Source organism: Streptomyces sp. NPDC086077 (assembly GCF_040686175.1).
Lineage (GTDB): Bacteria > Actinomycetota > Actinomycetes > Streptomycetales > Streptomycetaceae > Streptomyces.
Map to the genome: position 1 here is coordinate 1 of NZ_JBFBJT010000021.1, position 57,671 is coordinate 57,671.

Genomic DNA, 57,671 nt, shown 5'->3' on the forward strand with positions numbered 1-57,671 from the left:
CCCGGCGCCGGGCGGTCGGTCGCGTGCGCCGCCGTCGCGCGGTGGATGCGCCGCAGCGTGTCGAAGTCGAGCACGGTCCGGGACCGTTCACGATCCTGCCGGCGGACGGCCGCGCCGTCGGTCGCCGGGGTGTCCGCCCCGGGCCGCGGCGTGTCCCAGACCAGCGGTACGACGGCGAACAGCCCTTCCTCGTTTTCGCCCAGGCCGAGCAGGCCGGCCAGCCGTGCCTCGTCGAACCAGAGGGCGGGCGCCAGCCGCAGCCCACGGGCGCGCGCCCAGATGCGCCAGGTCTGCAGCAGGGCTCCCACGTCCATGCTCACGGCGTGGAACGAGAAGCTGTTGTACTTGAACGCGTTCTGCCAGTACTTGACGCCCAGCACCAGGTACTGGTCCGTCGCCTCGCCGTGCGCTCCGAGCGCGGCGCGCACCTCGCCGCTCACGTCGCCCGCGAGCAGCCGCTGCATGGAGTGGTGCGGCGGGGAGTAGTAGTGCACTCCGGGGGTGAGCGGTCCGGAGGGGCCCGAGACCCAGTAGACGCTGACGGGGTACAGGCCACCGCCGGAGGCGGTGCCCCGGGACCAGTTGGCCTGAGTGTAGTGGGGCAGGGCCCCGAGGTCGGTGTTGGCCTGGACGGCCAGGCGCCTGTCCACCAGCCCGTAGGAGTCCAGCAGCATGCCGGACAGCAGGGGAAGTGTGAAGGGCTCAGCCGTGCTCGGGTGGCCGTCGGGCAGGCAACCGGCCGTCACCGTGGCGTGCGCCGGGTACGGCACGTCGGGGAGCGGGAACGACTCGGCACCCGGGTAGTACTTCGTCTTGCGCGGCCGGTCCGCCCAGTCGGGCACGAAGTCGGCCGGCTCCATCGGGATACGGCCCCGGTGCATGATGGCCGTCGCGTATTCATGGGCGTAGCCCACGGAAGTCTCCTCTTGTGTGGCGTGGGGGCGGGGAGCGGTGCGGGTGGCCGCGGTCACGGGAAGGGGTGCGGGGCCGGGTTGAGGTCGGCCGCCTCCAGGTCCCGCTCGCGCAGCCCCGCCTCGCGTAGGGCGGTGCGCAGCCGGGGCATGCCCAGGGCGCGCTGCCGCGACCAGCCGAAGTCGATCGGCAGCAGACCGGGGACGAGCACGCTGAACGTGTGCAACCCCAGCAGCCGCTGCTCGGGCAGCGTCTGGTCGACGACCACCACGTCGAACCCGGCGGCGGCGACCGCGGTGACACAGCGCTCCAGGTCGTCCCGCAGGTCGGGCGAGGCCGTCGCGCCGGAGGCGTCCGGCCACCCGAGTTCGGCGACCGCGAGCGGCCGCTCGGCGGCCGGGGCACGCAGCAGGAAGTCGGCGTGGACGCCCATCTCGGGGATGCCGTAGACCAGCGGGTGGTCGTGCAGCGCGGTCACCCGCGAGAAGTCCTCCGCCATGGCGCGCAGCCTGGCCTCGTCGCGCTCGGACCGGCCCCGCAGATTGACCGCGTCGGTGGCGATCTCGCACAGCGCCGCGTCCAGCGCGGACTCCGGGTCGAGCCCGGCACCCGCGCCGAAGCACATCCGGCCCAGGCCACCGTCCAACCGCTCCGCGACGCCGGTGACGACGGGGATCGGGAACGTGATGCGGGTGTCGAAGAACCGGGCCCGGTAGCCGTACATCGCCAGCCGGTCCACCATGTGCCGGGTGGCGGGGCGGGCGCTGGTGGCGGGGTCGATCTCGGGCAGCGGCTGCTGCCCGTACCAGGCGAGCAGGAAGGCGTCCCGTTCGACGACCTCCATCAGGCCGAAGTAGACGGCCTCCTCGGCACAGCCGCCCGACGCGCAGCCGTTGGAGCTCTCCTGGACGAAGCGGTTCTCCAGTCCCGGCGCGTGATAGTACGTCAGGATCTCGGGCACGAGGCGCGGTTCCTGGTCGCGCAGGGAGTAACCCCACACCCACGGGATCTCGCGGTCCGGGGCGAAGCGCACGACGTGCGGGTTCTCCTGGTGGAAGTCCTCCGAGTAGAGCCCCACGCGCCTCGGGTCGACCGCGTCGGCCCCGAACTCGTCGAGCGTCCCGGTCACCGACGTGCGTTTGCCGCGCGCCCGCATGCCCGCGTACCGCTCCAGCCCTTCGAGGACCCCGATGCGCGCGGAGGTGCCGAAGGAGCCCGCGTGTCCGCCCCAGAACGTCTCGCGCAGGTACTCGCCGGAGCGCATCGAGAAGCAGCCGATGGTCGCGGACGTCGACGTGGACGAGACGTCATGGACGACGGACGGGCCGAGGGCACCGCACACCGGATTGGCGAAGGCCGCCACGTCGATGTCGTACGCCTCGATGCTCCGCAGCCGGAAGGTGCCCGGCGCGTGCTTCGGCGCGGCTGCCAGGGTGACGACGGCGCCCTCGGGCGAGTCGGCCACGGGCCGGGAGCAGGCCGGGCACTGGGGGTCGGGGACGAGGGGATAGCGGCGTACCGACAGCGTTTCCAGGTCCAGCACCTGGACGTCCGGGAAGGGCTCGCGCACCGGGTGTTCCCGCGTCTGTCCCACCAGCGAGGCGAGTGCCTCGGCGGCGAACGGGACGGCGTACGGCCACGGGCCGGACTCGTGCGTGGCGCCGCCCAGTTCGAGGGCGTCGCGCAGCGCCACCGAACGGACCGCCTGCCACCGCCGGGTCAGGCACTGCGGGCACGGCGGGACGCCCTCGACGGTGACGGGGCCCACGACGGCCTGACGCGCGTAGAGGTGCACCGGGACGGTCCCCGGCGGGTGCGGGCTGTGGCCCTCGGCGAACGCGTCGCCGAAGCCCAGCGCGCTCACCGCCACGGCGATGTCACCGTGGCCCTGACCGTCCAGCGCCGTGCGCAGCGGGCCGGTCATGAGCCGCACCGGACTCGGCCCGGGAGGCGCCGGCGCGGTGGCCGGCCTGTCCGTGGTGCTAACCGACACGCCGGGCCTCCGACGTCAGCAGGACACGGACCACGTGGACACCCGCGCGTTCCAGGTCCGCGGAGCCGGTCGGCACCACCAGCGCGTCACGGCGCTGTTCGCCGAGCCGGCGCAGCACGTCCGCCCACGAGGGCGTGTCCGTCCCCTCGACGGTCACGGCGGCGCGGACGGCCAGCGCCCGCGGATCGAAGTCGCTGAGCAGCGGATCCCCGTACGAGGTCCCCTCCGCGAGTCCCTGCTGCTCCAGCTGGACCTCCCCCAGCAGGTCACGCAGCGCCGCCGAAGCCGCGGCCGGGTACGACAGCTCCGCGGCCACCGCCCAGCGGGCCCCGGCCCGGGCCAGGACCACGGCCGCGCCGGAGCGCTCCCGCTCCCCGAGGTCCAGCAGCTCTGCCTCGACGCCGAGATTGGCGGCGGAGCGCAGCAGGAAGGTGAGCTCGGGATCGGCGTCGGCGGGAACGGTGACAGCCGGCACCCCGGAGCCGCGCATCGCGCGCTGGAGCGCGTCGTACGCGAGGGCCGACAGCATGCCCTGCGCGGCGGCGTCGGTGACACTCGCGCCCGCCCTCATGCCGGCACTCGTCGCCTCGAAGAGCCGGTCGCGGTTGTCGGCGCCGAACGGACGGACCGCCTCGCCCGGCACCAGGAACCGCTCCTTGGTGAGCAGGGAGGTGGCGGCCACCCAGCCGCGGACGTCGGCCTGCGCGTCACCGATGCCCGTCCACGTGCCGAACTCGGCCGGGGTCAGGCGGACGCCCTGCTCCGGTGCGCCGGTGCGCCGGTGCGGGACGACGTGCTCGGCGTAGGTCTCGGCGGCGCGGTGCAGGGCGCGCAGCCGGGCGCCCGCCACGTGATGGACGTCGGCGGCGCCGACACGGCGGGTCCGGCCGTGGCCGAGGCCGAGCTCCACGACGCTGAGTTTGAGCGGCGTCTGCGTGATGCCCTCGTCGTCGTAACGGGTGAACACACCGGCGTGCGGCCGCAGCAGCACCGAGCGGCGGTTCAGCTCCTCCACCAGGGCGTCCGCCTCGCGGGCGGAGTCCACGGTGGGCAGCGCGAGGGCGCCGCCCCGGGTGTCCGCGCTCGCGAGGTCGATCTCGGGGGAGTCCGCCTCCGCCTCGTCCGCGCACCACGGGCAACGGGGGTGGGGCAGCAGCGGCTCCGAGGTGACGTCGAGCGACTCCACGTCCTGGATGATCAGCTGCCCGGCCGTCTCGGCGGGCAGCGCCCCCGACGCCGTCTTGAACACCTCGTAGCCGAGCAGGTTGCCGAGCATCGCGGCCAGCGGGCGGCCGGGGTGGGCTCCGGGGACCGGCGTGGCAGCCGGCAGGTCCAGGGCGAGGGAACTCCACACGTCGGCGGCCCGAGCGGCGCCGGCGCCCGCTCCCAGTCGCAGTACGGCGCACGACCAGCAGCCCGAGGTCTGCGCGGACATCGACGGACCGACGACCGCGTGGCCGCCGAACGACCAGGCCGGTATGAGGGTGCGTCCCGCGGGCACCCCGGCGCGCAGCAGCGGGAACACCACGCGGGGTGCGTCGGGTCCGCCCGTGACGACGACGACGTCGTATCCCTCGACGGCAGCCCAGGTCAGTGGCGCGTGCGGGCTCCCGGACCCGTCGAGTTCGCGGACGTCGACGGGGCAGCCGTCGGCGCCGGCGGCCGCCGCCTCGTCGGTGATCCCGGCCCGGTCGAGTCCCGGCAGGACGCCGATCGTGGCGCTGCCGTTGCGGATCAGGCTCAGAACGCACCAGCGGGCCACGAGGTCACTGCCGAGGACCGCCACCCGCGTGTCGCGGAAGCGCTGGAAGCGGCGCGCGGCGTCGTCGGCGTAGTGGTCGGTGTACGCGATCTGGGCCGCGTAGCGCCGCGCCACGTCGTCGGACGGCTCGTGCCCTTCGAACGCCTCCGGCGAGGGTCTCGGTGGGACGGAGCGGGCGAAGCCCCGCTCGTACAGGGTGCCGACGAGTTCGCCGACCATCGCACGCTGGCGGTCGCCGAACCCCGTACAGATCTCGGCGACGGTGTGTTCGCCGTCGAAGTGCGGCACGAGCAGGGTGGCGAAGCGGTACGCCGACTTGGCGGTCAGACGGAAGCCGCCGTCGGCGTTGTGGAAGAGGACGCCGTCGGGGGTCTCGGTGAACAGGACGTCGCGCCGGATGCGGGGGCGGGACGCTGCGACGGCTTCGTACCGTGCGGAAGGCATGCTGATGTCACCTCTGGATGGGGGTCGGTGGGAGGAGGCCGAGTGGGTTTGCCGTGGTCAGCCGGGGGTCGCCGCGGTGCCGAGACGGACCGTCGACGGGGTGGTCCCCAGCTGACGCGCGTAGATTTTGAGCAGTTCGTGGATGCGGTAGGGCTTGGGCGGCCCTTCCTCGACGAAGCCGGCGTCCGCCAGCCGCTCGAGGACCTCGTCCGAGACGTCCACGACATCCGAGACACCCGGGACATGTGATACGTCCGGCACGTCCTGCGGCGTCGCCGGATCGGCGGTCCCGGCGACGCGGCGCTCCGTTGCCAGCAGCAGGAACGCCTCCCTCAGTTCGGGGCTCAGCCGGAGCAGCGCCGCCTCGAACACGAGGGGTACGGACATCAGCGGCTCGTCCGCCAGGGAGAGCCTGGCCGGCAGATCCGCGGCCAGCCATGAGGAGCAGTCCCCGATGCCGAGACCGGGGCGCGTCAGCAGGCGTGCCGCGGCGATCCGCAGGCTCAGGGGGAAGTGGCCGCAGATCCGGGCCAGTTCGCGGGCGGCCTCGGGCTCCTCGGCGACCCGTTCGGGGCCCAGAGTGGCGATCAGCAGCTGATGCGACTCCTCCGGGGCGAGCGTGTCGAGGCGGTGCACGACGCCGCCATGGGTGGCGATCAGGCCGGCGAGACCGCGTCGGCTGGTCACCACCGCGACGCCCTCGCCGGGGGAGGGGAGCAGGGGGCGTATCTGCTCGGCGCTCACCGCGTCGTCGAGGATGAGCAGGCGGCGTCCGGCTCCGTTCGTGGGCAGTTGGGCCCGGGCCTCGGCGGTGTCGAGCGGGCTGCCGTCCGGACGGGTCATGCCGAGCGTGAAGCAGCCGCCGGGAAAGGCCTCCTGAGCGAGGTGGGCGGCCTGAAGGGCGAGAGCGGTCTTGCCGATGCCGGGGGCCCCGGAGATCACCACCGGCCCCGTCCCCGGCCCGTCGGCGGTCAACGCGCGTCGCATGGCGGCGAGTTGCGCGGTGCGGCCGGTGAAGCAGGGGACGGGCGCCACCGTGGCGGTCGGGGACGTGGCCGACGGTACCGACGGCGGCGCAGTGTGCCCCGACGGTGCGGGGGGCGAGGCGGGGGCCTGCGCCGGGGGAGCGGGGCGCTGTACCGCGGCGGCGGCCGGTACGGGGAGCGGCGCGTCCGGCGACGTGGCACCCGGCGCACCCGTCCCGCCCGAGGGGAGCGCCGCCTTCGAGGTGGCTCGTGCCCCGATCGCCGGGACGGTGCGGGCCGGCGGGATGCCGAGCTCCTCGCCGCGCAGGATCGCCAGTTCCAGGCGCTGCAAGGGGGCGCCCGGGTCGATCCCGAACTCCTCCTTGAGGCGCTCCTTGACGGCTCGGATCTCCGCAAGGGCCTCGGTCTGGCGGCCGGTTCGGTAGAGAGCCTCGATCAACTGCTCGGAGAACCGTTCCCTCTCCGGGTGCCGTCTCGCCGCGTCCCAGACCTCCGACAACACCTCGCGACATCGTCCGCGCGCCAGTTCGATGTCACAGAGACGCTCCAGTGCCCGCAAACGCTCCTCGGTCAGCCGGGGTGCCTCGTCGCGGTGGAGCATGTGCGACGAGACGTTCGCCAGCACCGGCCCGTGCCAGAGGGCGAGCGCCTCCCTGAGCACGTATGACTCGGTCTCGGCGTCACCGACGGAGTCCGCCGAGCGGACCAGTGCACGGAAGCGGACGAGGTCGAGGGTCTCGTGGTCCATGCGCATCCGGTATCCGCCGGGGACCGCCTCGATCGCGTCGTTCGCGATCCCGTACTTCGCGAAGATCCGCCGCAGCCGCAGGACGCAGCTCTGCAGGGCGGCTCGCGCCGTGGCGGGGGGCTCGGTGTCCCAGACGGCGCGCACCAGATACTCGGTCGACACGGCCGCGCCGGAGTGGATGAGCAGGGCCGCCAGCAGGCTCGTCGGCTTGGACGGCTGCAAGACGGCGGCATGCTCGCCATCGGCGATGCTGAGCAGCCCTAGCAGCTGGAACCGCATCCTCTTTATCGCTCCGTTTTGTTTGCTGACGGTACGCGCGGGCGGCTGATCGAGCTCGCTGCCGTGACCGACAGGAATACGAATGCAAAGGTCGGGGGGTAACGGACTACTACTATTCGACGCTCTTCGGCAACGGCCATCCGGCCCCTTTTTGGGAGTGCCTTACATGCAGGTGCCAGCGGATACCTTAGTGACGACTCGGAGCTACGTCGATCCCCGCGTTAGAGAAAATTAAGCGAGCGCCGGATTTACTCCGCATTCCCTGAATGCTGCACTTGGCCTGTTTGTCCAGCGTGTCTCGGTGGTCGCGAAGTGCGCAGGTGGAGGCGGGAGTTCCGGGTGGCTCCCATCCTAGGATGCGAGCGGCTTCCCACCCTAGGATGCGCTGCCACCACTCGCCAGGTCTGCCCGCAGAGCCGCTTCTCCTTGGTCAATTTCGCTGGGCGCGTGCCCGGGTGGTCGGTACACCGATGCCGCGGAGTCGTGGATCCTAGGAATCTGAATATGTCTCTGCTTTATTGCTGGTGCGATCGTGCGGCGCCATTGTGTCCGGCGAATTCTTCGCGGGTTACTTGGCGTATCAAAGTGCGTCGCTGGTGGGGCGGGGGTTTCGCGCTATTGCTCGTCGGGGAGAACGGCTCGAGGAGGAGCCGTTAATTTCTTCGGTCGCGCCGGCGTCGGAAGGGTGCGCTGGACGGGACACCTCATGGGGCTTCGGAGATCTTCAGGACGGTCGCCCGGAAGGACGCGACCACCGGGCGGAGATCGATCCGGTGCCAGGCGGCCCAGAGCTGGACGGACCTCTCGAACCAGGGGAGTCGGCGGACGGTGACGCCGGGTGGGCGGTTGCGCAGCATGCTCTCCTGTACCAGCGCCATGCCCAGGCCGGAGGCGACCAGGCCGAGGGCGGTGAGGGCGTCGGGTGCTTCGAGCCGGATGTCGGGAGTGAACCCGGCGGAGGCGCAGGACGCGACGAAGTCGTCCCGCCAGGCGGGGTCGTGGCTGTTCTCCACGGCGACCCAGGGCTCGGCGCCCAGAGCCGAGGGCGGGGTCTCCGCGCTCTCGGCCAGGGGGTGACTGCTGGGCATCGCCAGCAGCAGCGGATCCTTGACCAGAAGCGCGCTGTGCAGGTCCGGGTCGGACTCCGGCGGGGCCTCGGAAACCAGCGCGATGTCCAGGCTCCGCTGGCGAAGTCCCTCGAACTGCTCGGCCGCGGTCAGGTCGTAGAGCGCGACGTGCATCCCCGGCCGTTCGCTGTGCAGCTCGCGCAGCGCGAGGGGCAGCACACCGGTGTGCATGGCGTGGCTGACGTAACCCACGCACAGGCCGCCCTCCTCGCCGCGGCCGAGGCGCCGGCCCAGGTTCTCCAGCCGGTTCGCGTGCCGCAGCAGGGCCTGTGCCTCGGAAAGGAACACACGGCCGTCGGAGGTGAGGCGGATGCGCTGCTGGCTGCGCTCGAACAGGACCAGGCCGAGGTTCTTCTCCAACTGGGCGATCTGCCGGCTCAGCGGGGACTGTGAGATGTGCAGGCGGTCCGCCGCACGGCCGACGTGCTCCTCCTCGGCGACCGCCACGAAGTAGCGAAGTTGTCGCAGGTCAAGCATGTGAGACCCTCCAGGACTCAAGTGTGTCCAAGTGAGTCTTGGACAGTCTGACAGGTCGATCCTAGCCTCGAAAGCGCAAGAGCCGCGGACGAGTGCAAAACATGACGAACTCCGCATGACATGACACAGAGAAGGATCTTCCTCATGGGCATCAAGTGCCTGCTGCCGGGTTCCCTGGGCTTCGGCACCGCGCCACTCGGCAACATGTTCCGCGACATCCCTGACGACGATGCCGCCGCCACCGTCGAGGCCGCCTGGAACCAGGGCATCCGCTACTTCGACACCGCGCCCTTCTACGGAGCGGGTCTGTCGGAGATCCGCCTCGGCGAGGTGCTGGCCGGCCGGCCGCGCGACGAGTACGTGCTGAGCACCAAGGTCGGCCGCGTCATCCTGGACGAGCTGGAGGACCCCGCCGCCCGCGATCTGGGGGAGAAGGGCGGTCTGTTCGAGCACGGCCGGCCCAACAGGATGGTCGACTCCTACACGGCGGACGCCACCCTGCGCTCCATCGAGGACAGCCTCAAGCGTCTGCGGACGGATCGTCTCGACATCGTCTGGGTGCACGACATAGCCCAGGACTTCCACGGCGACCAGTGGCTGTCCCGGTACGAGACGGCCCGTACCGGCGCCTTCCGCGTCCTGCAGCGCCTCCGCGACGAAGGCGTCATCAGGGGCTGGGGCCTCGGCGTCAACCGGGTCGAGCCGATCGAACTCACGCTGGACCTGGACGAGCCCCGGCCCGACGCGTTCCTGCTGGCAGGCCGCTACACCCTGCTCGACCACAGCCGGGCCCTGCAGCGCCTGCTGCCGGCCGCCACCGAGCAGAACGTCGACATGGTCGTCGGCGGGCCCTACAGCTCCGGCATCCTCGCCGGTGGCCGGCACTTCGAGTACCAGCAGGCCCCGGCCGACATCATCGCCAAGGTCGAGCGGATCAAGGCGCTCGCCGCCGAGCACGGCGTGAGCGTCAAGGCCGCGGCCCTGCAGTTCGCGCTGGCCCACCCGGCCACCGCCGCGGTCGTTCCGGGCGCCACCCGCCCCGGCCGGATCGCCGAGGACATCGCGGCCCTCGACGAGCGTGTCCCGGCCGCCTTCTGGACGGCCCTGCGCGAGGAGCGGCTCGTCGCCCAGGACGCGCCCACGGCCTGAACGTCACCGCGCGACCCCTCCGACTCCTCCCGACTCCTCCCAACCCCTCCCAACCCCTCCTCACGAAAAGGAACAGCACCATGGCGACCACCACCGCCTCCGTCGACGTCCTTCGGTCCGCCGACGACGTCTGGCAGCTGATCGGCGGCTTCGACGCGCTGCCCGACTGGCTCCCCTACATCCCCAAGAGCGAACTCGGTGAGGGGGGTCGGGTACGTCGGCTGACCAACGGGGACGGCGACGTCATCGTCGAACGCCTCAAGGCCTTCGACGACGAGAAGCGGACCTACTCCTATGCCATCGAGCAGGCGCCGTTCCCGGTCACCGACTACCTCTCCACGCTGACCGTGCACGCCGTCGAAGGGACTCCTGGGACCGCACGCGTGGAATGGTCCGGAACCTTCACCCCCGTCGGGGTCAGCGACTCCGAGGCCGAGGCCCTCTTCCACGGCATCTACAGGGACGGACTGGCCGCGCTGGTCCAGACTCTGAAGGTGTGACAGCCGTCGCACGGCACAGACACCTGCCCCGGCGACTTCTCCGTCGCCGGGGCAGAGCCGTCCGCGCTCCCGCCGGGGTCAGCCCGCCGGGACCTCGTCGACGAAGGACGTGCCCGCGCCGCGGTACGCGGCGACCTTCGCCGCCACCTGCGCCGGGGTGAGGACCTGGTCCTTGATGTGGAGGACGTAGTCGACCTGCTGGTCGTAGGCGCGCGGCGTGGTCGAGGTCTGACCGTTGAGGTCGATCAGCCACTGGTTGAAGTTGATCGACATCGGCCGCTCGGGGAGGTACGCGGCGTCATGGGTGCCGAAGTGCCGGCCGTCGACGTAGTACGTGATCGCGTTGTTGTCGATGGTCACGACGAGGTCGTGCCAGCCGGCGAAGCTGGTGCGGCTCTCGCTGTGCTGGTTGACGGCCTGCCAGGGGTCGGGGTTGTAGGTCTCCCACGAGGTCGTGTAGAGGATGTTCGCCGGCTCGCCCCAACCACCGTTGGGCAGGTACTCGAAGTCGTACTCGGCGTAGTCGTCGGCCATCGGGGCCTTGAGGTCGTTGATGGTGAAGAAGGTCTGCACGATGTGGTCGCCGTCGGGTCCGGACCTGGGAGCGTCGGAGAACTTGACCCGGGCCGCGTAGGTGCCGTTCCTGAACTTCATGGCCTGGGTGAGGACTTCGGTGTGCCGGGTGGTCCCGCCGGTGCCGGCGGTGGACGTCTCCAGGTTCATCACCGTGTTGCCTGACTGGTTGACGAAGGTGACCTTGGACGGGTCCCAGGTGGCGCCGGGGACGCCGGGCCCGCCGGAGTTGGAGCGGACGCTCCAGCCGTGCGCCGAGATGGCCGGGTCTGTGTGTCCGGTGTAGGAGAAGTCGTCGAAGAGCGCCTGGCCGCCGCCGGGCGGGTCGGTCGGATCCGTCGGGTCGGTCGGGTCGGTGGGGTCGTTGCCCTCAGGGGCCGTGCCCCACACGGTGGTTCCGGCGAGCTGGGCGGTGACCTTGGTCCAGTCGGCGTACGAGGTCTGGGTGGCGCCGAAGGAGTAGTCGTCGCTCTGTCGGAGCGTCTGCCAGGTGGACTGGTGGAAGCGCAGCTGCATGTCGCCGGTGTCGGCACCCGGTGCCAGGGTGCCGGCGGCCGGGGTGAAGCCGATCTCCAGGTAGCGGTCGGCCGTGGCGGTGGGGTGAGCGAGGGTGCCGAAGGTGCCGGTGATCCCGGCGCAGCCGCGAACGGCCCAGGAGCAGGCGAAGCGGTAGGAGGCGTTCGCGGAGTCGGCCTTGAAGTAGTAGCGGATCTTCACCTGGCTGAGCTGGATCGTGCCGGAGCCGGTGTTACGCACCTTGAACCACGGCTCGCTCTGGTCCGCGGTGGCGCCGGAGGCGCTGGTGCGGTACTGCACGGCCACCCCGTCGGCGGCCGCGGAGGCGGTCGTGACGGGCAGGGTGGCGAGGGCGGCGCTACCCGCCAACGCCGTCAGGGCGAGAACGACGCGGGTGCGCAGGCCGACGGGGTGGGTCGTGGGGCGTGCGTCGGGGCGAGTACTCATCCGTGTTCCTTTCGGTGACTCCCGCGCGCCGCGGGAGGGCAGGAGGTGGTGCACGGGCGGTTCGCTGTGGTGCGGTTCGGCGGTCCCGGGGGTCGGGGCGCCGGGTGGTGCAGTCCGTGGGGTCGGATCGAACGGCCGTGGAGGCAGGGCGGTGGGTGGGACGGCCGGTGGCGCCGGGTCAGACGACCGCGGACGCCGGGCGGGCGGGTGGGACGGCGTGCGGGACGCCCAGCGCGGCGAGGCGGGCCTGGTGTCCGGTGAGCCGGCTGCGGAAGTCCGGCCAGTCGGGGGCCGGGTCCCACACCCTCTCGGCGAGGGCGCACAGGCGGGGGAAGCTGAGGTATTCGATGTGCGCGGGGGTCGTGACGAACTCGGTCCACAGCTGGCCCTGCGCGCCCAGGATCCGCCCGCCGAGCGCGGGCTCCCCGGACGGCGGAGCAAGGTCCAGGGCGTGCACGGTCGCGAGGTCGACGATCTGGCCGGGCTGGGCGGGGGGTTCCCCGGGGCCGGGGCCGCGGGCATAGTCGAAGTAGGTGGCGCGATGGTCCGCGTACACCACGTCGTGGCCGCCGCGGGCGGCCGCCCAGGCATGGGCGGGGTCGCGCCAGCTCATGACCGTGCACTCCGGGGGGAGGGCGGTGCCGGTCTCCGCCCAGACGACGGGCGTCCGGCCCGCCCGGACCAGGTGGTCGGCGATCCGTGCCAGGAACCAGCCGTGCAGCTCGCCCGGACCTGACAGGCCCTCACGGGCCACCCGGGCGGCGGCGTCCCGGCTCGCCTCCCACTCGTCGGCCGGGCACTCGTCGCCTCCGATATGGACGTACGGCGAGGGGAAGACGTCCATCACTTCGTCGAGGACGGTGCGGAAGAAGTCGATGACGTGGTCGCCGACGCCGAGCACGTTCGGACACACACCCCACTCGGTCCACACGCCCAGCCGCCGACCGGGGTGATTCCCGAGCTGGGGGTAGGCGGCGAGCGCGGCACGGACGTGGCCGGGCAGGCCGATCTCGGGCAGGACCGTGACGCCACGCTCGGCCGCGTACCCTACGAGGCCCGCCAGTTCGGCGCGGGTGTACGAGCCGCCGTGCGGGCGGCCGTCGAAGCGGCCGCTGCCCGCCGGACCGACCATCGACTCCGCGCGGTGGCCGCCGACCTCGGTGAGCCGGGGGTACGCCGCCACCGGCATGCGCCAGCCCTGGTCGTCGGTGAGGTGGAGCTGCAGGACGTTGAGTTTGTGCAGGGCCAGCAGGTCGACGTAACGGCACAGGTAGGACACAGGCTGGAAGTGGCGGGCCACATCGAGCAGGGCGCCGCGCCAGGGGTGGACCGGCACGTCCGTGATCTCCACGCCGGGAAGGTCCACGGAGCCGTCGCCGCCCTTCGCGGACAGGGCGTCGACGGGCAGGAGCTGGCGTACGGTCTGGACGCCGCGCAGGAGGCCGGCCGGGCGGGCGGCGCGCAGCAGGACGCCGTGCGGGCCGACGGTCAGTCCGTATCCCTCCTCGCCCAGGCCGGTGAGTGTCGCGTCGAGGGCCAGGACGAACGTCCCGTCGTCGGCGTGGTCCAGGCGCTGCCCGGTGGCCGGCGTGAGGTAGGCGCGCAGCAGTCGGGCGGCCGCCTCGGCGCCGGGGGTGACGCGCAGCCGGGTGGCGTCGTCGATGCGGAAGCGGCCGGGGCGTGGGGACAGCTTGCGGGGGCGGGGTACCAGGGAGAGTTCGGGGCGTGGCAGGTCCACGGGGTGTGTCTCCGGGGTTCGGCGGGGTTCGGCGGGCGACGGGAGCGGTGGCGGTGGCGGCAGCGGTCGGTGGGTTCGTGAGGGAGTGGCGGCGGACGCCGTCGGTCAGGGGTGAGGAACGGGCGGGCGGCACGCAGGCGTGTCACCCCTTGACCCCTCCGGAGGCGAGGCCCGAGGTGACGTGGCGCTGGAGTGCGAGGAAGACGATCAGCGCGGGCAGGGCGAAGAGGGTGGCGGCGGCCATCGTGGCCCCCCAGTCGGTGCCGAAGGTCGACTGGAAGGAGGACAGCCAGACGGGCAGGGTGCGGCTGTCCTGCTGCTTGATGATCAGGAAGTTGGCGTAGGTGAACTCGTTCCACGCGGTGATGAACCCGAACAGCGAGGTGGCCATCAGACCGGGCGCCAGCAGCGGGAACGCCACCCTGCGGAACGCGCCGACCCGGGAGCAGCCGTCGACCTGCGCGGCCTCCTCCAGTTCGGGCGGGATGCCGGCGATGAACCCGCGCAGCACCACCACGGTGAACGGCAGCGTGATCATGAAGTAGATCAGGGTGAGGGTCGGCAGCTGGTCGAGCATGCCGGTGTCGCGGGAGATGATGTACACCGGGATGATCAGAGACTCCCACGGAGCCATTTGCGCGATGAACACCGCCAGCATGAACTGCCGTCGGCCGCGCCACCGCAGCCGCGCCACCGCGTAGGCGGCACCGAGGGCGACGAACAGGGCGAGCAGGACCGCGCTGAGGGTGACCAGGATGCTGTTGCGCCAGAACAGCCCGAAGCCGTCGGCCTGCACGGCGCGCCGGAAGTGGTCGAGTGTCCACTCCTGCGGGATCAGGCGGGGGTCGTACGACTGGATGTCGCGGGAGGGCTTCAGTGCCGTCGACATCATCCAGTACACGGGGAACAGGCAGACCAGCACGGTCAGGGCGGCGGCGGCCCGCAGCGGAAGCCGGCGCAGGGCGCGGTGCGCGGCGTTCCGGCGTGCGGACGGGTGCGTCGTGGTCACAGGTGCTCCCCCTCCTGTCGGAACAACTGGCGGAAGTACAGGACGAGGACGGCTCCCATCAGCAGGACGGTGATCATGGAGGCGGCCGAACCGAGGTCGTAGCGCTGGCCGGCGAGGGCGGTCTGCACGGCGTAGACGGGCAGGATGGTGGTGGCGTCGCCGGGCCCGCCGCGCGTCATGACCCAGATCTGGACGAAGGCCTTGAAGGTCCAGATGACTTCGAGGGACAGCACGAGCATGAAGATCGGGCGCAGGAGCGGGAAGGTCACGGAGCGGAAGATGCGCATGGCGCCGGCGCCGTCCATGCGTGCCGACTCGTACAGTTCGCCGGGCACCGTGGTGAGAGCCGAGTAGAGCGTGATGGCCGCGAACGGCACGGACTGCCAGACGATGAGCACTACGACGATGCTGAACGCGGCGCCGCCGTGGGCGAACCAGGGATAGCCCTCGAAGGAGTGCAGCCCGAGGCCGGTCAGCGCCTCGTTGACGATGCCGAACTCGGAGTGGAAGAGCCACTGGAAGACGGTGGTGGCGGCCACCACGGGCACCGCCCAGACCAGCACCAGGGAGCTGAGGACCGCGGTCCGGCCGAGCGTGCCCAGACGTTCGATCATGAGGGCGACCAGTGTCGAGATGATCATGATCGCGACGACGCTGACCGCCATGAACACGAAGGTGCGGCGTACGGCCTCCCAGAACCCGGGGTCGGCGAGCAGCGTGCGGTAGTTGCGCAGTCCGACGAACTCTGCGTCGCCGAGGATGAGTTGGCGCAGCCGGAAGTCCTGGAAGGAGATGACGACGGCCCGGCCGAGCGGATAGAGCAGCAGGTACAGCATGCCGAGGACCGCGGGTGTGATCAGCAGGTAGGGCCAGGGGGAGCTCCGGTCGCTCCGGTGCGTGGGGGCGGGCGCGGAGGGGCGCCGGGCCGGGCGGCGGGTGGCGGAGCGGGGTGCGGTCCGCTCACGGGCGGTCGACACGGCGTCTCCTTGTCTCGGGGAACGTGGGCTCAGGAGCCGCTGTTGAGGGTCTCGGTGATGGTCCGGGACGCCTTGGTGGCCTCGGCGCGCGCATCGCGTCCGGTGAGAGCGGCCGTCATGTAGTCCTTGATGGGGTTCTTGGCCTCGACGGCCGCCCACTGGGGTGTGTTGGGGGTGGCGTGGCCGTGGGCGGCGCCGACGGCCATCGCCGCCGCGCCGGGGTCGGAGGCGACGGCGCCCGCCAGGGTGGTCTTGTTGGGTACGTAGCTCATGGCGAGGGCGAGCTTCTTCTGCCAGGCGTCACCGGTGAGCTCCTTGACGAAGGTGAATGCCTCGTCCTGATGGGCGGCGACGGCCGGGACGACGAGGTCGGAGCCGCCGGTGAAGACGGCGCCCGGGGTGGCGGCGGTCTTGCCGGGGATCGGGAAGAAGCCCAGCTTGCCCTTCAGTTCGGGGTTGTTCTGTACGACGACGTTGGCGCCGCCGGGCGTGGCGATGATCTGCGCGATCCGGCCCTTGGCCATCACCTCGGCCTGCGGCGGCTGCGCCTCGTCGGAGTCCTTGGGGCCCTTCCCGAGGGCCTGGAGCCTCTGGTAGAACTCCATGGCGCGCAGCGCCGCGGGGCTGTCCAGGCCGCCCTTCCACTCACCGCCGGACTCGACGGCGAGGTCGCCACCCTCGTCCCAGATGAACCCGGACAGGGCGTACCAGTTCTGGCCCGGCAGGTAGATGCCCTGGGTGTCGCCCTTGTTGAGCTTCTCGGTAGCGGCGATCCACTGCTCACGCGTCTTGATGGTGCCGGCGTCGATGCCCGCCTTCTCGAAGAGGTCGGTGCGATGGATGACGACGCGGTTGGCGGCGTAGTACGGGATGCCGTACTGCTTCCCCTCGTACGCGCCGGGCTCCGCCAGGCCCTTCAGCCAGGTGCCACCCCCGAGTTCGGCGACCTTGCCGGTGAAGTCGGTCAGTCCGCCGCTCTGGGCGTACTGGGCGACCTGGGTGTTGCCCACCTCGATCACGTCCGGGGCGTCGTTGCTGGCCAGCGCGGCGGTGACCTTCTCGCCGATGCCGTCCCACTCCTGGATCTGGATCCGCACGTCGATGTCTGGATGGTCCTTCTCGAAGCCCGCCTCGAACTCCTTCTGGAAGGCCTCCGAGACGCTGTCGCGCATCAGCCAGACGTCGAGGGAGGTGCGGCCGCCGGTGGCGTCGCCGGACCCGCTTCCGGACGGGGAACAGGCGACGAGCCCGGTGCACAACAGCGTCGCGCCGAACAGGGCAAGGGAGCGGTGGTTCACGGTTCACCTCTGGAGAGCCTGGAGTCGGGAGGGGCACGCGACACCGACTTGACCAGTAGGCCGCTTTGGCTTTACCAGTCGGTGCGGGGATGAAGGTGGCATGGACCAATGATGGCGTCAACCCTTCCCGCACTAAAGGAAATTCGGCCGATGCGGCGGGTCCACGTGACTGGATCATGCGGAGTCGGACTGCCTGGAATGGGTTTACCAGCAGACCAGTTAAGATGACCAGTGAACCTCCCGACGACGAACGAGGGCTCCCTATGGAGATCGACGCCGCCGCCTCCGGTGCGATGCTCAAGCGTGAGCGGGTCCGCGACGCGATCCTCGAACTGATCGAGGCGCGGCGCCCCGGCGACGCGATTCCGTCCGAGCGTGTCCTGTGTGGGGAACTGGGGGTCTCACGGCCCACATTGCGCGCGGCGGTCGACGAACTCGTGGTGGCCGGACTGCTGGTCCGCGAGCACGGACGTGGCATGTTCGTGGCCGCGGAGAAGATCACCCAGGAGCTGATCTCCGACCGGAACGCCTTCAGCCTTCCCCAGGCCGGCGGCGTGTGGACCAGCCGGCTGCTGGAGTTCCGCACGCTGCCCGCCGGCGCCCGGGTCGGCCGCAAGCTGCGGATCTCGCCCGCTGCGGAGATCCGGTACGTGGCGCGGCTCCGGCTGGTCGACGGCTCGCCCATGGCCATCGAGCACCTGCATGTCAGGGCGGATCTGGTGCCCGACCTGACCAGTGAGGAACTGGAGCAGGGCGACCTGTACGAGCACCTGCGCGACCAGCACGGCGTTCAGGTCAGCGAGGCGGTGCAGTCGATCGAGCCGACGGTGGTCACCCGCGCCGAGGCCGACCTGCTGGACGTGCCGGAGCTGTCCCCGGCGCTGCTCTTCGAACGCCTCACCACGGACACCCGTGACCGGCCGGTCGAGTACGTGCACTCGCTCTACCGTGGCGACCGCTACCGCATCGTCTCCCGCCTGGCCCTCGGCCCCCGCATCGAGACTCCCGCGCCGCGCGAGGGCCACCATCCCGGAATCCCACCGGGCGACTTCACCGGCGGCGATCCGGTCACGTTCTCCACCCGGGGCGTGGTCCAGCAGGGGCTGTGACCGCGCCGGCCACCGGTGAGTGGTGCGGGCTGTCGGCGCGAAGCGGGTGGTCGGGGGTGAGCGGATCGTGGGGGCCCGGCCTCGGCGGCCTCGGGCCGGTCTAGCTCTCCTTGGCGCTGGGGGCCGGGCTGGTCGGGGTGGGCCGGGCCGGTTCCACCGGCTCCGGGACTTTTGCCGAGGGGGAGGGCGACGGGATCGGGACCGTGGGCGCCACCGGGAGACTGGGCGGGGTGGCGGGGCTCGGGTGGGGGCCGTCGGCGAGGAGGCGGGGGAGCAGCAGGGCGGCGGCCACGAGGACCGCGGTGAGCGCGAGGAGCGCGGCCGGTCGCACGCCGCGGCGCACAGTGCCTCGTGGCAGTGCCTGAGGGGGGTGAGGGTTTCGCAGATCGCCGTAGGTGACCGAGGAGGCTTTCCCCGCGAGGGCGGCGCGCAGGCGGTCTTCTGTGGATGTCATGCCGGGTTCTCCAGTCGCCGGGCCAGGGCCGCGAGCGCGCGGCTGGCGGTGGATTTCACTGTGCCTCGGGACAGTTGGAGGGTCTCGGCGATCTGGGCTTCGGACAGGTTCGACCAGTAGCGCAGCACCAGCACCTCCCGCTGCCGCGTGGTGAGCCGGCGCAAGGCGCCCAGTACCTCCTCGTGTTCCTCCTTCAGCAGTACATGCTCTTCCGGCGGTGGCGCGGGACGGGGCCGTGGCGGCACATGGGCCCGCATCGTCCTACGGCGCCGTAGCACCGAGCGCGCGGCGTTGACGACGCTGCGCCGGACGTATGCCTCCGGGTCGTCCAGGCCCGTCAGTCGGGCGCCGTGCCGCCGGTAGAGCGCGGCGAACGCGTCCTGCACGACGTCCTCCGCGGTCGGGATGTCGTCCACCAGGAGCACCGCCAGCCGTACGAGTTCGAGCCTGCGGTGGTGGTAGAGGTCGTCGATGTCCGAGGTGGTGCGGCGGTCGGTGAGGGGTGTGACCGCAACGGCGGATGCGTGTGCCCGGCTGCTGGACAGGCGGCGCAGAAGCCCCCGTACGCCCAGGGCAGGGAGTACGGGGGTCCAGGGGTGTGTCGCGGACACTTAGCGCCCGGCGGGTGCGGGAGCCGGGGAGCCGTGCGGAGGCACCGGGGCCGGGACACCGCGGTCAGGCACGGGCACCGGGGCCGGTACGGCCGGGACGGGACGGGGTTCACCCGGTGCGTGGGCACCGGGAGCCGCTGCCACCGGAGCGGGGCGAACAGGAGCGGGGGCCGGCACCGGCGCGCCGTGGGCGGGGACCGGCTGCGCGGAGGAGGGCTTCGAGGGCACCGGCTGGGGCTTCGCCGGCGCGGGGGCGGGCTTGGCGGGCACCGGCTGGGGCTTCGCCGGCGCGGGGGCGGGCTTGGCGGGCACGGGGGACGGCTTTGCGGGCGCGGGTGCCGGCTTCGTTGGGGCCGGAGCGGGGCTGGCCGGAACGGGGGCCGGGCTGGTGGCGTACGACGCCGCCGTGCCGCCTATCGCCAGGGCCGCCGTGACGGTGGAGAGCGCCACCATGACCCGGGTCCGCCCGCGCGACGGGCGGGGTACCGCCCGGTGCTTGCTGTCTGACATCGGTTCCTCGTATTCGTATCCGTGGTGGTGAAGGGGGGAGACCGGGAGCCGGTGCTCCGGCCTGGCCCCTCGCAGTGACAGACGTGCGACCCACGGACAGGTTGCAGGTCCCGGTGGACCAATGTTCACGAGGGGAGCGGGCAGGAGACTCGGAGTGGATCAGCGTGCCTGGACAGGGGGCTTCATGGAATCCGAGCGGAACGAGGCGCCGACGCGGGGCGGGACCGCCTCAGGCGGGGCGGAGAAGGGACTCCTCGACGGTCTTCGCGTGAACGAGCAGCGGCCCGAGAGGCCGATCCTGCTGAACGAGGACGGCAGCCCCGTGGAGACCTGGCGGGACAACCATCCTTACGACCACAAGGTACGCAGAGCCGAGTACGAGCGGCAGAAACGCATCCTGCAGATCGAACTGCTCAAGATGCAGCGCTGGGTGAAGGACACAGGTCAGCGAATCGTCGTGATCTGCGAAGGCCGGGACGCGGCCGGCAAGGGCGGAACGATCCAGCGGTTCACCGAGCGATTGAACCCGCGCGGCGCCCGCGTGATCGCGTTGGAGAAGCCGACCGAACGGGAGGCCGGCCAATGGTACTTCCAGCGCTATGTCACCCACCTGCCCGCCCGTGGAGAGATCGTCTTCTTCGACCGGTCCTGGTACAACCGGGCGGGCGTCGAGCGGGTGATGGACTTCTGCACGGACGACGAGTACCGCCAGTTCCTCGGCCAGGCACCGCTGTTCGAGAAGCTGTTGACGGAGGACGGCATCACGCTGGTCAAGTTCTGGTTCTCCGTCTCCCGGGCCGAGCAGCGCACGCGGTTCGCCATCCGTCAGGTGGACCCGGTACGCCGGTGGAAGCTTTCACCGACCGACCTGGCCTCGCTCGACCGTTGGGACGACTACACCGCGGCCAAGATCGAGATGTTCCGTGCCACGGACACCCCGCACGCGCCGTGGACGGTGGTGAAGAACAACGACAAGCGGCGCGGCCGCCTGGAGGCCATGCGCAGCCTGCTCGACCGCTGCGACTACCCGGCGAAGGACAACACGGCCGTCGGCAAACCCGACCCGCTGATCGTGGGCGCCGCGGACACCCTGCTGGAGGCCGGTGAGCGACCCACCGACCTGACCCCCACCCCACTCGTCGGTCACCACGACGGACCGGGGACCCATCCCGCCGGCGGCGGGCCGGTTTCCACCGACCCGGCGTTCCGATGAGCCAACTGGTCGGCGCGGACGTAAACAGTACGGGAGGGGCTGGTCCCGCCCCGCCCGCGTCGCACGGCGGCGCCGCACATTGATTCGAGGAGAACCTACCGATGAGTGCCGTACAACTGAGTGACCGGCTCGCTGGATACCAGCCCCTCGTCCTCGGCGCGTTCCGTATCGTCCTGGGCCTGCTGTTCACCAGCGAGGGTGTCGCCACGCTCTTCGGTGTGCTGGACCGGGAGGCGAGTCCCGTGGGTGACTGGCCGTTCTGGTACGCCGGAGTGATCGAGCTGGTGTGCGGTGTTCTCGTCCTCCTCGGGGTGGCGACGCGTAGCGCGGCGTTCATCAGCTCGGGAATCATGGCGTTCGCGTACTTCACCGAGCACCAGAAGGACGGGCTCTTCCCGTTGCAGAACGGCGGACTCTCTCCCGCGCTGTTCTGCTGGGGCTTCCTGCTGCTGGTCTTCTTCGGGCCCGGCGCCCTGTCGCTGTCGGCGGCGGCGCGAAAGGGAGCGGACGGTGTGCTTGTGTGAGCCCTGTACGCGCCCCCTGTTGAAGGGCTTGTCTTACCGCGGGGCAGGTGGCCAGTTCACGCCACGAGCTGCTCGGGTCCGGTCTTGCGTGGAAGGCAGGTGGTCGCTGGTGTTGTTGCGTGTGCCGACGTCTGTGTCCGAGGCGAGGGAGTGTCTGGCCGACGGAGCTGTGCTGATCGGCGGGGCGACGCTGCTGTGGGCCACGTGGCAGCGGGACGGCTTCCCCTCGTTGGCGATGTCGTTGCGTGAGGTACCCGAGGCCAACGTGCTGGAGCGGACCACGGTCGGTGGCGCCGTGGTGTTGCAGCGGATGGACGACCGGGTCCCCGATGCGCTGCGTCTTGCCGCGGCTCGCGTGGGCACGGGGGCGGTCCGGCGCAGCGCGACGGTCGGCGGCAACATCGTGGGAAGCACCCTTCGCTGCCTGTTGCCCGCGGCGCTCGTCCTGGACGCGCGGGCGACGGTGCTGGAACCGGAGGGTGTCCGCGAGACGGACCTCGCCGAGGTGGTGGCCAAGCGTCCCGTCCTGCTCAGCCTGCGCTGGCGTGAGCCGGTCACGAGCGCGTTCTTCAAGGTGGCCGGTGAGGCGGGAGCCGAACCACCCCTGGTGATCGCCTCGGCGGTGCACGCCGAGGACGACGGCAGCCGTGCCCTTCGCGCCGCCGTCCGTGACGGCTATGACGTGCTCGCCGGCACTGTCACGTGCACGGACGACGCCGATGAGACGGTGGACGCGCTGCGGGCAACGGCCCTCGGCGACCTCCCGCCCGCCGCATGGGACATCGTCCACTCGCACGTCGCCGCTTCGTTGCCCTGATCGTGGTGGGGCGGTGCCGGGCCGTTCGGCGAGGGCATCGCGGTGCGGGGGCGGCGGTCAGCTCAAGGTGCCGGTGCGGGCCTGCTGCCACAGGTCCACGCTGCCGGAGATGAGGGCGTGTTCGTCGATCTCGGTGAGTTCCTCGTCGGTGAAGGAGAGGTTGTCCAGCGCGGCGACGTTCTGTTCCAGCTGCTCGACCCGGGAGGCGCCGATGACGAGGGAGGTGACTCGTTCGTCGCGCAGCGCCCAGGCCAGGGCCATCTGGGCCAGGCTCTGGCCGCGACGGGCGGCGATGTCGTTCAGGGCGCGCAGACGCCGGAGGGTGTCGTCGGTGAGCCAGCCCGAGTCGAAGGACTTGTCCTGGCTGGCCCGGGAGTCGTCGGGAATGCCGTCGAGATAGCGCCCGGTGAGCAGGCCCTGGGCAAGGGCGGTGAAGCCGATGACGCCGAAACCTTCCTCGGCCGCGACGTCGAGCAGGCCGTCGGTCTCGATCCACCGGTTGAGCATGTTGTAGGAGGGCTGGTGGATGAGGAGCGGGGTGCCCAGCTCGCGCAGGATCGCGGCGGCCTGCCGGGTGCGCTCGGCGTCGTAGGAGGAGATGCCGACGTAGAGGGCTTTGCCCTGCCGGACCGCGGTGTCGAGCGCGGTCATCGTCTCCTCCAGCGGCGTGGTGGCGTCCAGCCGGTGGGAGTAGAAGATGTCGACGTACTCCAGTCCCATCCGCGTCAGCGACTGGTCGAGCGAGGCGAGGACGTACTTGCGTGAGCCGCCGCCTTGGCCGTAGGGGCCGGGCCACATGTCCCAGCCGGCCTTGGTGGAGACGATCAGCTCGTCACGGTAGGGCCGCAGATCCTGCCGCATGAGCTTGCCGAAGTTCAGTTCGGCGGCACCGTAGGGCGGGCCGTAGTTGTTGGCGAGGTCGTGGTGGGTGATGCCGAGGTCGAAGGCGCGCAGCGCGATCTGACGCTGGGTCTCGAACGGCTTGTCGTCACCGAAGTTGTGCCAGTAGCCAAGTGACAGGGCCGGGAGGTCGAGGCCCGAGCGGCCGGTCCGCCGGTAGCGCATGGCGCCGTCGTAGCGGCTGGGGTCTGCGGCATAGGTGGTCATGAGGAGCGTCTCCAAGGTGAGCCGGCAGGGGCGAACGCCCTGATCAGGGGGCGGTTACCACCTTGCGTCACCTCGATGGCGAAGTCCAACACGTCTCGTCCATCACACTGTGCGCTCCCGTTTCTCAATCGCCGGTCAGCCGACGTCGGCCGTGGGCGGTCCAGGTGTCCGCGTCCGGTCCGCACGTCACCGTGCCCAAGGTCACCTTTCCCGCGTTCTCCGGTCCGAAGGGGGAACCCTGTTCAGCACGGGCGTTGACGCCAGGAACCGACTTCCTCGATGCCGTCAAGCCCGCACCGGCCCGGAGGCTCTGCCGATGAACCACTGCCCGAACCCCGACTTAGACCGTGACCCGGCCCGGCTGGAGCGCGGCCGCCTCCCGGAATCCCTCGAACTCAGCGCCGTGAGCGTGGACACGACCGCCTTGGAGCTCTTCCGGAGGATCGCCGCCGCACTCAAGCCCGCCCACGTCGCGGGGGACGACGGCGTACGGCGAGCCGGTGGCGACCACGCCCGTTCGGTACCGTGCGGGGAGTCGGAGCGGTGAGCGCCGGCCGGTGGGTAGGTCTGGTGTTCCCGGTGCTGTTTCTGCTTGCCGCCGCCGGCGTGGCCGTCGTGCTCGTGCGCGAGGCCCGGAGACAGCCGCGCGAGGACGACAAGCACGGCGACTGAACGCGTGGCGGTTCTGACGTCGCGGTTGCCGGCGCCATGGGCGGCGGCAACGTGATCGACATGCGCGCTACTCCATTCGGATGCAGACTTGAGCCGACGTAGCCGCCCTGAGAAAGCCGCCCACTCTCCCCCCTGGGAGGTGCCGTGGTCTTGATCGCGTTGCTTGTCCCAGCCCTACTACTGTTACTTCTTCTAGCGATGGAGGCCTTCGAGGACCTCGTGTTCCCGCCACCGAAGACTCCGCCGGCGGAGGAGGACCTGGAGGACCTACCGGAAGACCCGGTCTCCACGTGACTCGTCCGAGCCCCCGCGCGAACCTCATGCGGGGGCTCGACTATGTCGAACGTGTGAGCCGATCCGGGGGTGGCCAGGTGCGAGTGCACCGAGCCGCTGCCCGGCCGGACCGATGTGTGAGACTCGGCCCATGACTACCGTGGCTCAACTGCGCAAGGCCGCACTGGCCCTACCGGAGGTCGAGGAGGGCACCCACTTCGGCATGGTCGCCTTCTCGGTGCGGGGCAAGGGATTCGCCTCGGTCACGAAGGACGGCCAGGTCCAGCTCCACCTTCCGGACAGCGGGGCCGAGACCGCCGTTGCCGCACACCCGAGCGGTGAGCGACTGGTCCGCATGGGCACGCCGATCGGGGTCCGCGTGCCGCTGGCCGACATCACTGGCAAGGACCTGAACGCCTTGGTCAGGGCGTCGTGGTTCAGCCGTGCCCCGAAGCGTCTCGCGGCGTCGCTGGCGGACGCCGAGGCGTCGGCCGGCAGCCCCGGCGTCGACCTGCCCGCCGGCATCGGCATGCCGGCCACCCGGGCCCTGCTCGGCGCGGGGCTGGCGACGCTGGAGCAGGTGGCGCAGCGCACGCAGGCGGAGCTGCTGGCGCTGCACGGTGTCGGCCCGAAGGCCGTGCGCATCCTGGCGGGGGCACTGCAGGAGCGGGGGCTCGCCTTCCGGGGGTGACACACCGCACGTCCACCCACGTGAACCCCTGTGGATGACGGGTGCCGACAGCACCCTTGCCGCAACGGGAAAGCACCTGCTTCCATCAAGTTAGGAAAGTTTCCTATCGGTCACGCCAATGGACGGAGTTCAGGTGAAACTGAGGCTCAAGCTGTTATCCCCGGCTGCGGTGGCAGCCGTGATCGGCGGTGCGCTGCTGCTGACCACGGCCGTCGTCCCCGCCGCCCCCGCCCGCGCGATGTCGCATCAGTCGGCTGAACCGGCCGGCCGGTCGACCTCCGGGGATGCCACCGCGCGGACCACCACAGACGCCCGGGCCGCGGCGGACACGCCGGTCTCCCTCAACGGACAGCTGAGGGTCTGCGGCACCAAGCTCTGCAACAGCCGCGGGAACCCGATCCAGCTGCGCGGCATGAGCACCCACGGCACCCAGTGGTACCCGCACTGTCTGACCAGCGGGTCCCTCGACGCCCTGGCCCAGGACTGGAAGGCCGACGTCCTGCGGGTCTCGACCTATGTGCAGGAGGGCGGGTACGAAACGAACCCCACGCACTTCACCAACCTCGCCAACTCCCTGATCCAGCAGGCGACCGATCGCGGCATGTACGTGATCGTCGACTGGCACATGCTCACCCCGGGCGACCCCCACGCCAACCTGAGCAACGCGCGGAAGTTCTTCACCGACATAGCCAACCGCAACAAGGCCAAGAACAACATCCTCTACGAGATCGCCAACGAGCCCAGCGGCGTGAGCTGGTCCCGGATCAAGAGCTACGCGGAACAGATCATCCCGACGATCCGGAACATCGACTCCGACGCCCCCGTACTGGTCGGGACACGTGCCTGGTCCTCGTTCGGTGTCTCCGAGGGCGCGGGCGAGTCCGAGGTGGTGAACAACCCGGTCAGGGCGTCGAACATCATGTACACCTTCCACTTCTACGCCGACTCGCACCGCGACGAGTACCTGGCCACCCTCTCCCGTGCCGCTGACGCGCTCCCGGTCTTCGTCACGGAGTTCGGCACCCAGAACTACGCCGGTGAGGGCAACAACGACTTCGCCATGTCGCAGCGTTACCTCGACCTGATGGCGAACAAGAAGATCAGCTGGACGAACTGGAACTTCTCCGACGATCACCGCACCGGAGCCGTCTTCAAGACCGGTACCTGCGACAACCCCGGCTCCTGGGTCGGCACCGCACCTCTGAAGCCCGCCGGCGTATGGATTCGTGAGCGCATCAGGACTCCCGACACCTTCCCGGTCGGCTGACTCCTGACTCCGCCTCCCGCTCGGGCGTCGCCCTTCCGAGGACAGGGTGACGCCCGAGCACCTGGTGTCGGGCGACGCGGCACACGGCGACGCCTGTGGCACCGAGGGCGCCCCGAGACTCCGGTCAGGCCTCTCCCCCGGCCGCCATGCGAAGCCTGATGGTGCGTGCCTCGGGGCGCAGCACGAACTCGGGCGCCACGTCCGGGCCGCAGGCACGTGAGCCGAGTCCGTGCTGGGCCGCGTCGATGATCAGATGGGTCGTCGCGGAGTCGGGGAGTTCGAAGGGATGCCCCGCGCGGGCGATCTGCTGCGGGGTGTGGCGGCTGAGAGTGAAGCCGGGGCGACGGCCGTGCACGTCGGGGATGGTCGCCACCCGCAGCACCTCGGCGGACGCACTCGTCAGCGTCAGCGACCGTAGCTGGGAGCGGTGCCCGGTCTCCTGGGGACGTGCGTAGTCCACCGAGAGGTCACCGACGGTGGAGGAGAACCGGCCGGTGCGGGCCGCGCGCAGGCTGTCCGGGTAGGACTCCAGGGGGCCCAGACCGAACCACTCGGCGCCGTCCACCGGAGCCGCGCCATCGGGCAGTTCGAAGCCGATTCCGATCCGGGGCCACACCGTCCGCCAGCCGCTCGAAGGCTCGATCTCCACGCGCAGTTCCAGTTCGCCGTCTTCGAGCGACCAGACGGACTCGACCGTCACCGACAGGGCGGAGTTCGCCGCGGAGACCCTGTCGACGGTACGCAGGGCGCCCGCGGCCTGGTCCACCGAGACGCGCCGGGTGATCAGCCGGTCGAGACCGTCGCGACGCCACAGGTCGGCGTCGGACACCTCGGCCGTGCCGGCGTCGCTGTTCTCGACTCCCTCGGAGGGACTCGCGTCGTTGTCGGTCGGCGCGCGGAACAACTGCAGTCGCGGCCCGGTCACGGCACGGCCGGCCAGACGGACCAGCGATCCTCCGGCGAAGTCGGCGATGCCGAGTGTCAGTGTGCCGTCGCCCGGCCGCCAGTCGCTCCGCGGCCGGACCGCGGGCACGACGGAACGTGCTGAGCGGTCCTGTTGGGCGGTCGCGATCACATGCCCTTCCGGTGCCCAGTCACCCGCCTCCGCCAGCACCGCGTCGACCGTGAGCCAGGTCTCGGCGTGCGGGGCCGCCACGATCCGTGGCAGCCGCACCACTGCTGACTCGCCCGCCGTGACGGCGGGCACGTCCAGTTCCCCGGAGTCCACGAGTGTTCCGTCGTGCTCGACGCGCCAGCGGAAGCGCAGGTCGGAGGTGTCGGCCGAGTGCCGCAGGTTGGTGATCGTGAGTTCGTCGGTGTCGAAGCCGAAACGGAGCGGCTGCACGACGGCCTTGAACTCGTGCAGGCTGGGCGTCGGGTCGTCGCTGCTCAACAGCATCCCGTCCATGACGAAGTTGCCGTCGTGCACGACCTCTCCGAAGTCGCCGCCGTAGGCGTAGTACGGCGTGCCGTCGGGTGTCGTGGCGAGGATGCCGTGGTCGCGCCACTCCCAGACGAACCCGCCGTGCAGCCGCGGATGCGTATGCACCAGCGCTTCGTACTGGTCGAGTGCTCCCGGGCCGTTGCCCATCGCGTGGGCGTACTCGCACAGCAGGAACGGCTTGGAGCGCTGCCGTGCGCTCTGTGCGGGGGTGCAGTTGAAGAGCACGGAGTGTGCGCCGTCGGTGCCGATCCCCGCGGTCTCCGGTACCGAGGCGTACATGCGTGAGTAGAGGTCGGTGTACTCGCCGGTGTAGTCACCCTCGTAGTGCACGGGGCGTTCCGCGTCGCGGGCGTGGACCCAGGCCGACATGGCGGCGAGGTTGCTGCCGGTTCCCGCTTCGTTGCCCAGCGACCAGATGACGATGCTGGGATGGTTCTTGTCGCGTTCGACGGTGCGCTGGATGCGGTCGAGGTATGCCGCGCGCCACGCGGGGTCGTCGCTCGGATTGCCGACCCAGTCGACCTTGTCGAAGCCGTGCGTCTCCAGATCGCATTCGAGGACGACCCAGAAACCGAGTTCGTCGGCGAGGTCCAGCAACCGCGGATGCGGGGGGTAGTGACTGGTGCGGATCGCGTTGACGTTGAACCGCTTCATGCGCGCAAGGTCCTCGCGGGCGTGTTCCTCGTCGAAGACCCGGCCGCGCTCGGGATGGGTCTCGTGGCGGTTGACTCCGTGGAACACGACGCGGCGGCCGTTCACCAGGAAGCGATCGCCGCGGATCTCGACCGTACGGAATCCCACCCGCAGGGCGATCCTCTCCGCGGCCGTCGACACGGTGACGTCGTACAGACGCGGCCGCTCGGCCGACCAGGGCTCCACCTCGGCGACGTCCACAGGGACGACGTCGTCCGCCGTCGCCCAGACCCGCTCGATGCCGAGTTCGGGGATGCGCAGGGTGACGGGGAACGCCGTCGCGTCCGCGGTGACCTCGGGGACGACGCGTCCGCGGCCGTCGTCGAAACCGGTCCGCAGCCAGACGTCCTCGATGCCTCCGGCCGGCCGGGCGAGCAGGGTGACGTCGCGGAAGATGCCCGGCAGCCACCACTGGTCCTGGTCCTCGACGTAACTCGCCGCCGACCACTGGTGCACCCGCACGGCGACGACGTTGTCGCCCGTGCGGACCGCGGACGTGACGTCGAACTCGTGAGCCAGCCGGCTGCCACTGGCACTGCCGATCTCGATCCCGTTGACCCACACCTTGAAGAGGGACTCGACACCGTCGAACCGCAGCACGATGCGCTCGCAGTCCGACCAGTCGGCGGGGATGTCGAAGTGACGGCGGTAGTCGCCGGTGGGGTTCTCGTCCGGGACGTGGGGCGGGTCGATCGGGAACGGGAACTGGATGTTCGTGTAGATCGGCCGGCCGTAGGCCCCGTCGCCCTGGAGCACCCAGTGCGAGGGCACCGCGATGCTGTCCCAGCCGAGGTCGTCGAAGTCCTCGGTCGCGAAGTCCTCCGCCACGGAGGCCACGGGCGAGTGACGAAAGCGCCAAGGCCCGTTAAGGGAACGTGAGGGTGCGTCGGAGTGCAGCCACGAGCGGGCCGGGCGCAGCGCGCCACGCGCGGGGGTGGTGTCCGAAACGTACGCGGAAAGCTCGGATGACAAGGAGTCACAACTTTCGTGGTGGCGAGGGGGAAGGTCGTTCTGCCGTGGGGAGTGGCTACCGCAGCACGACGGTTCGGATCTCCCATGGACCGAGGACGAGGTCGAGCCCGTCCCGCATGGACGTCCAAGACAGCGGCCGACCAAGCAGGTCGACCGTGGTGGCCTCGGTGAACGCGCCGGTCACGCGGACGGTCGACGTGGTGTCGCTCATCGCGGCCATCCGGACCTCGGTGCCGGCCCCGCGCTCGTCGTCGGTGACACGGCGGATGCTGGAGACGAAGACGTCGCTGCCGTCCACCCGCACGCCACTCGCCTCGGGGGGCAACTGGCCCGCGGTGGGTGCGGTCCCCCGCGTGACCAGCACGTCGTTGCGGAACTCCTCGGCGAGGGCGACCACGTTGCCCCCCTGCCAGCCGCTTGCCGCCGGCACGACGGCGAAGCGGTTCTCGATCCGCATGCCGAGATCCTGCGCGCCCGGTGCGGGGATCTCGCTCGCCGCGGGCTCGTCGCGGAGAGGGTGGATGTTGACGCTGATCGATCCGATCGCGCGCAGAATTGTGATGGCGAGTGCGGAGCCCTCGTCGACGAGTTCGTACTCACTGGAGTGGTCGAGCAGGACGTTGGCGGCTCCGGCCGACACGAACGCACTCGCGGGGAAGGTGGGGAGCGGGTACTCGCCCCAGCCGCCCTCGGCGGTGAGCCCACGCTCGGTGACGGCGAACTGCCCGGCGGAGGCGGACGTGTCGACGGGCTCGGGCAGCGGCACATGGAAGCGCAGCCGGTGGTCGGCGCACTGGTTCAGGAAGGACGTGGTGATCCGGACGAACGGCTCACCCGCGCGTACCTCCACCAGCATCTCCACCGGCGTCGGCACGGTCCGGTCGCTGCGCAGGTCACGGTCGGAGGAGAGCGCCACGGGCCAGTCGTAGACCCGGGTGACACGCAGCCGGGAACGCAGCGGGCCGCTCTCCAGGAGTTCGACGGTGACATGCGCCGGCTCCGACACGAGCACGTCCCGTGCCGGGGGCGCGTAGTTGTAGCTGTCGCCGCGGTCACCGCCGTCCACGAGCCGGCCGACTCCACTCAGGGCGGCGCCGTCGACCCCGGTCACGTCCAGGGTCCCGTCGGCGGCGACCGCGACCTCGACCAGGCCGTTCGACAGCGTGCCGGCCGTCCCCGCGGCGGGCATGAGACGCACGGCCGGGGCGGCGGGCCGGTCGGTCGCCTCGACCCGGAAACTCGTCAGCCCGCAGGCGGGGACCTGCACGGGCACCAGGGCGGTGGCGCGGGCCTCCGCCAGCGTCCGTACCTGCCATTCACCCGGGTGCGCGGCGGCCGCGGCGGCGACCTCGCGGCGCAGGATCAGCAGATCGAAGGGTCCACTTGACGGCACCTCGGCGAGGTGGAAGACCAGCGCGCCCGCGGTCAGTTCGTAGCGGTCGATCAGCAGGCCGAAGAGCTCACGGCGGTGGATGCGACGCAGCACCCGCTCCAGTTGCGACGCGTCCATCCGCTCGTCGCTGAGCACGGTCGGGGCCTGGGAGATCAACTGCACGGGTTGCTCGGAGCCGTCGGAGGCGGTCGCGACCAGCGTGGTCCCCTCCGGCGGGGCGACGACATCCACCTCGACCAGCGCGGTGCGCGCCGAGGGCAGCGGGTTGGCCACCAGGTGGCTGTCGCTCGGTACGAGGGCGGCGGGCTCGGCGAGCGCCGCGTCCCGTACGGCTCGTGCCGCCTGCGCGGCTTCGGCGAGCCGCGCCTCGACCTGGTCGCAGGTCTCGTCGGTGCCCGAGCCGACCACCGAGTCGTGTGCCGTCGATTCGATGATCTTGTGCCATGCCAGCGAGAGGAACGGCGAGTCGTCGCGCCGGGACCACAGGGCGTTGACCCGCTCGGCGTGGTCGACGGTGCGCTCGGCGACGGCCATCCGCTGCTTGAGCCCGAGCCGCACGGACAGCACGCCCGGGAGGATGTTGCCGCGCACATGGCTGCGCAGTTCACCGGTGACGACGGCGGTCACCTCGTCCCGCACGTGCCCCCGGATGTACTCGTCGAGCGTCGCGATGCTGATGGCGCGCTCCTCGCCGGACGCCTGCCGCAGCCAGGCCGCCAGGCGTGGGTCGGGCGCGTTGTGGTCGGTGCCGGCCATGGCCAGCACCGGATCGCCACCCCAGCGCTCGGCCGTCATCTCGGCGTACTCGCCGAGCGCGCGGCCGATCTGGTCCGGGACCAGCAGGACGTCGAGGCCGTTGTCGTAGCCGTCGAAGAGGAACTCCGTACGCACCTCGGAGCCGTCGGGGGCGCGCCAGCGGAAGGCATGGCCGTCGACGGAGCCGGGCACACCGCGCCACAGCGCGGCGTGCTCGATCCCGGCGCGCGCAAGGATCTGCGGCATCTGCGCGACATGGCCGAACATGTCGGGCAGATAGCCGATGGGCATCGCACCGCCGAGGGCCTCCGCGGCCGCCCAGCCCATCTGGAGGTTACGCACGATGGTCTCACCGGAGCAGAGGAACTCGTCGAGCAGGATCAGCCACGGTCCGACGGCGAGTCTGCCCTCGCGGACCAGGGCCACGACGCGATCCCGGTTCTCCGGTCGCATCTCCAGATAGTCCTCGACCGCGGCCATCTGACCGTCGACGGTGAACCGGAAGTCCGGGTTCGCCTCGGCCGTCTCCAGCACGGTGTCGAGGGCGGCGACGAGCCGGTGCCGGAACACCTGGAAGGGCTCGTACCACTCACGGTCCCAGTGGAAATGGGGCACGAAGACGGCGGAGTTCTGCATGGCGATGGCGACCTTCTGTGCTTGCGGGGGGGGGGAGGGTGAACGCGGAGCGCTGACGTGACTACTTGAGGGATCCGGCGGCCAGCCCGGTGCGCCAGAACCGCTGGAGGAGGATGAACACGATGATCACGGGCACGATCGACACCAGCGAGCCCGTGATCACCGACTGCTGCAGCAGCGGGGCGCGGGCGGTCTGGCCGTTCCACTGGTAGAGGCCGAGCGTGATCGGGAAGAGTGATTCCTTCTGGAGCATCACCATCGGCAGGAAGAAGTTGTTCCAGATGGCGACGAACTGGAACAGGAAGATGGTCACCAGTGCCGGCGTCATCAGCTTGAACGCCACCGAGAAGAACGTACGGAACTCTCCCGCGCCGTCGAGGCGCGCCGACTCGATGAGTTCCTGAGGGACGGCGGCGTTGGCGAAGATACGCGCGAGGTAGACACCGAACGGGCTGACGATGCTGGGCAGGAACACCGCGAGGTAGGTGTTGACGAGTCCGGTCGCCGAGAACAGCAGGAACAGCGGGAGCGCGAGCGCGGTGGTGGGCACCAGCACACCGCCGAGGATGACCGAGAACAGGAACTCACGGCCCCGGAACTGGAACTTGGCGAGTGCGTAGCCGCACAGCGCGGAGATCAGGGTGCCGACGGCTGCGCCCAGCACCGCGTAGATGACGGTGTTCACGGCCCACCGCCCGAAGATGCCGTCGCTGCGGGTGAACAGGACCCGCAGATTCTCGAACAGGTTGAAGTCCGAGAACGCCAGCCCGTTGGTGGAGGCGAGGTCACCCTGTGGCTTCGTCGCCGCGACGATCAGGAAGTAGACCGGCAGCAGGAAGTAGATGGCCAGCAGGAACATCAGAGCCATGACGGCCGTGCGGCTGACGCGGCTCTCGCGGATCGCGGGTTGGTTGCTCACAGGCCCGCCTTCTTCGAAGTCAGTCGCATGAAACCGAAGCTCAGGACGAAGGTGATGACGGCGATGACCACCGAGATCGCCGCGGCCTGCTGATAGTTGTTCCCGGACGCCACCGCGTAGGCGAGCATGTTCGGTGTGAACGTGCTGGAGATGTTCGAGGAGATCTGGCGCAGCACGGCCGGCTCGGCGTAGAGCTGCAGGGTGCCGATGATCGAGAACACGGTGGTCAGGACGATCGACGGGGCGATGATCGGAACCTTGACCCGCCAGGCGATCGTCCAGTTGCTCGCGCCGTCGATCTTGGCGGCCTCGTAGAGCTCCTGCGGTATCGACTGCAGCGCCGCGTACATGATCAGCATGTTGTAGCCGGTCCACAGCCACGTGGACACGTTCGCCGCCGACCACAACACGGCACCGGGACCGAGGAAATCGGGCTCGAGACCTATGCCCTTCAACAGGTCGACAACGGGGCTGAGCTGCGGCGAGTAGAGATACGACCACATGATCGCGGCGATGACTCCGGGCACGGCGTACGGCATGAACGCCGTGATCCGGAAGAAGGACTTGAGCCGCAGCAGCGGAGTGTCCAGGAGCAGCGCCATGACCAGCGCGACGAACAGCATGACCGGCACCTGCACGACGCCGAACAGTCCGATGCGCCCGATGCTGGCCCAGAACTCGCTGTTCTGGAAGACCTCCGCGTACTGCTCGAAACCCCCGAAGGTCGTGTACGACGTGCCGTACTGGCCGCCGGTGCGCCGCACGACGCGGACGCTCTGCCAGAGCGCGTAACCCACCGGCACCAGGTAGAACAGCACGAACGGGAGGAAGAAGGGGATCAGGAAGGCGACGACGGTGCCCGCCCGGGGGCCGCCGCCGTTGAGACGACGGCGACGGCCCTTGGACGACTCCACCGCGCGGGTCGCGCGGGTTGCGATGTCGGTCATGCTGCGGTCACTTGCCCGCCGTGGCCGGGATCGCCTGGTCCTGCATCGACTTCAGTGCCGCCTCCTGGGCGGCCGCGAGCGCGTCGGTGAGCTTGCCGTCACCGGCCGCCGCCTTCGCCATGGCGTCCTGAAGCGCCAGGTTCACCGTCTTCTGTGTGGGACCCCAGGTGAAGCTGGTGTCGACCTGCTTGGACGACTCGGCGAAGACGTCGAATATCTTCTGGTTGTTGTAGTACGGCACGCCCTTGGACAGCGCCGGAAGCTCCAGCCCCGCGGTGGCCGCCGGGTAGAGGCCGCCCAGCTCGTTCTCCAGGGCGAGCGCCTCGGGGTCGGTGTTCAGCCACGTGTTGAACTTGACCGACTCGTACAGGTGCTTGCTGCCCTTCATGAACGCGACGGTCGATCCGCCCCAGTTGCCGGACGTGCCGTTCGCGCCCCAGGTCGGCATCGGGACGATCGTCCACTTGCCGGCCTGCTTGGGCAGGTTGTCGCGGAACATGCTGTAGCCCCAGGCCGCGCCGATGTAGCTGGCGATCTGGTCCTTCTGGTATGCGGCGTACATCTGGGTGGAGCCGTGGGCGAGGTCGGTGCGGACCGCGTCGTCGGAGATCAGGTCCTGCCAGTAGTTCGCGACCTGCTCGCTCTGCTCCGACTCGACCGTGACGTGCCACTTGTCGTCGGCGTAGGCGTACATGTTGGCGTTGTTCTGCCAGAGCAGCCCGTTGAACCACTCGGCGTTGTTCGGGTCGAAGTACGTGATGGTGAGGTCGGAGTCCGCCTTGTGCAGCTTCTCGGCGGCCGCGGCGTACTCGTCCCAGGTCTTGGGGATCGCGACGTCGTACTTCTCGAAGATGTCGCTGCGCACGTACAGGGCCATCGGGCCGGTGTCCTGCGGGAGGGCGAACACACCGGTGTCGCCGAAGCTGGACTGCGACCACGTCCACGGAACGAACTTGGACTTGGCCGCGGTGGCGTCCGCGCAGGCCGACGCGTCGACGAACGCGTCCTGGGTGCGCAGGTTGGGGAGCTGGTCGTAGCCGACCTGTGCGAGGTCAGGTGCCTTGCCCGCCTTGAGTGCGTTGCCGATGGCGCCGTACTGGTCGTTGGAGATGTTCTTCGTCTCGACCTGGATGTTCGGGTTCTTCGTGTTCCACAGGTCGACAACCTTGTCCATGCCCGGAACGGTGTTCCAGTACTGGAGCGTGACCTTCCCCTTCGCGGGCTCGCAGGAGCCCGCGGAGGCGTTGTCGGACGAGGGGGATGAGGAACACCCGGCGAGTACGGTGATGCCTGCTGCTGCCGCGGCGACGACGGCGAGGCGGGTGTGTGTGACTGTCCTGCTCATATCTTCCGTTCCAGAGAGCGACTAGCGGCGAGTGCTAGGCGGGTCGACGTTGACACCTGAGGCGTGATGCCTTCTGGTTGGAATCAGGTTCCGTGAGCGGTAACGTGAGCGCTCACGGGAGCGGTAACGGCGGGGTGACGGGGGAGTTGTTGCGAAGTGATTGGGAGTGTGCGCTTCGGTGCGGCCGGGTGTCAAGGAATCGACGCACCGGCATCGACAACTAGGCGGAGGTGAGTGATGGCGGCGTCGGGGACGGGCCCTCGCAGGGTGACGATCGACGATGTGGCCCGGTCCGCAGGGGTGTCGCGGCAGACCGTGTCACGGGCGCTCAACGACAAGGACGAGATCGGGGACTCCACCAAGCAGCGCGTCCTCGATGCGGCCCTGGAGCTGGGGTACCGGCCCAGCCGGTTCGCCAGGGGGCTGGTCCGGCAGGACACGATCAGTGTCGGGCTCGTGATCCCCGATCTGCTCAACCCCTTCTTCACGGAGGTCGCCGCCGCCGCGCTGGACGCGGCGCGGGCGCGTGGCTGGCATGTCGTCGTGTACGACACGGGGGACCGCATCGAGGAGGAGCGGGGCACGCTCGAGGTGATCGCCTCGCAGGTGGACGCCGTCGTGGGATACCTGAGCCAGACCGAGGCCGAGATCGACAAGCTGACCCGAGGGCTGCCCGTGGTGCTCATCGACCGCGAGCACGACGCCGAGCGGTTCAGCGCGATCCGGATCGACGGTCAGGAAGGCGTGCACGCGGCGATCAGGTACCTGGTCGAGTCGGGCCACCGGCGCATCGGCATGCTCGATCACGCGGGCCGTTCCGAGCCGAGCATCCGCCACGAGTGGTTCGCGGGCGCCATGGCCGCCTGTGGACTGGACGCCGGGTCGGTGAGCCGCGCGGACCAGAGCGTGGAGGGCGGGGAGCACGCGCTGAAGGAGCTCCTCGCCGCCCATCCCGACGTGACCGCCGTGTTCACGTTCAACGACATCATCGCCATAGGAGCGCTGCGCGCCGCGCGCCGGCTCGGGCGTACGGTGCCCCAGGACCTCGCCGTGATCGGCTTCGACGGCCTCCAGCTCGGAGAACTGGTCGAGCCGCCCCTGTCCACCGTGGCCCTGGACACAAGGCAGCTGGGCGCGCTCGCGGTCGAACAGACGGCCCGCCTGCTGACCAGGAGCGGCCCGCTGAGCGGGGACGAACTGGTGGTGAGGGCGCAGCTGCGGCGGCGTGAGTCGGCGTGACCGGCGTCCTGCCCGGCTGACCGCCCGTCAAGTCGGTGCCGCGGCCCGCCAAGTCCCTCCGGCACGGCACCTGTCGGCCGCAGGTCCGGAGGGCTCGGCACCCGTGCGGACGATCGGCGGGCCGCGGCGACCCTAGGGGAGTGGTGGCGCATAGGGTGATCGCATGTCTGCCTCATTGAGCCCTGCGAGAACCCGTGCCGCACTCCGTGCCTCGGCGCGCATATCGGCGGAGCTGCTGCTGGTCCTCGTGGGGACCGCGGTGGTGCTCTGGCTTCTCGGCCGGATGTGGCCGATCGTCTGGCCCCTTGTGATCGGCTTGCTCCTCACGACGCTGACCTGGCCCGTCGCCCGGTTCCTGCGTCGTCACGGCTGGCCGCCGGCCCTGGCCGCGTCGGTGGTGACCGTGCTGTTCCTCGCGGTCGCCGCCGGTGCCGTGGCGCTCATCGCCGTCCCGGTCGCCTCGCAGTCCGGCGAGCTGACCGACGGAGTGATAGAGGGCATCCAGCGCGTACGGGAGTGGGCCGCGGGCCCGCCGCTGAACATCGGCGACGATCAGATCACCACCGCCCTGGACAGCGCGACCGACCGTCTCCAGAGCAGTGTCGGCAGCATGGTCACCACCCTCGCCACCGGTGTGGGCACCGTTGTCAACGGGGTGGTGACCGCCGTTCTCGCCGTCTTCCTGATGTTCTTCTTCCTCAAGGACGGGCCGCGCTTCCTGCCCTGGCTCGCGCGCCAGCTCCCCGGGCGCCTCGCGGACGACGTCCCGGCCGTCGCCGAGCGCGGCTGGGACACCCTCGGGGCCTTCGTCCGCTCCCAGGCGGCGGTCGGTCTGCTGGACGCCGTCCTCATCGGCATCGGACTCTGGGTCCTGGACGTGCCGCTGGTCCTCCCGCTGGCCGTGCTCACCTTCGTGTGCGCGTTCGTGCCGATCATCGGCGCCCTCTTCGCGGGCTTCGTCGCGGTGCTCATCGCCCTGGTGTCGAACGGGCTGACGGACGCCCTGATGGTGCTGGCCATCATCGTCGTCGTTCAGCAGTTGGAGGGCAACGTCTTCCAGCCCATGATCCAGAGCCGGGGGCTCGGCCTGCACGCGGCGGTCGTCCTGCTCGCGGTGACCCTTGGCGGCAGCCTGGCGGGCATCGTGGGCAGTCTGCTCGCCGTCCCGGCCGCCGCACTGATCGCGGTGGTCTGGAACTACGTACGGGAGCAGCTCTCCGAGCCGCCGTGCGACCCGGTGGGTGTCCCGGGCCCCGGACACGGCACCGACCCGGAACCCGCGGCCGCACCGCTCGCCACGTGACGAGCCTCGCCCCGCTCGGAAGGACAAGGGCCCTGCCGTTGCCGGCAGGGCCCTTGTGCGTGCTGAGGCGTACTGTCCGCGGTTCCCCGGACGACGCCACTGGTTCAGTGGCCCCGGCGCCCGCAGTGACGATTCCGGCTCAGCGCCCGGGACCTGTCGTCACCGCCTTGGCTGTGGTGTGAGCCGGCTGGTCAGCAGGTGGGAGTCCAGCAGCGCGAGGTCGCCTGTGCGGGCGGCCTTCGCGTAAGCCGTGAGCATGCGTTTGGTCAGGACGAGTGCCTCGGGGGAGCGCCGGGAGAGGGGTTTCGTCCAGGCGGTGACGACGTCGTCCAGCTGCTCGACCGGTGCCACCTTGTGGAGCAGCCCGAGCTGGTGGGCGGTGGCGGCGTCGAACGCGTCGCAGGTGAGCATGAGTTCACGGATCCGCGCGGCGCCGGCCTCCCAGATCAGGCGGCCCATGGCACCGCCCCAGGCGGGTGCGAGTCCGACACCGACCTCGGGCATGCGGAACTGGGCGGTCTCCGATCCGGCGCGGAGATCGCAGTGCGCGGCGAGTGCGAGGCCGGCGCCGATGACCTTGCCGTGGAGCCGGGCGATGGTGACGGCGTGGGTGTTCTCCAGGGCCTGACACAGACGGTGGGCCTTGTCCGCGACGCGGCGCAGTGCCCCCGCGGTCGGGTCCGTGGCCAACGCCTCCTGGAATTCCCGGCGGTCGGCCCCCAGGCAGAAGTCCTCGCCGAAGGAGGAGAGCACCAGGACGCGTATGTCCGGCCGTTCATGGAGGCTGTCGAGGACATCGGTGAGTTCGTCCAGGACGGCGGCGCCGAGAGTGTCGTCCTGGAGCGAGGGATTGAGCCGGACGTGGAGGACGGGGCCGGTCTGCGTGACGCCGAGGTGCGCGTGCGCGGACAGGGGTGCGGCGAGGGCGGAGGCGATCGAGGTGTTCATGCGAGGGCGACATCCAAGTTCAGCAGGCGCCTGAACGCCACCCGGGGGGCACGGGCGGGCCGGCGGACCAGGGTGAGCCGGGGCAGGCGGGTGACGGTCCGGCGTAGCAGGGTCTGGGCCTCCAGCCTGGCCAGCGGCGCTCCGAGGCAGTAGTGGACGCCTGCGCTGAAGGCGAGATGGGCGGGCTTGCGGTGGGGGTCGAACAGTTCCGGACGGGCGAAGCGGGCGGGGTCGCGTTGGGCGGCTCCCACCATGAGGTGGGCCATCTCGCCCGCGCGGACCTCGACGCCCTCCAGAAGGCAGTCCGAGGCGGCGATCCGGCTGATCACGTGGGTGGGAGGGTCGTAGCGCAGCGCCTCCTCCACGAACGCCGGCACGAGGTCGGGCTGTTCGGTGAGCAGGCGCCCGTGATCGGGGTGTTCGACGAGGAGGAGCGTCATCGTCGACAGGAGGGTCGAGGTCGTCTCCAGGGCCGCCAGCAGGACGAACAGGGCGAGGAAGTAGACCGCTTCATCGGCCTTGTCCTGGTCCGGTTCCATGGCGTCCCATGTGCGTATCCATCGGGACACGGGGTCCTCGCCGGGATGGGCGCGCCGCTCGCGCACCAGGTCGAGGAAGTAGGCGCGCAGCTCCGCCATGGCCAGGTCGGAGCGGGCCAACTGGCTGGCGGAGGGGAGAAGTTCCTGGGTGAACACCTGGTCGTGGGTCAGTTCGCGAAGCCGGGGCCAGTCCGCGCTCGGCAGCGCGAGCCAGTCGCCGACGGTGGCGACGGGAAGCTCTTCGCACACCAGGGCGGCGAAGTCCGCCTCCCCTTCGTTCAGGCGCTCCCGCACGTTGTCGAGGAGGCGGTCGACGACCTGGTTCACCCGGTGGCCGATGCGCTCGATGGTGTGGCGGTCGAAATTGCCCGCCGACCGGCGCACACGAGTGTGCTCCGGGGGGTTGAGCGCGGGCAGGGTGCGGCTGATCTCCCGGGAGGAGGAGGCGCTCCAGCGGGTGCGCTCTCCCTGCTGTTCCCTCCAGCTCGTGTCCGGTTCGAGCCAGGCGCCGCTGCGCAGCACCTGGTCGCACGTGCCGAAAGTGGTGACGAGGAAACCGCCCCAGGGGGCGGGGCTGACTCCACCCCGCGCTTGGAGCTCTTCGTAGATCGGGAAGGGATCGGCCTGTCCTTCAGCCGTACGGAGGCGGGAGAACAGGGAGACGGTGGCCCGACGGTCGGCCGAGCTAGCCGTGGCAGTCCCCACGATGACGGCTCCTTTCTGAGGATCAGCCGCCATACGTACCCGTGAGGTGTTTGAAGCATCCAATAACACTGTGGCTTCTTATGGTTACCTACATCACTCGCCCCTCACCCATGCCCGGAAGCGGCTGAACAGCCCACCTTTGTGCTGCGTCGCTTCCTGGGCCGAGCGAAGAGGGGCCGTCTGAGGCGCGGCAGTGGACGGCTGTGCCGGCTGGCCGGGCCGCGCGGCCGTGGTCGAGGAGACGGCGGCCGACGGGACGGCGCGGGGCGTGAACCGGATGGGAACGGCCATCAGGGAGCGGCTCCACGGCGCAGGCACCCACGCGAGTTCCTTGAAGGGGACGCGCACCTCGATGTCGGGGAGCCGGTTGAGCAGGGACTCGACCGCCGTGGCCGCAATCATGAACGCCGGGTCCTTGGCCGGGCAGGCGTGGGGGCCGGCGCCGAAGGCCAGGTGGGCCTTGGCGCTCAGCTGCTCGCGGTGCTCGGTCAGCTTCGGGTCGGTGTTGGCCGCCGCGAACGAGATCAGCACCGGGTCGTTGGCCCGCAGCGTCCTGCTGCCGAGCTCGATGTCCTGGGTGGGGTAGTGCGCCGCGTAGTTGGCGATCGGCGCGTAGTTCCACAGCGTCTTCACGACCGCGTCCTCGATCGGCAGACCGGCCGGCCACTCGTCGCTGAGGTACAGGGCGCTGCTGGTGCCGATCGCGGCGGCCAGGGGCGCGGTTCCACCGGAGAGCAGCGTCACGAGCTGGTGCAGCACCTCCTCGTCGGTCAGCCGGGCGGAGTGCACCATCAGGCGGGTGGTGAGGTCCTCGCCCGGCTGGCGGCGCTTGAGGGCGATCAGTTCGGCGAGCGCGCCGCCGAGCACCTCGTCGGCACCCGGGGCGCCCTGGAAGATGCCGGTGATTCCGGTGATGACACGGTCGCCGAGCTCGGGCGGGCAGCCGAACAGGTCGCCGAAGACCAGAAGTGGCAGCGGCTGGGCGTAGGAGGTCATCAGCTCGGCCTCACCGACGGGGTCGGAGCTGAACCGGCTGATCAGGTAGTCGGCAGACTGCTGGACCAGGCGGACGAGGCGGACCTGGTCGACCGTGGCGAGGCTGTCCGTGACCGCCTGCCGCAGCCGGGCGTGTGCCGCGCCGTCACTGAACAGCGCGTTGGGGCGGTAACCCATCATGGGCAGCGCCGGGCTGTCGGCGGGGACACGCCCTTCGTTCAGCGCGTTCCAGCGGCGGGAGTCCCGCACGAACACGGCCGGGTTCTGCAGGATGTAAAGGCTCGCGTCATAACTCGTCACGAGCTCGACCTGGACACCCGGCGCGATGTCGACGGGGGCGCTGTGCCCCATCGAGCGCAGCTTGGCGTACTGGCGCTCGGGGTCGGAGCCGAATTCGGGTCCGTACAGCGGGGTGTTGCCGTGCGCGGGGCAGCCGGCCGGTATGCCGGTCGGGTCGGACTGCTGGTGCATGCCGGGCTCCTAGCCAAGTATGGACATGAGGTGCTTCACGAGGGTGATCAGGGACTGCGCCGCGGAGTCCTGGCTCCGCACGTCGCAGTGGATGATCGGGGTCTCATCGGAGAGGTTGAGTGCCTCGCGTACCTCGTCGAGCGGATAGTCGGGGGTTCCGTCGAAGCGGTTGACGCCGATGGCGTAGCCCAGGCCGAACTGCTCGACCAGGTCCAGGATGGGGAAGCTCTCGTGCAGTCGCTCGGGGTCCACCAGCACCAGTGCGCCCAGTGCGCCCCGGGACAGGCCCTCCCACATCTCCTTGAAGCGTTCCTGTCCCGGCGTACCGAAGAGATAGAGGACGAGGGTGTCGCTGAGGGTCAGACGCCCGAAGTCCATGGCCACGGTCGTGGTGGTCTTGTCCGGGGTGCCCGACAGGTCGTCGAGGCCCTCGCTGGCCTCGGTGATCTCCTCCTCGGTCTGGAGGGGTTCGATCTCGGAGATGCTTCCGATGAAAGTGGTCTTCCCGACCCCGAAGTGGCCCATGACGAGGATCTTCACGGAACGGGAGACGGCTGGATCCAGATACACGGCTTACGCTCCGAATCGTGTCTTCAGGCCGTCGAGTACGGCGGTGAGCAGTTCGCGGTCGACACGTTCGGCTCGTGGCGCCGGATTCCTCACGAGGATCAGGCCGTCCTCCGCCATCTGCGCCAGCAGGATGCGCACGATGCCCAGGGGCAGCCGGGTGTAGCCGGACACCTCGGCCACGGACAGGAAGCCGTCGGCGATCAGGTCCATGACCGTGCGGGCTTCCGGGGACAGGGTGCGAGCGGCGGCCGAGGCCCCTTCCTGGGCGGTGACCAGCGTGGTGTGCTCGTACTCGTGCTCCGCGGGCAGGGATCGTCCCTTCGCGATGACGAACAGAGGCACTAACGCCGACGTCAGCTCCAGCTCGCCGTCCGGTTCGTCATGCATCGCCGGCCCTCCCTCCCTGCGACACCTGCCGCGCCACGAGTGCAGGTATCACGTCGCTGAGACGCGTGGTGAACTCCTCGATGTCACAGTCGTGTTCGGCTGCGGCCGCCAGGAACGCGCCGGCGCCGGCCGCGATCAGGAAGATCCAGCCGTGCCGGAACTCGATGACCGTCTGCCGCCACTCGTCGTCCCGCAGGCCGCCCGCGAACGGTGCCGTGGCACGGCTGTAGGCGTGGATCCCCGTCATGGCCGCGGAGATCGTGTCCGCCAGGTCCCTGCCGATCCCCGTGCTCGCGCCGCGGGGCAGACCGTCCGCGCCGAGGAGCAGGGCGTGACGGGCGCCGGGCACGGAGGCGATCACCTTGTCAAGTTCGGCCAGGACGAATCCCGAACCGCTCGCCTCCTCCTGCCGCGCGGCGCCACCCCCCGCGGCTCTGGCCGCGTCCGCGGCACTCACCCGCGGTGGGGAGGTGAGGTTGTTGCCGAGCCGGGCGACCAGGCGGTTCATGCGGAAGGAGATCTGCTGCATGTCGACATCGGGCTCGGCGGCGGCGGCCAGGTAGGCCCCCTGGCCGGCCCCGATCAGGAACACCCAGCCGTGCGAGAACTCGACGATCGTCTGATTCCACTGCCGGTCCTGCGAGGGTCCGGCGAAGTGGGCGGTCGCCCGGCTGAGCGACTGCATCCCGGCCATGGCCGCGGAGATGGTCCGCACGTCCTTCTGGCTCAGGCCGTCCGTCGACCCGCGTGGAAGTCCGTCCGCGGACAGCACCACGGCGTGCCGCGCCCGGGGTACGTTGTCCACGATGTCCTGGACCATCCACGACATGTCTGTAGTTGTCATGCGTCTTCGGACCCTTCAGGCGTCGGGGCTTCGAGGTCACGGCCCGACAGCGTGCCGCGCTGAAATGCCCCCAACCCGCCGCCGGAAGGGCGCGAAGCCCTCCTGGGCGTCTGCTCACCGCCGGAGGTGTTCCCGTCGGGAACACTGGCGATGGGCGACTTACGCGCTCCACGCTTCGGCAGGCCGTGCATCGTACGCGCGGACTGCTCACGGCTCTCGCCGCGTCGGATGCTGCTCACCTGCGCCTCGGTGGCCGGCGGGGTGGTCTCCTCCATGGTCCACAACTCCTCGGGCAGCAGGACGACGGCCCGGACGCCGCCGTACCGGGAGACTCCGGTGACGTCGACCTTGAAGCCGTACTGACGAGCAATCAGACCTATGACGGGGAAGCCGAACTTCGGCTGGGTGCCCAGTTGGGACAGCCGGGGAACGGCGTCGCCGGCCAGCAGTGCGGTCGCCTTCTGCCGGTCCTCGTCGCTCATGCTGACGCCGGCGTCGTCGATGACGATGCAGAGGTTCTTCTGCACGCGCTGGAACGTCACCTCGATCGGCGCGTCCGCCTGCGAGAAGCTGGCAGCGTTGTCAAGCAGTTCGGCGACGGCCAGGGCGACCGGAGCGACGGCGGACGACTTCAGAGCGATGCCGCTCGGCTGCATGATCTCGACCCGGTGGAAGTTCCGGATCTGGCTCTGGGCGCTGCGGACGACGTCGTAGACGCTGGCGGGCTGGTTGCGCCGGCCGAGCGGCGCACCGCACATGACCGCGATGCCCTGAGCCTTACGGGCCATCTGCGCGTTGGCGTGGGTGACCTCCATCAGGTCGGAGAGGACGGTGTGCCCGCCGTACTTGCGCTGGATCTCGTCCAGCAGCACGGTCTGCTCGACCGCGAGGCTCTGCAGGAAGCGGGCGGCGCCCTTGAGGACCGCCTTGGTGCTCTCCTCCGCGGCCTGCTCGGCCTCCCGGATCACACCGTCCTGCTCGCTCCGGACCTTCGCCAGTTCGTGCTGCACGCGGGTGAGTTCGGCCTCGGTGTAGTTCAGCCGCTGCCCCAGGGAGGTTTCGGACTCCCTCTTCCTCACCCCCAGGGCTTTGTTGCGAAGTACGAGAGCCACGACTGCGGCAATGGCTGTCACCGCTATCGCAACCAGGCACCAAAGAAGCACGTCTTGAGTCATGGAAACCTTTCTCGGCGCATGGCATGCAGGCGTCGACGGACCTCGCAAAGGCCCGCAACCCGTCACACGAGGACCGCGTTGCTGCTGGTGCGAAGAGCACCTCAGGTCCGGCACTCGAACAAAGTGGATCAAGGTCGCAGACGGCGGAATGCTATCACCGTCAACTCGGCGCGCCGTCCTCGTGTATGGCGTCTCCACAGGATCAACAAGGGTGTTCGCAGGGGTGGTTGTGGTGAGGTGCGTGAATGTCGCCTCTGCGACATGACGCCAAGACGACAGGCCGATGACCTCGACGCGACCACTCGGGGGGCGAATCATTCCTCTTCGGCATTCGCCGATCCGCTTGTTCATGTTCCCCTCATCGAGGAGCTTCTTTGCCTGGCTCACCCCTACACGGCCGAAGGGTGCTGGCGCTCGGTGTCGCCCTGGCGCTGCTGCCTTCACTCGGCGCCGTCACCGCCTTTGCCGCTCCGACCGGTGCCCCTGCGGCGGGATCCGTGCTCCCGGCGGGCGTGGCGGCCCACAAGGACGCGGGCGTTCCCCGGACCATCACGTTGATCAACGGCGACAAGGTGACCGTGACGGGCGCCGGCAGGACCGCGGTCACGTCACTGGAGGACTCCCTGGGCCGCCCGGTGGCGGCGTACACCGTCACGCACGACGGCGAGACCTTCGTGTACCCGCAGGAAGTGCTGCCGTACGTCTCGGCGGGGATCCTCGACGAGGACCTCTTCAACATCACGCGGCTGCTCGCCGACGGATACGACGACGCGCACAGCGACCACGTGCCGCTGATCGTCCGCTACGCCGACGCGGCCCACGCGCGCGGCGCCGCGCCGCTGCCCGAAGGCGCCGAGCGCGTCCGGACGCTGACCAGCGTGCAGGGTGCCGCGGTCGCGGAGAAGCACGACGAGGCCGGCAAGTTCTGGGCCTCGCTCACCGAGGACGTGAACAACTCCGCCCTCCTGCGCAGCAGCACGCTCGACGGTGCCGTGACCGCCGGGCGCGCCGCCGCGCCGCTGCTCGCCGGCGGTATCCAGCGCATCTGGCTGGACGGCAAGGTGAAGGCCGATCTGGCCGAATCGGTCGCGCAGATCGGCGCGCCCGAGGCATGGAAGAGCGGAAGCACCGGTCAGGGTGTGAACGTCGCGGTGCTGGACACCGGCGTCGACGCAGACCACCCGGACCTGGAGGGTCAGGTCGCCGCCGCCACCAGCTTCATCCCCGACGACGACTCGGCCGTCGACCACCACGGGCACGGCACCCACGTCGCGTCGACCATCGCCGGCACCGGCGCCGCGTCCGGAGGCAAGGAGAAGGGCGTCGCCCCCGGCGCCCGGCTGCACGTCGGCAAGGTCCTCGACGACAGCGGATCGGGCCAGGCCTCCTGGATCGTGGCCGGCATGGAGTGGGCCGCCCGGGACCAGCACGCCGAGATCGTCAGCATGAGCCTGGGCGGCGAAGCGACGGACGGCACCGACCCCCTGAGCGAAGCGGTCAACACCCTCAGCGCCGAGACCGGCACACTGTTCACGATCGCCGCGGGCAACAGCGGCCCGCGTGGCTCGGTCGGTTCACCCGCCGTCGCGGACGCGGCGCTGGCCGTCGGCGCCGTCGACTCGGCCGACCGGCTCGCGTCGTTCTCCAGCCGCGGTCCCCGCGCCGGCGACGGCGCGCTCAAGCCCGAGATCACGGGCCCCGGCGTCGACGTGCTGGCCGCCCGGTCGCAGCACGCGCCGGGTGAGGGCGCCTACACCACCATGAGCGGTACGTCCATGGCGACCCCGCACGTCGCGGGTGCCGCCGCCCTGGTCGCGGCAGCGCACCCGGACTGGACGGGGCAGCAGATCAAGGACGCTCTGATCAGCACCTCCAAGGCCACGCCCGACCACTCGGCGTTCGACGCGGGCAACGGCCGCGTGGACGCCGCGGCGGCCGCCAGGGCCACGGTGCGCGCCACCGGAGTGGTCGACGCCCTTCAGGAGTGGCCGCCGACGCCGGGCGCACGCGTGGACCGCGAGGTGACGTACACCAACGACGGCGACACCGCGGTCACCTTCGACCTCTCGGTCGAGGCCGCCGACGCCCCCGCCGGCCTGTTCACGCTGTCGGCTCCGAAGGTGACGGTGCCCGCGCACGGCACAGCCACGGTCACCGTCTCCGCGCACCCGGAACGGGCCGAGGAGGGCATGCTCTACGACGCCCGCGTCGAGGCCTCCGAAGGCGGCTCGGTCAAGCTCGGCACGGCCTTCGGCTACGTGACCATGTACGAGCTGCACGACCTCACGATCAAGGCCGAGGACCGCTCAGGAAAGCCCGTCACCGGCGAGTACTACGTCATGCTCCAGCAGGGCAAACGACCCGGGATCACGCTGGGCGGAGCGGTTGCCGGTTCCACCACCCTGACCCTGTACTCCGGGCCCTGGTCGGTCGTCGCGGCGATCCCGGTGGAGGGCGCCCACGGTGCTCACTCGCGCGGCCTCGCCATGGTCGCCGACCCGGAGTTCCGGCTCGACGGGGACGCGACGCTCACGTTCGACGCCTCCAGGACCCGTCAGGTCACCGCCCTCACCCCGAAGGAGTCCGTCACCACCGACATGCGGGTGGACTACGTGCGCACGCTCGACGCCTCGGGCACGCACAGTCTGTCCTTCTACCCCTCGTCCACCTACGACAGCTTCTGGACCCTGCCCACCGGTGCCAAGGTCACCGAGGGCGACTTCACCGTCAGGACCCGCTGGCGCAACGAGCAGCCCCCGCTGAAGCTCGCCTCCGTACGGGAGTCCGTCGACGACATCCTCGTACGTCGCGGCACCACCCCGCTGCGCAAGGGCACGAGCCGTCTCGACGCGGTCTACGCGGGAGCAGGCGCGGCAGCCGACTACAAGGGACTGCGGGTCCGCGGCAAGGCCGCCGTCGTGGTCCGCAACGACGCGGTGCCCGCGAGCGAGCAGGCGGCCGCGGCGGCGGCCGCCGGGGCCGAGTTGCTCATCGTCGCCAACGACGGCGACGGACGGCTGGACCCGCGTACCGAGGTCACCCCGCCGCTGACCGTCGTCACGGTCGGCAAGGACCAGGGTGACCGTCTGATCCGCCTCGCCTCCGCCCGCGGCGGCACCCCGCTGAAGGTCTTCTCCAACCCCACCACCGACTATCTCTACGACCTGGCGAACGTCTGGGACGGAGCGGTGCCGGCGAACACGGTCTACCGGCCCGGGGGCAAGGACCTGGCCCGGATCGACGTCGCGTTCCAGAACTACCGGCAGGCCGACGCGCGCGAGTACCGCTACGACGTCTGGCCCGACGACACCACCGCCCGCTTGGGCACCGAACTCCCGCGCCCGGCGAGGGGAGTTCGCACCGACTGGGTATCCACCGGCTCCGGCGTCCGTTGGGCGCAGGCCGCCACCGTGATCGGAGAGGTCAGGATCCTGGCCCCGCCGCGCGGGTACAAGGGTGGTACCGCCACGAAGGACCAGTGGTTCGCACCCGTCAGCCGACCGCGGCTCAGCGACGCCTTCCCCGGTGCCTTCGCCTTCCGGCAGGACGACTGGGTGGCCGTGGACGTCCCCGCGTGGGGCGACGGCGGCGCCGGCCGTCAGGGATACCCCGTCACTCCGGACGCACAGGCGGAGGCATCGCTGTACCAGGGCGACAAACTTCTCGCCACCATGTCCGGGTCCTTCGTGATCGCCACCGGGCTCAAGCCGGAACGGCAGGCCTACCGGTACGTGCTGGAGACCGCCCGTGGCGACTGGGCCAACCCCTACAGCACCAGGACCAGGACGGAATGGGACTTCACCTCCGTCGCCGGAGCCCAGTACGAGGGTCTGGCCCTGCCGCTGATCCAGCTCGACCACGCGGTCGCCACGGACGGCGACGGCAAGGCGCGGCGCGACGCGAGCCTGACCGTCACCGCGACGCACCCGACGTCGTCCGACCCGGACCAGGTGCTGCCGCCCACGTCGGCGATCGGCAAGGTCGCGGTGGAGCTCTCGTACGACGACGGCAGGACCTGGAGCAAGGCCGACGTGACCCGCTCCGGTGACGGCTGGCGTACCACCCTCGACGCGCCGAGGAAGGCCTCCTACGTCACCGTCCGCGCCACGGCCGCCGACGACCGAGGCAACGCCGTGCAGCAGACCGTCACGAGGGCCTTCGGCCTGAGGTGACCCACCGTCCGTGTCAGACGGGCCCGGGACGCGTTGCCGTCCCGGGCCCGTCACACATGTGCGCGTCGTACGGTGACCGGAAGGCGGTCACGCATCCCTCAGTGGCGGACCACCCCAGGTGCGATGTCCTCGGTGAACCCTTCGTCACCGGGGGCCGCGAACTTGTCGGCCTTGGCGACGGCGGTGCCGCAGAACGCGGCCTCCAGCGTGCCGCCGAGGATGGTGTTCACCGTTCCGTTGTTGGAGGTGTTCGCCATGGACGTCATGCTGCGCTTGCCGTCCGCGGTGGTGAAGGCGTACGTGTAGTAGCCCTGGACGGTGCCCGTGTGGCCGTACACCGTGACGCCGCAGGAGAGCTTGCGGCCACGCAGTCCGAGACCGTACGACTGGGTGCCGTCCGCGTTGACCGGGACCATGCTCATCATCTCCTGCAACTGCGCCTGGGGCAGGAGCTTGCCGGAGACGAGGGAGGAGAAGAAGCGGTTGAGGTCGGCCGAGTTGGAGATGACCGCGCCGGCCGACTGCCCCCATGACACGGTCTGCTCGGTGGAGTCGACCAGCGGCAGCGTGGTGTCGTCCTGGCGCAGGTATCCGCGTGCGTAGGAACCGGAGAGGGTGGTCTTCGGGTGCACGTAGGAGGTGTTCTTCAGCCGCAGCGGCCCGAAGATGCGCTCCTGGTAGTGGGTGGCCATCGGCACGCCGGTGACGTGCTCGACGAGCTGGCCCAGCACCACGAAGTTGGTGTTGGAGTAGCTGTAGGCGGCTCCCGGCTCGTTGTTCACCTGGTGGGCCGTCGACAGGTCGATCAGCTCCTGGTAGGTGAACACCTTGTTCCGCACGGACTCGAAGCCCGGAACGGTGTAGTAGAACATGTCGTTGGTGTAGTCCCACAGCCCACTGCGGTGACTGAGCAGGTGCCGCACGGTGATGCGGTCGTCCGGCAGTGCCTTCGGGAGGTAGCTGTTCGCCGAGGCGTCGAGGTCGACACGCCCCTCGGCGACCAGTTGCATGAGCACCACCGTGGTGAAGGTCTTGCTGACGCTGCCGACCCGGAACCGGCGGTCGGCGTCCATCGCCGTGCGGGCGGCGGTGTCCGCCTGCCCCGACGAGATGCGGTAGCTGGAGTTGCCCGAGTCGATGCGGGTGAGGGCGCCGGGCGCCCCCGCCGACATGGCCTGCTTCTGCACCTTCAGGACCGAGGTGACGGAAGGGCTGGGAAGGGTGGAGGTGGCTGCGCCGGCCGGGGAGGTGGCCAGTGCGGCCAAGGCGGTGGAACCTGCGAGCACGACGCTCACGTACTTGATGCGCATCCGAGTCTTTCTCTACGAGGTCAGGTCGGCGCCGCCCGGGCCGGGGAGGTCACCGACGACCGTCACTGCCGGCTCGGGGGCGACGCTGGACGCATCGTAATACTGTGACAAGGTGTTGCGGGCGGGGGGCCACCACGAGGTGAGGTGATCCACCAGCTGGGTGCTGGCGCGCGGGCGCCGGCCCAACTCGGGCACAGCAAGCGGCCCGGCGCGGTACGGAGGCGTCACACACCGTTCAACACTGTCGAACCACACTGTGAGAGGGGGGGCCTCATGCTGGCGATGCTCGGGTTGGACGCGGAGGCCGAGGCTCTGTACCGGATCCTGCTGATGGATCCCCCTTCGAGCGCGTCCGCGCTGGGTGATCGACTAGGGTGGCCGGAGGAAGCGGTCCGCCGGAGTCTTGACCGGTTGCGCGAGCTGGCCCTGGTACGGCCTTCCTATGAGGAGCCCGGACGGGTCAGAGCAGTCGTTCCCGAAGTCGGCCTGGAGCTGTTGCTGAGGCGTCAGCAGGCGGAGCTGGCGGCGCAGCAACAGCGTGTCGAGGCTTCCCGCGCCGCCGCCGCACAGCTCATGGCGGAGTTCGCGGATACGCGCTCCACGACCACACCGGCAGGTCTCGAACGGCTGGTGGGGATCGACGAGGTCCGTGACCGGCTCGCCTCCTTGGCATGCGGCGCGCGGAGCGACGTCATGACGTTCGTGAAGGGCCGGCAGTCGGTCGGGGCGATCGAGGCGGCGAGACGGCTCGACGAACACCTCGTCGACCGGGGCGTCAGGTGCCGTACGGTCCATCTGCACAGCGCCCGCAACTGCCCACGCACGAGGGAGTACCTGACATGGCTGGCCGGGCAGGGAGTTCAGGTACGTACGGTGGCGACCCTGCCCACGCACATGGTGATGTTCGACCGCACGCGGGCGGTCATCCCGGTGAAGAGCGATGACACAGCGGCCGGGGGAGTGGTCCTGTCCGGGGAGGGCACCCTCGCCATGCTGGGCGCGCTCTTCGAGACGGTCTGGGACGGTGCCCGGCCGTGGGGCGGCGTTTCGCGGCACGACGCGCATGGCCTGACAGACAGCGAGTCCACCGTTGTGAAGCTGCTCGCGGCCGGTGGTACCGACGAGGCGATCGCGAAGCGGCTCGGTGTCTCCCACCGCACAGCCCGCCGCATTGCGACATCGCTCATGGAGCGCCTCGGGGCCCGAAGCCGGTTCGAGGCCGGAGTGCGGGCGGCCAAGCGCGGCTGGGTGTGAGGGCCCTCGCGACAGCGAGCTTCGGGGCGGTGACGCCGGCCCCGGCCCCGAAGGGCCTGGGTCCGGGACCGGCGTCATCTGCCGGAGCCGCCGACGGTGACGAGATCGACGGGTCAGGAAACAAGGGGGATGTCGTCGGACGGCAGACCGAGCCGTGCGCGGCCGACACGACGGGCGAGAGGTTCGAACATGGAGGAGCAGACGTGCGTCCTCATCGTGGCGGCGTCGCGGAAGTAGCGCTGCATGCGCTCGCCGTTGCGCCCGGGCCGGGAGCCCGCCGTACGGAACAGGATGCCCTGCAGCGCCTCCCACGCCATGCGCGCGGCGGTGAGGTGGACGAGCGCGAGCCGATCGTCCACCGCGGCGGTGAAGGGGGCTCGTCCCGACACGTTGTCGGCACAGGCGTCCATCCACTCGTCGGCGGTGGCGCGCATCGCGGCGTCAGCCGTTCGGATCGCGGTCAGCGCCTCGCCCAGGTGGCGCTGGTAGTCATGGAGGTCGGCGCGGGTACGACCGGGGTCCTGGATGAGCCGCCGTTCGGAGATGATCCGGGCGTACTCGTCGGCGGCCGCGTACGCGGTTCCGATCATCAGGGCGGCCATCTCGCCCTGGAAGAAACTGCCCGGGCGCCCGGCGTACATCGCCTGGCCGTGCAGCTTCGAGCCGACGGTGCCGCCCTCGACGGGCAGGTCGATCAGGCTCCCCTCCAGGGTGTGGTGGGTGGGGATGCGGGCCTGGTCGAAGCGGAGGCTGTTGGAGCCGCTGCCGCGCAGCCCGAGGGAGCCGTACCAGTCGTCGAGCAGCGTCCAGGAGGAGCGCGGCGCGACGAACAGCACGAACGGTCCCGGCCGGTCGCCCGGGTTCTGCGGGGCGCGGAGCGTTTGGGCGAGGTAGTGGGTGGAGTACGGCGAACCGGAGGAGTAGGGCCAGGTGCCGTCGATGATGACGTGATCGTCCCCGTCGGGCTGGGCCAGACCGACGGGGGCCACGGTGCTGGCGGCCCGGAAGTCACCGTCGCCGCCGAAGAGTTCGTCCTGGGTTTGCTCCCCGAAGAAGGAGGAGACCTGCAGAACATGGGCGGCGGAGAGCGAGAAGGCCCAGCCGGTGGAAGGACAGCCGCGTGTGATCTCGGTGACGACGCGGTAGAAGGTCGGCACGTCGAACTCGTGGCCGCCGTACCTGCGAGGCTGCAGAGTCCGGTAAAAACCGGCCTTCAGGAAGTCCTCGTGGGTCTCCGTCGGATAGACGGTCAGCCGCTCCGTCTCCGACTGCCGGTCGAGCAGCTCGGACCGCATCGTCACGGCCCTCTCGATCAGTTCGCGGGGGGTGAGATCCGGTTCCGGTACGGCAATCACGAGGGCTCCTGCACATCATTTCAAGGAACGTGTCCAGACCAGTCTGGATCCGTTTCAGGCGTGTGAAAGGCCTTTCCCGCTGGCCTCAACGGGCCCTGGACCAATCGGGCCCGGCTGAGGCACCGTGGCTCGGAGCAGGGTCTATGCGCCGGACACCGGGAGATCGGCGGGTTTCTCCGGGCCGCTGGAACGGCTCCCGGCAGCCGTGTTCAGATGCGACTGCGAGTCGCGCTCGGCCGGCAACGGTCCCGAGACGGTGAAGTAGCGCCGGCCGGCGACGAGCAGCTCCTCCGCGGGGAACTTCGTGATCACCTCGCACCCGTCCGCGGTGACCACCAGTTCCTCCTCTATCCGGGCCGCGCCCCAGCCGTCCTTCGACGGCCAGTACGTCTCCAGCGCGAACACCATGCCCTCCTCGATCACCTCCGGGTGCTCCAGGGAGACCAGCCTGGAGAACACCGGCTTCTCCCATATCGACAGCCCGACGCCGTGGCCGTACTGAAGCGCGAAGGCCGCTTCCTCGTCGGCGAAGCCGAACTCCTGCGCCGTGGGCCAGACCGAGACGATGTCGGCCGTCGTGGCTCCGGGGCGGACGAGGCTGATCGCCTCGTCCATGTACTCACGGCACCGCGTGTAGGCATCGCGCTGGGCCGAGGAAGCACTGCCGACGGCGAACGTGCGGTAGTAGCAGGTGCGATAGCCGTTGTAGCTGTGCAGGATGTCGAAGAACGCGGGGTCTCCGGGCCGCACGATGCGGTCGGAGAAGACGTGGGGGTGCGGTGCGCACCGCTCACCGGAGATGGCGTTGACACCTTCGACGAACTCCGAGCCGAGGTCGTAGAGGGTCTTGGCGACCACACCCACGCACTCGTTCTCGCGCACTCCCGGCCGGAGGAACTCGTAGAGGTTCTCGTAGGCGGCGTCGACCATCGAGCAGGCATGGGTGAGCAGGTGGATCTCGTCACGTGTCTTGACGCGTCGGGCCTCCAGGAACACCTGCTGGCCGTCGACCACGGTGATGCCCGCGTTCTGAAGGGCCATCAGGACCGGGAGCTCGATGACGTCGACGCCGAGCGGCTCGTCCTGGAGCCCGTAGAGCTCCAGCTCCCGTTTGATCTTCCGGGCGACGGAGTCGGCCATCCCGACCAGGGGGTTGATGGCACCGCGCAAGGTCGAGATGCCGGCGCGGGCGCCGCTCGGGTTGCGGGCATCGGCTCCATGGTGGGCGCCGTGCGGATCGCCGTCCGAGTGGGCTTTCGAGTAGTCCAGCCAGGGGTTGTACAGCTGGTGGTGCCGGGCGGCCGAACCGAAGTCCCAGACGATCGGCTCACCGCCCCTGACCAGCAGGGAGAACCGGATCAGCTTGTCGATTCCCCAGGTGCCGATGTGGGTCGAGGTCATGTAACGGATGTTGGAGAAGTCGAAGGCCAGGACGGCGCCGACCTCGGACTGCTCCAACGACTTGCGGAGGCGGGCCAGTCGCTCCTCGCGGAGCCTGTTCATGTCGACGCGGGTCTCCCAGTCGACCGCGTTCGGCCCGAATGTCGGAAGCGCCATCACAACTCCTTGCCAGGGGGAATGCTGCGGGTGGTGGAGCAGCTCGCACGCCGCCCGCGCTTGGCGGGACGCGGCGAGTGTTTGCGTGTCACTGAACATGGGGGTGTCACAGCTCTGCGGGGCGTGACTCGGCCCATGAGACCTGCTTCACGAACGTCACCTGGACGGGACTGCCGGTCCGCGCTGTGCCGGCGCCCGTGACCGAACGGTCCTGGCACACCCGGAGCCGGCACGGCCGACCGTCCACGTAGCCGATGTAGGACCCGGGTGCGGGGCGCGCGAATCTGGAGGAGATCAGGAGACGGCCCCTGTCGCCGACGACCGCCGGAAGGGCGAGTGCGGATCCCAGCAGCTCACCGGCCGACTCCACATCGCCCTCGGAGATCAGCCGACGGATGCGGGTCGACGAGATCGGCTCACCGGCCGAGCCCTTCGTGACCAGCGGGACGACCCGGGTGCTCAGCTCGGGATACCGATCGAACGTACCTGTCGTCCCGGCGCCCCGTGCGCCGAACCGAAAGCCCTGGCCGACACTGACGGCTCGCGCACCGAGCTGTTCGACGACGACACCCTCGACGAACTCCTCGGCCGACACCCGGGACCAGCGCCGGTCGAACGGGACGATCGCCACCCGCCGGATCCCCAGGGAACCGAGCTTGCGGAGTTTCTGGCGGCGATCGCCCAGGAGGCTCGGCGCGTGGCACGGGTCGAGTACCTGCCTCGGGTGAGGGTCGAAGGTGAGTACCGTGTCGCACCCGTCGAGTACCTGACGGTGGCCGAGGTGAACGCCGTCGAACGTCCCGATCGCCACCTTGGCCGACGAAGGGGCGCCACCGGTGCGGCTGCCACCACCCGCGCTCCGCCTCTCGTGGGGCACCTCAAGGCTGAGGACCTCCATCACTCACCTCCTTCACCCTCGGAGCAGGATCGGTGCAGGCCAGTATGAGCCTCGTACCGTTAGCCAGGGGGAAAGAGCCGCCCCGGCGCGGGCACCACCCGACCGAGGCGCACCGCCCTCTCGTCGGCCCGCACTCACAGCAGGATGCGGAGCGGGTGTTCCAGCACGTCCACGTACGCCTTCATCCACTGGGCCGCGGTGGCCCCGTCCACCGACCGGTGGTCGACGGCGAGCGTCAGACGCAGGACGGACGCGACGGTGACCGCACCCTCCTCGACGACCGCCTCCTGGCGCACCGCGCCGACGGCCAGGATCGCGGCCTGGGGCGGATTGATGATCGCCGCGAAGTCCTCGGTGCCGTACATGCCGAGGTTGGTGATCGAGATCGTGCCGCCCTCCAGTTCGTCCTGCCGGAGCCGGCGTTCCTTCGCGCGGTCGATCAGGTCCCTCGTCGCCGCGGCGACGCCGCTCATCGACAGGGAGTCCACGCCCCGGACCACCGGAGTGAGCAGTCCGCCGTCGGTGGCGACGGCCACGGCGATGTCGACGTCCGAGAAGTGCCGGACAGAGGTGTCGTTCCACTGCACGTTCATCGCGGGAACGCTCACGTGGGCGGACGCGATCGCCTTGACGAGCAGGTCGTTGATCGACACGCGCACGCCTTGGCCGGCGTTGATCTGCTGCCGCAGTGCGAGCAACGCGTCGACGCGTGCGCCGGCGCGAAGGTAGAAATGCGGCGTGTTCTGCTTGCTTTCCGTGAGCCGGCGGGCGATGGCCCCCCGCATCCGTGAGTTGGGCACGTCCACGAAGCGTGGAGCCGTCACGGGAGACCGGGTGCTGTGGATCTCCACCGGGGCGTCTGCCGACGACGTTTCCTCGGGCCGGCCCGGCCCGGCGAGGACCGCCTCGATGTCAGCCCGCCGTATTCGGCCGCGCGGGCCGGTCCCCACCACCGCGTTCAGGTCGACGCCGGATGCACGCGCGAGACGTCGCGCCAGCGGGCTGGCGAAGAGGCGCTCGCCGCCCCCGTCCGGTGCCGCGTCGGTGAGCGCCGGAGCGACAACCGCGCCTGCCCGCGTCGCCGGTGCATCCTGCGCCTGCGTCTGCGCCGGGGTGGTGGACGCCGTCACCGGCGCCTGTCCGGTGCCCAGCGCATCCACCAGGGCGTCCACCTCGGACGACGACTCGCCCGGCTTCCCCCAGGCGGCGATCGGTTCGCCCACCGCCACGGTCGAGCCCGCGTCCGCCAACAGGCGCAGGAGCACACCGTCACTCTCGGCCTCCACCTCCACGACGGCCTTCTCGGTCTCCACGGTGACGATCGGATCGCCCACCGCATACGGGGTGTTCACGCCGACGTTCCAGGAAACCAGCACGGCCTCGGTGGTGTTGGCCGCCACCTCGGGCATCCGCAGCAGCTCAGCCATTGTTCTGCCCCCGCGAGAACTCGCGCAGCTTGGCGACGACTTCCTCCGTGGAGGCGAACGCGGCGCGCTCCAGGACCTTGCTGATGCTCGGCGACGCCTCGCCGCCCGTCACCCGCTCGATCGGGGCGTCGAGCCAGTCGAAGAGCCGGCGCTGGATCTCGTCCGCGAGCCAGCCGCCGTACGAGGTGCCGACGGCGCCCTGCTCGGCGATGAGCACCTGGTTGGTCTTTCTGACCGACCGGGCGATCGTGTCCCAGTCCAGGCTGGCGCGGTCCAGCCAGCGCAGATCAATGACCTCGGCGTCGACTCCGGTCTCCGCCACGGCGGCCAGCACGGCCGGAGTCATGGCGAGGTAGCTCAGCACCGTCAGGGCCGCGCCCTCGCGGCGGACGGCGGCCTTGCCGACGGGCAGGTGGTGGTCGTAGCCGTCGGGCAGGCCGGGGCCTGTCGAGTTGTACAGGTCGACGTGTTCCAGCACCACGACCGGGTCGTCACAGGCCAAGGCCGTGTTCATCAGGCCGACGTAGTCGAACGGCGTGGACGGGGCGACGATGCGCCAGCCGGGCGCCGTCGCGAAGATGCCGGCCGGGTCCATCGAGTGTTGTGATCCGTAGCCGGTACCCATGGCGATCTTGCTGCGCAGGACGAACGGCACCGTGCCCGTGCCGCCGAACATGTGGCGGGCCTTGCCGATCTGGTTGAACAACTGGTCTGCCGCGACCCACATGAAGTCGGCGTACATGAACTCGACGACCGGGCGGAACCGGCCGTCCAGCGCCATTCCGCCGCCGAGGCCGGCAAACGCGTTCTCCGAGATGGGAGTCCCGATCACGCGGTCGGGATACGCCTCACTCAGCCCGCGAGTGGCGCCGTTGGTGCCGCCGTTGAGCTTGTGCACGTCCTCACCCATCACCACGACGCGAGGATCGGTTTCGAGGCGGCGGCCCAGAACGCCGGCGACGGCCCCGACGAACTTGACGTCGGTCAGGTCGTCGGCGAAGTCCTCGGTGTCGGTGAAGTCGATCCCGGCCAGCTCCGACAGGTCACCACGGATGCCTTCGTCGACGAATGCCGGATCCGGCCACTCCGCGGGCACGATGCGCCGCTCACCCGCCTTGCCGCCCGGCCGCGGTTCGAGGAGGACGTCGCCGAGTTGGACCATCAGGCCTTTGGCTCGTTCGATCGTCTCCGCGACGGCCTTCTTGGTGAGGATCCTGCGCCGCACCAGGTGCC

General features: G+C 70.3%; 44 protein-coding genes and 1 pseudogene (1 of these 45 running past the window's edge). 14 read left to right on the top strand and 31 right to left on the bottom strand.

All coding sequences use genetic code 11. From position 1 onward, the window contains the following. The 5 genes and pseudogenes from AB0O67_RS09035 to AB0O67_RS09055 all read right to left on the bottom strand — a co-directional run. Positions 1-914: pseudogene (locus AB0O67_RS09035) on the bottom strand (nitroreductase); the annotation flags it as partial. 53 nt (positions 915-967) lie between these two features. Continuing rightward, positions 968-2,836 (bottom strand): TOMM precursor leader peptide-binding protein, encoded by a 1,869-nt coding sequence (locus tag AB0O67_RS09040; protein ID WP_365447761.1) that lies wholly within the window; start codon positions 2,834-2,836, stop codon positions 968-970. Between the two features lie 58 nt (positions 2,837-2,894). Continuing rightward, positions 2,895-5,111, bottom strand: a complete 2,217-nt coding sequence (locus tag AB0O67_RS09045) for a TOMM precursor leader peptide-binding protein (RefSeq protein ID WP_365447763.1) — start codon at positions 5,109-5,111, stop codon at positions 2,895-2,897. Between the two features lie 57 nt (positions 5,112-5,168). Then, a complete protein-coding gene (locus AB0O67_RS09050) occupies positions 5,169-7,124 on the bottom strand; it encodes a BTAD domain-containing putative transcriptional regulator (protein ID WP_365447765.1) in 1,956 nt (651 codons plus the stop codon). A gap of 704 nt (positions 7,125-7,828) precedes the next feature. Next, positions 7,829-8,728, bottom strand: coding sequence for a LysR substrate-binding domain-containing protein (locus tag AB0O67_RS09055; protein WP_365447767.1), 900 nt, complete (start codon positions 8,726-8,728; stop codon positions 7,829-7,831). Between the two features lie 144 nt (positions 8,729-8,872). Between AB0O67_RS09055 and AB0O67_RS09060 the strand changes: the two genes are divergently transcribed. Both AB0O67_RS09060 and AB0O67_RS09065 read left to right on the top strand, forming a co-directional pair. Beyond that, positions 8,873-9,877, top strand: coding sequence for an aldo/keto reductase (locus AB0O67_RS09060; protein WP_365447858.1), 1,005 nt, complete (start codon positions 8,873-8,875; stop codon positions 9,875-9,877). 80 nt (positions 9,878-9,957) lie between these two features. Further along, a complete protein-coding gene (locus AB0O67_RS09065; RefSeq protein ID WP_365447769.1) occupies positions 9,958-10,377 on the top strand; it encodes an SRPBCC family protein in 420 nt (139 codons plus the stop codon). A 78-nt stretch (positions 10,378-10,455) separates the two neighbouring features. Here AB0O67_RS09065 and AB0O67_RS09070 read toward each other — a convergent pair whose 3' ends face one another. The 5 genes from AB0O67_RS09070 to AB0O67_RS09090 all read right to left on the bottom strand — a co-directional run bounded on the left by AB0O67_RS09070 (position 10,456) and on the right by AB0O67_RS09090 (position 16,935). After that, on the bottom strand, positions 10,456-11,913 hold the full coding sequence (locus AB0O67_RS09070) for a cellulose binding domain-containing protein (RefSeq protein WP_365447771.1): 1,458 nt from the start codon (positions 11,911-11,913) through the stop codon (positions 10,456-10,458). Positions 11,914-12,091: 178 nt separating this feature from the next. Next, the gene (locus AB0O67_RS09075) at positions 12,092-13,651 is read right to left on the bottom strand and encodes a beta-N-acetylhexosaminidase (protein ID WP_365447773.1); all 1,560 of its coding nucleotides are present in this window, start codon (positions 13,649-13,651) and stop codon (positions 12,092-12,094) included. Between the two features lie 142 nt (positions 13,652-13,793). Continuing rightward, positions 13,794-14,660, bottom strand: a complete 867-nt coding sequence (locus tag AB0O67_RS09080) for a carbohydrate ABC transporter permease (protein WP_365447775.1) — start codon at positions 14,658-14,660, stop codon at positions 13,794-13,796. Then, entirely contained in the window at positions 14,657-15,637 is a 981-nt protein-coding gene (locus tag AB0O67_RS09085) for a sugar ABC transporter permease (RefSeq protein ID WP_365447777.1), read from the bottom strand. Before AB0O67_RS09085 ends, AB0O67_RS09080 begins: the two co-directional genes overlap by 4 nt. Positions 15,638-15,666: 29 nt before the next feature. Beyond that, complete coding sequence (locus tag AB0O67_RS09090) at positions 15,667-16,935, bottom strand: extracellular solute-binding protein (RefSeq protein WP_365447779.1); 1,269 nt, start codon at positions 16,933-16,935, stop codon at positions 15,667-15,669. A gap of 263 nt (positions 16,936-17,198) precedes the next feature. Between AB0O67_RS09090 and AB0O67_RS09095 the strand changes: the two genes are divergently transcribed. After that, on the top strand, positions 17,199-18,044 hold the full coding sequence (locus AB0O67_RS09095) for a GntR family transcriptional regulator (protein WP_365447860.1): 846 nt from the start codon (positions 17,199-17,201) through the stop codon (positions 18,042-18,044). 100 nt (positions 18,045-18,144) lie between these two features. Here AB0O67_RS09095 and AB0O67_RS09100 read toward each other — a convergent pair whose 3' ends face one another. Next, the gene (locus tag AB0O67_RS09100) at positions 18,145-18,498 is read right to left on the bottom strand and encodes a hypothetical protein (RefSeq protein ID WP_365447781.1); all 354 of its coding nucleotides are present in this window, start codon (positions 18,496-18,498) and stop codon (positions 18,145-18,147) included. Next, positions 18,495-19,109: a SigE family RNA polymerase sigma factor gene (locus AB0O67_RS09105; protein ID WP_365447783.1), complete on the bottom strand. Its 615-nt coding sequence runs from the start codon at positions 19,107-19,109 to the stop codon at positions 18,495-18,497. Before AB0O67_RS09105 ends, AB0O67_RS09100 begins: the two co-directional genes overlap by 4 nt. 694 nt (positions 19,110-19,803) lie before the next feature. Here AB0O67_RS09105 and ppk2 point away from each other — a divergent pair. From ppk2 to AB0O67_RS09120, 3 genes are all read left to right on the top strand, one after another. Then, a complete protein-coding gene (gene ppk2, locus AB0O67_RS09110) occupies positions 19,804-20,832 on the top strand; it encodes a polyphosphate kinase 2 (protein WP_365447785.1) in 1,029 nt (342 codons plus the stop codon). A gap of 101 nt (positions 20,833-20,933) precedes the next feature. Then, positions 20,934-21,356, top strand: a complete 423-nt coding sequence (locus AB0O67_RS09115) for a DoxX family protein (RefSeq protein WP_365447787.1) — start codon at positions 20,934-20,936, stop codon at positions 21,354-21,356. A 109-nt stretch (positions 21,357-21,465) separates the two neighbouring features. Further along, the gene (locus AB0O67_RS09120; protein ID WP_365447789.1) at positions 21,466-22,173 is read left to right on the top strand and encodes an FAD binding domain-containing protein; all 708 of its coding nucleotides are present in this window, start codon (positions 21,466-21,468) and stop codon (positions 22,171-22,173) included. 57 nt (positions 22,174-22,230) lie between these two features. Here the strand turns inward: AB0O67_RS09120 and mgrA are convergent, their stop codons facing one another. Further along, positions 22,231-23,280, bottom strand: a complete 1,050-nt coding sequence (gene mgrA, locus AB0O67_RS09125; protein WP_365447791.1) for an L-glyceraldehyde 3-phosphate reductase — start codon at positions 23,278-23,280, stop codon at positions 22,231-22,233. Positions 23,281-23,683: 403 nt separating this feature from the next. On the opposite strand from mgrA, the gene AB0O67_RS09130 reads away from it, so the two are divergent. From AB0O67_RS09130 to AB0O67_RS09145, 4 genes are all read left to right on the top strand, one after another. After that, positions 23,684-23,827 carry a hypothetical protein gene (locus tag AB0O67_RS09130; RefSeq protein ID WP_365447793.1) on the top strand — a complete coding sequence of 48 codons (144 nt, stop codon included), beginning with the start codon at positions 23,684-23,686 and terminating at the stop codon, positions 23,825-23,827. 269 nt (positions 23,828-24,096) lie between these two features. Next, positions 24,097-24,246 (top strand): hypothetical protein, encoded by a 150-nt coding sequence (locus AB0O67_RS09135; protein WP_365447795.1) that lies wholly within the window; start codon positions 24,097-24,099, stop codon positions 24,244-24,246. A 130-nt stretch (positions 24,247-24,376) separates the two neighbouring features. Next, positions 24,377-24,916 (top strand): MmcQ/YjbR family DNA-binding protein, encoded by a 540-nt coding sequence (locus tag AB0O67_RS09140; RefSeq protein ID WP_365447797.1) that lies wholly within the window; start codon positions 24,377-24,379, stop codon positions 24,914-24,916. 238 nt (positions 24,917-25,154) lie between these two features. Next, positions 25,155-26,183, top strand: a complete 1,029-nt coding sequence (locus AB0O67_RS09145) for a glycoside hydrolase family 5 protein (protein WP_365447862.1) — start codon at positions 25,155-25,157, stop codon at positions 26,181-26,183. A 124-nt stretch (positions 26,184-26,307) separates the two neighbouring features. Here AB0O67_RS09145 and AB0O67_RS09150 read toward each other — a convergent pair whose 3' ends face one another. The 5 genes from AB0O67_RS09150 to AB0O67_RS09170 all read right to left on the bottom strand — a co-directional run bounded on the left by AB0O67_RS09150 (position 26,308) and on the right by AB0O67_RS09170 (position 35,288). After that, positions 26,308-29,292 carry a glycoside hydrolase family 2 TIM barrel-domain containing protein gene (locus AB0O67_RS09150; RefSeq protein WP_365447799.1) on the bottom strand — a complete coding sequence of 995 codons (2,985 nt, stop codon included), beginning with the start codon at positions 29,290-29,292 and terminating at the stop codon, positions 26,308-26,310. A gap of 55 nt (positions 29,293-29,347) precedes the next feature. After that, complete coding sequence (locus AB0O67_RS09155) at positions 29,348-32,077, bottom strand: alpha-mannosidase (RefSeq protein ID WP_365447801.1); 2,730 nt, start codon at positions 32,075-32,077, stop codon at positions 29,348-29,350. 61 nt (positions 32,078-32,138) lie between these two features. Then, positions 32,139-32,945 carry a carbohydrate ABC transporter permease gene (locus tag AB0O67_RS09160; RefSeq protein WP_365447864.1) on the bottom strand — a complete coding sequence of 269 codons (807 nt, stop codon included), beginning with the start codon at positions 32,943-32,945 and terminating at the stop codon, positions 32,139-32,141. A gap of 47 nt (positions 32,946-32,992) precedes the next feature. Beyond that, the gene (locus AB0O67_RS09165) at positions 32,993-33,943 is read right to left on the bottom strand and encodes a sugar ABC transporter permease (protein WP_365447803.1); all 951 of its coding nucleotides are present in this window, start codon (positions 33,941-33,943) and stop codon (positions 32,993-32,995) included. A gap of 7 nt (positions 33,944-33,950) precedes the next feature. Beyond that, complete coding sequence (locus AB0O67_RS09170; protein WP_365447805.1) at positions 33,951-35,288, bottom strand: ABC transporter substrate-binding protein; 1,338 nt, start codon at positions 35,286-35,288, stop codon at positions 33,951-33,953. Positions 35,289-35,525: 237 nt separating this feature from the next. On the opposite strand from AB0O67_RS09170, the gene AB0O67_RS09175 reads away from it, so the two are divergent. Further along, positions 35,526-36,527 (top strand): LacI family DNA-binding transcriptional regulator, encoded by a 1,002-nt coding sequence (locus AB0O67_RS09175; RefSeq protein ID WP_365447807.1) that lies wholly within the window; start codon positions 35,526-35,528, stop codon positions 36,525-36,527. A 163-nt stretch (positions 36,528-36,690) separates the two neighbouring features. Then, the gene (locus AB0O67_RS09180) at positions 36,691-37,830 is read left to right on the top strand and encodes an AI-2E family transporter (RefSeq protein WP_365447809.1); all 1,140 of its coding nucleotides are present in this window, start codon (positions 36,691-36,693) and stop codon (positions 37,828-37,830) included. A gap of 159 nt (positions 37,831-37,989) precedes the next feature. Here the strand turns inward: AB0O67_RS09180 and AB0O67_RS09185 are convergent, their stop codons facing one another. The 7 genes from AB0O67_RS09185 to AB0O67_RS09215 all read right to left on the bottom strand — a co-directional run bounded on the left by AB0O67_RS09185 (position 37,990) and on the right by AB0O67_RS09215 (position 44,402). Further along, on the bottom strand, positions 37,990-38,778 hold the full coding sequence (locus AB0O67_RS09185) for an enoyl-CoA hydratase/isomerase family protein (protein ID WP_365447810.1): 789 nt from the start codon (positions 38,776-38,778) through the stop codon (positions 37,990-37,992). Next, positions 38,775-40,022, bottom strand: coding sequence for a cytochrome P450 (locus AB0O67_RS09190; RefSeq protein WP_365447812.1), 1,248 nt, complete (start codon positions 40,020-40,022; stop codon positions 38,775-38,777). Before AB0O67_RS09190 ends, AB0O67_RS09185 begins: the two co-directional genes overlap by 4 nt. A 93-nt stretch (positions 40,023-40,115) precedes the next feature. After that, on the bottom strand, positions 40,116-41,489 hold the full coding sequence (locus AB0O67_RS09195) for a cytochrome P450 (RefSeq protein ID WP_365447814.1): 1,374 nt from the start codon (positions 41,487-41,489) through the stop codon (positions 40,116-40,118). 9 nt (positions 41,490-41,498) lie between these two features. After that, entirely contained in the window at positions 41,499-42,059 is a 561-nt protein-coding gene (locus tag AB0O67_RS09200) for an ATP/GTP-binding protein (protein WP_365447816.1), read from the bottom strand. A gap of 3 nt (positions 42,060-42,062) precedes the next feature. Further along, positions 42,063-42,446 (bottom strand): DUF742 domain-containing protein, encoded by a 384-nt coding sequence (locus AB0O67_RS09205; protein WP_365447818.1) that lies wholly within the window; start codon positions 42,444-42,446, stop codon positions 42,063-42,065. After that, entirely contained in the window at positions 42,439-43,266 is an 828-nt protein-coding gene (locus AB0O67_RS09210) for a roadblock/LC7 domain-containing protein (protein ID WP_365447866.1), read from the bottom strand. Before AB0O67_RS09210 ends, AB0O67_RS09205 begins: the two co-directional genes overlap by 8 nt. Positions 43,267-43,286: 20 nt before the next feature. Then, positions 43,287-44,402 (bottom strand): ATP-binding protein, encoded by a 1,116-nt coding sequence (locus AB0O67_RS09215; protein ID WP_365447820.1) that lies wholly within the window; start codon positions 44,400-44,402, stop codon positions 43,287-43,289. Positions 44,403-44,869: 467 nt separating this feature from the next. Here AB0O67_RS09215 and AB0O67_RS09220 point away from each other — a divergent pair, with 467 nt between their 5' ends. Beyond that, positions 44,870-48,637, top strand: a complete 3,768-nt coding sequence (locus AB0O67_RS09220) for a S8 family serine peptidase (RefSeq protein ID WP_365447822.1) — start codon at positions 44,870-44,872, stop codon at positions 48,635-48,637. Positions 48,638-48,735: 98 nt separating this feature from the next. Here AB0O67_RS09220 and AB0O67_RS09225 read toward each other — a convergent pair whose 3' ends face one another. Beyond that, positions 48,736-49,947, bottom strand: a complete 1,212-nt coding sequence (locus tag AB0O67_RS09225) for a serine hydrolase domain-containing protein (protein ID WP_365447824.1) — start codon at positions 49,945-49,947, stop codon at positions 48,736-48,738. 273 nt (positions 49,948-50,220) lie between these two features. Here AB0O67_RS09225 and AB0O67_RS09230 point away from each other — a divergent pair, with 273 nt between their 5' ends. Then, the gene (locus AB0O67_RS09230) at positions 50,221-51,201 is read left to right on the top strand and encodes a LuxR C-terminal-related transcriptional regulator (protein ID WP_365447826.1); all 981 of its coding nucleotides are present in this window, start codon (positions 50,221-50,223) and stop codon (positions 51,199-51,201) included. 113 nt (positions 51,202-51,314) lie between these two features. On the opposite strand, the gene AB0O67_RS09235 is transcribed toward AB0O67_RS09230, so the two are convergent. The 5 genes from AB0O67_RS09235 to AB0O67_RS09255 form a co-directional block, all read right to left on the bottom strand. Further along, positions 51,315-52,556: an acyl-CoA dehydrogenase family protein gene (locus AB0O67_RS09235; RefSeq protein ID WP_365447828.1), complete on the bottom strand. Its 1,242-nt coding sequence runs from the start codon at positions 52,554-52,556 to the stop codon at positions 51,315-51,317. Between the two features lie 141 nt (positions 52,557-52,697). Next, positions 52,698-54,113, bottom strand: a complete 1,416-nt coding sequence (locus AB0O67_RS09240) for a Xaa-Pro peptidase family protein (RefSeq protein WP_365447830.1) — start codon at positions 54,111-54,113, stop codon at positions 52,698-52,700. Positions 54,114-54,219: 106 nt separating this feature from the next. Then, entirely contained in the window at positions 54,220-55,011 is a 792-nt protein-coding gene (locus tag AB0O67_RS09245; RefSeq protein WP_365447832.1) for an FAD synthetase family protein, read from the bottom strand. A 134-nt stretch (positions 55,012-55,145) separates the two neighbouring features. After that, on the bottom strand, positions 55,146-56,438 hold the full coding sequence (locus tag AB0O67_RS09250) for a dihydrolipoamide acetyltransferase family protein (RefSeq protein WP_365447834.1): 1,293 nt from the start codon (positions 56,436-56,438) through the stop codon (positions 55,146-55,148). Beyond that, a protein-coding gene (locus tag AB0O67_RS09255; RefSeq protein ID WP_365447836.1) for a thiamine pyrophosphate-dependent enzyme crosses the window boundary here: on the bottom strand, positions 56,431-57,671 show its 3' portion. Its footprint extends 949 nt past the window's final position; 1,241 of the gene's 2,190 nt are visible here — the last part of the coding sequence; its start codon lies beyond the right edge, outside the window; the stop codon is at positions 56,431-56,433. Before AB0O67_RS09255 ends, AB0O67_RS09250 begins: the two co-directional genes overlap by 8 nt.

What these genes read in the sequence shown, in the direction of transcription:
- AB0O67_RS09225 (WP_365447824.1), bottom strand. Translation starts at nt 49,947, where the DNA reads ATGCGCATCAAGTACGTGAGCGTCGTGCTCGCAGGTTCCACCGCCTTG.
- AB0O67_RS09180 (WP_365447809.1), top strand. Translation starts at nt 36,691, where the DNA reads ATGTCTGCCTCATTGAGCCCTGCGAGAACCCGTGCCGCACTCCGTGCC.
- AB0O67_RS09230 (WP_365447826.1), top strand. Translation starts at nt 50,221, where the DNA reads ATGCTGGCGATGCTCGGGTTGGACGCGGAGGCCGAGGCTCTGTACCGG.
- AB0O67_RS09195 (WP_365447814.1), bottom strand. Translation starts at nt 41,489, where the DNA reads ATGCACCAGCAGTCCGACCCGACCGGCATACCGGCCGGCTGCCCCGCG.
- AB0O67_RS09155 (WP_365447801.1), bottom strand. Translation starts at nt 32,077, where the DNA reads ATGCAGAACTCCGCCGTCTTCGTGCCCCATTTCCACTGGGACCGTGAG.
- ppk2 (WP_365447785.1), top strand. Translation starts at nt 19,804, where the DNA reads ATGGAATCCGAGCGGAACGAGGCGCCGACGCGGGGCGGGACCGCCTCA.
- AB0O67_RS09040 (WP_365447761.1), bottom strand. Translation starts at nt 2,836, where the DNA reads ATGACCGGCCCGCTGCGCACGGCGCTGGACGGTCAGGGCCACGGTGAC.
- mgrA (WP_365447791.1), bottom strand. Translation starts at nt 23,280, where the DNA reads ATGACCACCTATGCCGCAGACCCCAGCCGCTACGACGGCGCCATGCGC.
- AB0O67_RS09070 (WP_365447771.1), bottom strand. Translation starts at nt 11,913, where the DNA reads ATGAGTACTCGCCCCGACGCACGCCCCACGACCCACCCCGTCGGCCTG.
- AB0O67_RS09060 (WP_365447858.1), top strand. Translation starts at nt 8,873, where the DNA reads ATGGGCATCAAGTGCCTGCTGCCGGGTTCCCTGGGCTTCGGCACCGCG.
- AB0O67_RS09065 (WP_365447769.1), top strand. Translation starts at nt 9,958, where the DNA reads ATGGCGACCACCACCGCCTCCGTCGACGTCCTTCGGTCCGCCGACGAC.
- AB0O67_RS09045 (WP_365447763.1), bottom strand. Translation starts at nt 5,111, where the DNA reads ATGCCTTCCGCACGGTACGAAGCCGTCGCAGCGTCCCGCCCCCGCATC.
- AB0O67_RS09170 (WP_365447805.1), bottom strand. Translation starts at nt 35,288, where the DNA reads ATGAGCAGGACAGTCACACACACCCGCCTCGCCGTCGTCGCCGCGGCA.
- AB0O67_RS09185 (WP_365447810.1), bottom strand. Translation starts at nt 38,778, where the DNA reads ATGAACACCTCGATCGCCTCCGCCCTCGCCGCACCCCTGTCCGCGCAC.
- AB0O67_RS09240 (WP_365447830.1), bottom strand. Translation starts at nt 54,113, where the DNA reads ATGGCGCTTCCGACATTCGGGCCGAACGCGGTCGACTGGGAGACCCGC.
- AB0O67_RS09165 (WP_365447803.1), bottom strand. Translation starts at nt 33,943, where the DNA reads ATGACCGACATCGCAACCCGCGCGACCCGCGCGGTGGAGTCGTCCAAG.
- AB0O67_RS09205 (WP_365447818.1), bottom strand. Translation starts at nt 42,446, where the DNA reads ATGCATGACGAACCGGACGGCGAGCTGGAGCTGACGTCGGCGTTAGTG.
- AB0O67_RS09145 (WP_365447862.1), top strand. Translation starts at nt 25,155, where the DNA reads ATGTCGCATCAGTCGGCTGAACCGGCCGGCCGGTCGACCTCCGGGGAT.
- AB0O67_RS09250 (WP_365447834.1), bottom strand. Translation starts at nt 56,438, where the DNA reads ATGGCTGAGCTGCTGCGGATGCCCGAGGTGGCGGCCAACACCACCGAG.
- AB0O67_RS09160 (WP_365447864.1), bottom strand. Translation starts at nt 32,945, where the DNA reads ATGGCTCTGATGTTCCTGCTGGCCATCTACTTCCTGCTGCCGGTCTAC.
- AB0O67_RS09210 (WP_365447866.1), bottom strand. Translation starts at nt 43,266, where the DNA reads ATGGTCCAGGACATCGTGGACAACGTACCCCGGGCGCGGCACGCCGTG.
- AB0O67_RS09095 (WP_365447860.1), top strand. Translation starts at nt 17,199, where the DNA reads ATGGAGATCGACGCCGCCGCCTCCGGTGCGATGCTCAAGCGTGAGCGG.
- AB0O67_RS09245 (WP_365447832.1), bottom strand. Translation starts at nt 55,011, where the DNA reads ATGGAGGTCCTCAGCCTTGAGGTGCCCCACGAGAGGCGGAGCGCGGGT.
- AB0O67_RS09175 (WP_365447807.1), top strand. Translation starts at nt 35,526, where the DNA reads ATGGCGGCGTCGGGGACGGGCCCTCGCAGGGTGACGATCGACGATGTG.
- AB0O67_RS09100 (WP_365447781.1), bottom strand. Translation starts at nt 18,498, where the DNA reads ATGACATCCACAGAAGACCGCCTGCGCGCCGCCCTCGCGGGGAAAGCC.
- AB0O67_RS09140 (WP_365447797.1), top strand. Translation starts at nt 24,377, where the DNA reads ATGACTACCGTGGCTCAACTGCGCAAGGCCGCACTGGCCCTACCGGAG.
- AB0O67_RS09115 (WP_365447787.1), top strand. Translation starts at nt 20,934, where the DNA reads ATGAGTGCCGTACAACTGAGTGACCGGCTCGCTGGATACCAGCCCCTC.
- AB0O67_RS09050 (WP_365447765.1), bottom strand. Translation starts at nt 7,124, where the DNA reads ATGCGGTTCCAGCTGCTAGGGCTGCTCAGCATCGCCGATGGCGAGCAT.
- AB0O67_RS09055 (WP_365447767.1), bottom strand. Translation starts at nt 8,728, where the DNA reads ATGCTTGACCTGCGACAACTTCGCTACTTCGTGGCGGTCGCCGAGGAG.